The sequence below is a fragment of the Rhodococcus sp. NPDC127593 genome, from assembly GCF_042671975.1.
GTDB lineage: Bacteria > Actinomycetota > Actinomycetes > Mycobacteriales > Mycobacteriaceae > Rhodococcus_F.
This window is the reverse complement of sequence record NZ_JBHXWI010000009.1, coordinates 115,344-171,813: the sequence shown is the minus strand read 5'-3', so window position 1 is coordinate 171,813 and position 56,470 is coordinate 115,344. Positions and strand designations below refer to the sequence as shown.

The 56,470-nt window shown below is 68.6% G+C and carries 54 protein-coding genes, 2 pseudogenes and 1 riboswitch (2 of these 57 only partly in view); of the genes and pseudogenes, 15 read left to right on the top strand and 41 right to left on the bottom strand.

Annotated features, from left to right (window positions below; all coding sequences use genetic code 11):
• The 4 genes from trpS to ACFVJ3_RS10765 all read right to left on the bottom strand — a co-directional run.
• Positions 1-449, bottom strand: partial view of a tryptophan--tRNA ligase gene (gene trpS / locus ACFVJ3_RS10780; RefSeq protein ID WP_378452032.1) — the 5' portion only. 586 nt of this gene lie to the left of the window's left edge; only the first 449 of its 1,035 coding nucleotides appear in the window; its start codon is at positions 447-449; its stop codon lies beyond the left edge, outside the window.
• 52 nt (positions 450-501) lie between these two features.
• Positions 502-1,308, bottom strand: coding sequence for an exodeoxyribonuclease III (locus ACFVJ3_RS10775; protein WP_378452031.1), 807 nt, complete (start codon positions 1,306-1,308; stop codon positions 502-504).
• Positions 1,309-1,343: 35 nt separating this feature from the next.
• Positions 1,344-2,567 carry an MFS transporter gene (locus tag ACFVJ3_RS10770; RefSeq protein ID WP_378452030.1) on the bottom strand — a complete coding sequence of 408 codons (1,224 nt, stop codon included), beginning with the start codon at positions 2,565-2,567 and terminating at the stop codon, positions 1,344-1,346.
• Between the two features lie 200 nt (positions 2,568-2,767).
• The gene (locus ACFVJ3_RS10765; RefSeq protein WP_378452029.1) at positions 2,768-3,991 is read right to left on the bottom strand and encodes an NADP-dependent isocitrate dehydrogenase; all 1,224 of its coding nucleotides are present in this window, start codon (positions 3,989-3,991) and stop codon (positions 2,768-2,770) included.
• A 274-nt stretch (positions 3,992-4,265) separates the two neighbouring features.
• Positions 4,266-4,386, top strand: a riboswitch (SAM riboswitch).
• 117 nt (positions 4,387-4,503) lie between these two features.
• Here ACFVJ3_RS10765 and ACFVJ3_RS10760 point away from each other — a divergent pair.
• Together ACFVJ3_RS10760 and ACFVJ3_RS10755 are read left to right on the top strand one after the other, a co-directional pair.
• Positions 4,504-5,787 (top strand): bifunctional o-acetylhomoserine/o-acetylserine sulfhydrylase, encoded by a 1,284-nt coding sequence (locus ACFVJ3_RS10760; RefSeq protein WP_378452028.1) that lies wholly within the window; start codon positions 4,504-4,506, stop codon positions 5,785-5,787.
• Positions 5,784-6,908 (top strand): homoserine O-acetyltransferase, encoded by a 1,125-nt coding sequence (locus tag ACFVJ3_RS10755; RefSeq protein ID WP_378452027.1) that lies wholly within the window; start codon positions 5,784-5,786, stop codon positions 6,906-6,908. Before ACFVJ3_RS10760 ends, ACFVJ3_RS10755 begins: the two co-directional genes overlap by 4 nt.
• 31 nt (positions 6,909-6,939) lie before the next feature.
• On the opposite strand, the gene ACFVJ3_RS10750 is transcribed toward ACFVJ3_RS10755, so the two are convergent.
• From ACFVJ3_RS10750 to ACFVJ3_RS10740, 3 genes are read right to left on the bottom strand one after another with little or no spacing between them, the layout of a single operon-like run.
• Positions 6,940-7,224 carry a DUF3017 domain-containing protein gene (locus tag ACFVJ3_RS10750; RefSeq protein WP_378452080.1) on the bottom strand — a complete coding sequence of 95 codons (285 nt, stop codon included), beginning with the start codon at positions 7,222-7,224 and terminating at the stop codon, positions 6,940-6,942.
• Position 7,225: 1 nt separating this feature from the next.
• Complete coding sequence (locus ACFVJ3_RS10745) at positions 7,226-8,086, bottom strand: bifunctional methylenetetrahydrofolate dehydrogenase/methenyltetrahydrofolate cyclohydrolase (protein ID WP_378452026.1); 861 nt, start codon at positions 8,084-8,086, stop codon at positions 7,226-7,228.
• Between the two features lie 33 nt (positions 8,087-8,119).
• Complete coding sequence (locus ACFVJ3_RS10740; protein WP_378452025.1) at positions 8,120-8,725, bottom strand: pentapeptide repeat-containing protein; 606 nt, start codon at positions 8,723-8,725, stop codon at positions 8,120-8,122.
• Between the two features lie 43 nt (positions 8,726-8,768).
• Between ACFVJ3_RS10740 and ACFVJ3_RS10735 the strand changes: the two genes are divergently transcribed.
• Positions 8,769-9,236 carry a tRNA (cytidine(34)-2'-O)-methyltransferase gene (locus ACFVJ3_RS10735; protein WP_378452024.1) on the top strand — a complete coding sequence of 156 codons (468 nt, stop codon included), beginning with the start codon at positions 8,769-8,771 and terminating at the stop codon, positions 9,234-9,236.
• Here ACFVJ3_RS10735 and ACFVJ3_RS10730 read toward each other — a convergent pair.
• A complete protein-coding gene (locus ACFVJ3_RS10730; RefSeq protein WP_378452023.1) occupies positions 9,217-10,161 on the bottom strand; it encodes a LysR family transcriptional regulator in 945 nt (314 codons plus the stop codon). The two genes, ACFVJ3_RS10735 and ACFVJ3_RS10730, sit on opposite strands and share 20 nt — an antisense overlap.
• Positions 10,162-10,250: 89 nt before the next feature.
• Here ACFVJ3_RS10730 and ACFVJ3_RS10725 point away from each other — a divergent pair, with 89 nt between their 5' ends.
• A complete protein-coding gene (locus ACFVJ3_RS10725; RefSeq protein WP_378452022.1) occupies positions 10,251-11,300 on the top strand; it encodes a TDT family transporter in 1,050 nt (349 codons plus the stop codon).
• 21 nt (positions 11,301-11,321) lie between these two features.
• On the opposite strand, the gene ACFVJ3_RS10720 is transcribed toward ACFVJ3_RS10725, so the two are convergent.
• The 5 genes from ACFVJ3_RS10720 to ACFVJ3_RS10700 all read right to left on the bottom strand — a co-directional run bounded on the left by ACFVJ3_RS10720 (position 11,322) and on the right by ACFVJ3_RS10700 (position 16,869).
• The gene (locus tag ACFVJ3_RS10720; protein WP_378452021.1) at positions 11,322-11,630 is read right to left on the bottom strand and encodes a rhodanese-like domain-containing protein; all 309 of its coding nucleotides are present in this window, start codon (positions 11,628-11,630) and stop codon (positions 11,322-11,324) included.
• Positions 11,627-12,520, bottom strand: a complete 894-nt coding sequence (locus ACFVJ3_RS10715) for a DUF4349 domain-containing protein (RefSeq protein WP_378452020.1) — start codon at positions 12,518-12,520, stop codon at positions 11,627-11,629. Before ACFVJ3_RS10715 ends, ACFVJ3_RS10720 begins: the two co-directional genes overlap by 4 nt.
• Before the next feature lie 23 nt (positions 12,521-12,543).
• Positions 12,544-15,798 carry an error-prone DNA polymerase gene (locus tag ACFVJ3_RS10710; protein ID WP_378452019.1) on the bottom strand — a complete coding sequence of 1,085 codons (3,255 nt, stop codon included), beginning with the start codon at positions 15,796-15,798 and terminating at the stop codon, positions 12,544-12,546.
• Positions 15,799-15,941: 143 nt separating this feature from the next.
• On the bottom strand, positions 15,942-16,685 hold the full coding sequence (locus ACFVJ3_RS10705) for a (2Fe-2S)-binding protein (protein ID WP_378452018.1): 744 nt from the start codon (positions 16,683-16,685) through the stop codon (positions 15,942-15,944).
• On the bottom strand, positions 16,678-16,869 hold the full coding sequence (locus ACFVJ3_RS10700; protein WP_378452017.1) for a hypothetical protein: 192 nt from the start codon (positions 16,867-16,869) through the stop codon (positions 16,678-16,680). The genes ACFVJ3_RS10705 and ACFVJ3_RS10700 overlap by 8 nt, the downstream gene beginning before the upstream one ends.
• Before the next feature lie 265 nt (positions 16,870-17,134).
• Here ACFVJ3_RS10700 and ACFVJ3_RS10695 point away from each other — a divergent pair, with 265 nt between their 5' ends.
• Both ACFVJ3_RS10695 and ACFVJ3_RS10690 read left to right on the top strand, forming a co-directional pair.
• Positions 17,135-19,255: an MMPL family transporter gene (locus ACFVJ3_RS10695; protein WP_378452016.1), complete on the top strand. Its 2,121-nt coding sequence runs from the start codon at positions 17,135-17,137 to the stop codon at positions 19,253-19,255.
• A 32-nt stretch (positions 19,256-19,287) separates the two neighbouring features.
• Positions 19,288-21,282: an SDR family oxidoreductase gene (locus tag ACFVJ3_RS10690; protein ID WP_378452015.1), complete on the top strand. Its 1,995-nt coding sequence runs from the start codon at positions 19,288-19,290 to the stop codon at positions 21,280-21,282.
• A 5-nt stretch (positions 21,283-21,287) separates the two neighbouring features.
• On the opposite strand, the gene ACFVJ3_RS10685 is transcribed toward ACFVJ3_RS10690, so the two are convergent.
• From ACFVJ3_RS10685 to ACFVJ3_RS10645, 9 genes and pseudogenes are all read right to left on the bottom strand, one after another.
• Complete coding sequence (locus ACFVJ3_RS10685; RefSeq protein WP_378452014.1) at positions 21,288-22,166, bottom strand: sucrase ferredoxin; 879 nt, start codon at positions 22,164-22,166, stop codon at positions 21,288-21,290.
• Between the two features lie 29 nt (positions 22,167-22,195).
• A complete protein-coding gene (locus ACFVJ3_RS10680; protein WP_378452013.1) occupies positions 22,196-22,774 on the bottom strand; it encodes a YdeI family protein in 579 nt (192 codons plus the stop codon).
• A 10-nt stretch (positions 22,775-22,784) separates the two neighbouring features.
• Entirely contained in the window at positions 22,785-23,297 is a 513-nt protein-coding gene (locus ACFVJ3_RS10675) for a hypothetical protein (protein WP_378452012.1), read from the bottom strand.
• 36 nt (positions 23,298-23,333) lie between these two features.
• The gene (locus ACFVJ3_RS10670; protein WP_378452011.1) at positions 23,334-24,308 is read right to left on the bottom strand and encodes a R2-like ligand-binding oxidase; all 975 of its coding nucleotides are present in this window, start codon (positions 24,306-24,308) and stop codon (positions 23,334-23,336) included.
• A gap of 151 nt (positions 24,309-24,459) precedes the next feature.
• The gene (locus ACFVJ3_RS10665) at positions 24,460-25,245 is read right to left on the bottom strand and encodes an alpha/beta fold hydrolase (protein WP_378452010.1); all 786 of its coding nucleotides are present in this window, start codon (positions 25,243-25,245) and stop codon (positions 24,460-24,462) included.
• Between the two features lie 28 nt (positions 25,246-25,273).
• Positions 25,274-25,656, bottom strand: a pseudogene (locus ACFVJ3_RS10660) (VOC family protein).
• A 215-nt stretch (positions 25,657-25,871) separates the two neighbouring features.
• Positions 25,872-26,402, bottom strand: a complete 531-nt coding sequence (locus tag ACFVJ3_RS10655) for a dihydrofolate reductase family protein (protein ID WP_378452009.1) — start codon at positions 26,400-26,402, stop codon at positions 25,872-25,874.
• Complete coding sequence (locus ACFVJ3_RS10650; protein WP_378452008.1) at positions 26,395-27,948, bottom strand: DNA polymerase Y family protein; 1,554 nt, start codon at positions 27,946-27,948, stop codon at positions 26,395-26,397. Before ACFVJ3_RS10650 ends, ACFVJ3_RS10655 begins: the two co-directional genes overlap by 8 nt.
• The gene (locus ACFVJ3_RS10645; RefSeq protein ID WP_378452079.1) at positions 27,945-28,784 is read right to left on the bottom strand and encodes a hypothetical protein; all 840 of its coding nucleotides are present in this window, start codon (positions 28,782-28,784) and stop codon (positions 27,945-27,947) included. The genes ACFVJ3_RS10650 and ACFVJ3_RS10645 overlap by 4 nt, the downstream gene beginning before the upstream one ends.
• Positions 28,785-28,995: 211 nt before the next feature.
• On the opposite strand from ACFVJ3_RS10645, the gene ACFVJ3_RS10640 reads away from it, so the two are divergent.
• Complete coding sequence (locus tag ACFVJ3_RS10640; protein ID WP_037244821.1) at positions 28,996-30,207, top strand: serine/threonine-protein kinase; 1,212 nt, start codon at positions 28,996-28,998, stop codon at positions 30,205-30,207.
• A 12-nt stretch (positions 30,208-30,219) separates the two neighbouring features.
• On the opposite strand, the gene ACFVJ3_RS10635 is transcribed toward ACFVJ3_RS10640, so the two are convergent.
• The 6 genes from ACFVJ3_RS10635 to ACFVJ3_RS10610 form a co-directional block, all read right to left on the bottom strand.
• Positions 30,220-30,879, bottom strand: a complete 660-nt coding sequence (locus ACFVJ3_RS10635) for a response regulator transcription factor (protein ID WP_015889975.1) — start codon at positions 30,877-30,879, stop codon at positions 30,220-30,222.
• A 39-nt stretch (positions 30,880-30,918) separates the two neighbouring features.
• Positions 30,919-31,362, bottom strand: a complete 444-nt coding sequence (locus ACFVJ3_RS10630) for an RDD family protein (RefSeq protein WP_378452007.1) — start codon at positions 31,360-31,362, stop codon at positions 30,919-30,921.
• Positions 31,359-32,204 (bottom strand): hypothetical protein, encoded by an 846-nt coding sequence (locus ACFVJ3_RS10625; RefSeq protein WP_378452006.1) that lies wholly within the window; start codon positions 32,202-32,204, stop codon positions 31,359-31,361. The genes ACFVJ3_RS10630 and ACFVJ3_RS10625 overlap by 4 nt, the downstream gene beginning before the upstream one ends.
• Positions 32,204-32,518 carry a WXG100 family type VII secretion target gene (locus ACFVJ3_RS10620; RefSeq protein WP_378452005.1) on the bottom strand — a complete coding sequence of 105 codons (315 nt, stop codon included), beginning with the start codon at positions 32,516-32,518 and terminating at the stop codon, positions 32,204-32,206. Before ACFVJ3_RS10620 ends, ACFVJ3_RS10625 begins: the two co-directional genes overlap by 1 nt.
• A complete protein-coding gene (locus tag ACFVJ3_RS10615) occupies positions 32,515-33,012 on the bottom strand; it encodes a YbaB/EbfC family nucleoid-associated protein (protein ID WP_378452004.1) in 498 nt (165 codons plus the stop codon). The genes ACFVJ3_RS10620 and ACFVJ3_RS10615 overlap by 4 nt, the downstream gene beginning before the upstream one ends.
• A 155-nt stretch (positions 33,013-33,167) precedes the next feature.
• Positions 33,168-34,550 carry a PspC domain-containing protein gene (locus tag ACFVJ3_RS10610; protein ID WP_378452003.1) on the bottom strand — a complete coding sequence of 461 codons (1,383 nt, stop codon included), beginning with the start codon at positions 34,548-34,550 and terminating at the stop codon, positions 33,168-33,170.
• Positions 34,551-34,618: 68 nt separating this feature from the next.
• Between ACFVJ3_RS10610 and ACFVJ3_RS10605 the strand changes: the two genes are divergently transcribed.
• Positions 34,619-36,076 (top strand): PspC domain-containing protein, encoded by a 1,458-nt coding sequence (locus ACFVJ3_RS10605; RefSeq protein ID WP_378452002.1) that lies wholly within the window; start codon positions 34,619-34,621, stop codon positions 36,074-36,076.
• Entirely contained in the window at positions 36,069-36,296 is a 228-nt protein-coding gene (locus ACFVJ3_RS10600; RefSeq protein ID WP_378452001.1) for a hypothetical protein, read from the top strand. The genes ACFVJ3_RS10605 and ACFVJ3_RS10600 overlap by 8 nt, the downstream gene beginning before the upstream one ends.
• A 60-nt stretch (positions 36,297-36,356) precedes the next feature.
• Here ACFVJ3_RS10600 and guaA read toward each other — a convergent pair whose 3' ends face one another.
• The 4 genes from guaA to guaB form a co-directional block, all read right to left on the bottom strand.
• On the bottom strand, positions 36,357-37,928 hold the full coding sequence (guaA, locus tag ACFVJ3_RS10595; protein WP_378452000.1) for a glutamine-hydrolyzing GMP synthase: 1,572 nt from the start codon (positions 37,926-37,928) through the stop codon (positions 36,357-36,359).
• 64 nt (positions 37,929-37,992) lie between these two features.
• Positions 37,993-39,735, bottom strand: a complete 1,743-nt coding sequence (locus ACFVJ3_RS10590) for a GMC family oxidoreductase N-terminal domain-containing protein (protein WP_378451999.1) — start codon at positions 39,733-39,735, stop codon at positions 37,993-37,995.
• 209 nt (positions 39,736-39,944) lie between these two features.
• Entirely contained in the window at positions 39,945-41,084 is a 1,140-nt protein-coding gene (locus tag ACFVJ3_RS10585; RefSeq protein ID WP_378451998.1) for a GuaB3 family IMP dehydrogenase-related protein, read from the bottom strand.
• A 33-nt stretch (positions 41,085-41,117) separates the two neighbouring features.
• On the bottom strand, positions 41,118-42,641 hold the full coding sequence (gene guaB, locus ACFVJ3_RS10580) for an IMP dehydrogenase (protein WP_005570999.1): 1,524 nt from the start codon (positions 42,639-42,641) through the stop codon (positions 41,118-41,120).
• Between the two features lie 243 nt (positions 42,642-42,884).
• On the opposite strand from guaB, the gene ACFVJ3_RS10575 reads away from it, so the two are divergent.
• Positions 42,885-43,289, top strand: coding sequence for a DUF5319 domain-containing protein (locus ACFVJ3_RS10575; RefSeq protein ID WP_005239778.1), 405 nt, complete (start codon positions 42,885-42,887; stop codon positions 43,287-43,289).
• 85 nt (positions 43,290-43,374) lie between these two features.
• On the opposite strand, the gene ACFVJ3_RS10570 is transcribed toward ACFVJ3_RS10575, so the two are convergent.
• From ACFVJ3_RS10570 to ACFVJ3_RS10550, 5 genes and pseudogenes are all read right to left on the bottom strand, one after another.
• Positions 43,375-44,418, bottom strand: a complete 1,044-nt coding sequence (locus tag ACFVJ3_RS10570; protein ID WP_378451997.1) for an anti-sigma-D factor RsdA — start codon at positions 44,416-44,418, stop codon at positions 43,375-43,377.
• Positions 44,402-44,980: a sigma-70 family RNA polymerase sigma factor gene (locus ACFVJ3_RS10565; protein ID WP_072945778.1), complete on the bottom strand. Its 579-nt coding sequence runs from the start codon at positions 44,978-44,980 to the stop codon at positions 44,402-44,404. Before ACFVJ3_RS10565 ends, ACFVJ3_RS10570 begins: the two co-directional genes overlap by 17 nt.
• Positions 44,981-45,140: 160 nt before the next feature.
• Positions 45,141-45,974 (bottom strand): hypothetical protein, encoded by an 834-nt coding sequence (locus tag ACFVJ3_RS10560; protein ID WP_378451996.1) that lies wholly within the window; start codon positions 45,972-45,974, stop codon positions 45,141-45,143.
• A 34-nt stretch (positions 45,975-46,008) separates the two neighbouring features.
• Entirely contained in the window at positions 46,009-46,578 is a 570-nt protein-coding gene (locus ACFVJ3_RS10555; RefSeq protein WP_378452078.1) for a transcriptional regulator, read from the bottom strand.
• Positions 46,579-46,776: 198 nt separating this feature from the next.
• A pseudogene (locus ACFVJ3_RS10550) lies at positions 46,777-47,025 on the bottom strand (MerR family transcriptional regulator); the annotation flags it as partial.
• Positions 47,026-47,272: 247 nt separating this feature from the next.
• On the opposite strand from ACFVJ3_RS10550, the gene ACFVJ3_RS10545 reads away from it, so the two are divergent.
• The 3 genes from ACFVJ3_RS10545 to ACFVJ3_RS10535 all read left to right on the top strand — a co-directional run bounded on the left by ACFVJ3_RS10545 (position 47,273) and on the right by ACFVJ3_RS10535 (position 49,085).
• Entirely contained in the window at positions 47,273-47,566 is a 294-nt protein-coding gene (locus ACFVJ3_RS10545; RefSeq protein WP_005239766.1) for a WhiB family transcriptional regulator, read from the top strand.
• Positions 47,567-47,731: 165 nt separating this feature from the next.
• Complete coding sequence (locus tag ACFVJ3_RS10540) at positions 47,732-48,364, top strand: sigma-70 family RNA polymerase sigma factor (protein WP_378452077.1); 633 nt, start codon at positions 47,732-47,734, stop codon at positions 48,362-48,364.
• Between the two features lies 1 nt (position 48,365).
• A complete protein-coding gene (locus tag ACFVJ3_RS10535; RefSeq protein WP_378451995.1) occupies positions 48,366-49,085 on the top strand; it encodes an anti-sigma factor domain-containing protein in 720 nt (239 codons plus the stop codon).
• Positions 49,086-49,179: 94 nt separating this feature from the next.
• Here the strand turns inward: ACFVJ3_RS10535 and groL are convergent, their stop codons facing one another.
• The gene (groL, locus tag ACFVJ3_RS10530) at positions 49,180-50,793 is read right to left on the bottom strand and encodes a chaperonin GroEL (RefSeq protein WP_378451994.1); all 1,614 of its coding nucleotides are present in this window, start codon (positions 50,791-50,793) and stop codon (positions 49,180-49,182) included.
• 92 nt (positions 50,794-50,885) lie between these two features.
• Positions 50,886-51,185, bottom strand: a complete 300-nt coding sequence (gene groES, locus ACFVJ3_RS10525) for a co-chaperone GroES (protein ID WP_003940763.1) — start codon at positions 51,183-51,185, stop codon at positions 50,886-50,888.
• A 230-nt stretch (positions 51,186-51,415) separates the two neighbouring features.
• On the opposite strand from groES, the gene ACFVJ3_RS10520 reads away from it, so the two are divergent.
• Positions 51,416-53,134 (top strand): TIGR03767 family metallophosphoesterase, encoded by a 1,719-nt coding sequence (locus ACFVJ3_RS10520; protein WP_378451993.1) that lies wholly within the window; start codon positions 51,416-51,418, stop codon positions 53,132-53,134.
• On the opposite strand, the gene ACFVJ3_RS10515 is transcribed toward ACFVJ3_RS10520, so the two are convergent.
• Positions 53,131-53,667 (bottom strand): potassium channel family protein, encoded by a 537-nt coding sequence (locus ACFVJ3_RS10515; RefSeq protein WP_378451992.1) that lies wholly within the window; start codon positions 53,665-53,667, stop codon positions 53,131-53,133. The two genes, ACFVJ3_RS10520 and ACFVJ3_RS10515, sit on opposite strands and share 4 nt — an antisense overlap.
• A 205-nt stretch (positions 53,668-53,872) precedes the next feature.
• On the opposite strand from ACFVJ3_RS10515, the gene ACFVJ3_RS10510 reads away from it, so the two are divergent.
• Positions 53,873-55,504, top strand: coding sequence for an Hsp70 family protein (locus ACFVJ3_RS10510; RefSeq protein ID WP_378451991.1), 1,632 nt, complete (start codon positions 53,873-53,875; stop codon positions 55,502-55,504).
• Here ACFVJ3_RS10510 and tsaD read toward each other — a convergent pair.
• Positions 55,497-56,470, bottom strand: the 3' portion of a protein-coding gene (tsaD, locus tag ACFVJ3_RS10505) for a tRNA (adenosine(37)-N6)-threonylcarbamoyltransferase complex transferase subunit TsaD (protein WP_378451990.1). It continues 64 nt past the right edge of the window; the window shows 974 of its 1,038 coding nt (coding positions 65-1,038); its start codon lies beyond the right edge, outside the window; it ends in the stop codon at positions 55,497-55,499. The genes ACFVJ3_RS10510 and tsaD overlap by 8 nt on opposite strands.

Sequence of the window (56,470 nt, the reverse complement as noted above, 5' to 3'; positions counted from 1 at the left end):
TAGAGCAGGATGTCGGCAGCCATCAGCACCGGATACGTGAACAGGCCGACGCTCGCGTTCTCACTGCCCTGTTTGGCCGACTTGTCCTTGAATTGCGTCATCCGGCTGGCTTCACCGAAACCGGTGATGCAGTTGAGGACCCACGCCAGCTGCGCGTGCTCGGGCACCTGGCTCTGCACGAACAGCGTGGCGCGGTCGGGGTCGATTCCGAGCGCCAGCAGCTGCGCCGCCGCGATCTTCGTGCGACGGCGCAGCTCCTTCGGGTCCTGCGCCACCGTGATCGCGTGGAGGTCGGGGATGAAGTAGAACGCGTCGAAGTCGTCCTGCAGCGCCACCCATTGCTGTAGAGCACCCAGGAAGTTGCCGAGGTGGAACGAGTCGGCGGTGGGCTGGATGCCGGAGAGCACCCGCGGTTTCGCGGTGGGTTTCTGAGCTGCAGGGGTCGACATGAGTACTGATCTTTTCACGTGCGCCGTGCCGACACGAATCAGATACCGACCGTCACCGGTACTGGACGGTGACCGGCGCGTGATCGGACCACCGCTGGTCGTAGGTTTCGGCGCGCTCGACGACGGCCTGCTTGGCCCGCTCCGCCAGTTCCCGGGTGGCGATCTGGTAGTCGATGCGCCAGCCGGAGTCGTTGTCGAACGCCTTCCCACGGTACGACCACCACGAGTACGGTCCGGCGACGTCGGGATTGAGCTGACGGACCACGTCGGTCCAGTGCGCGTCCTCGGCGAACAGGGCTCCGAGCCACTCCCGCTCGTTCGGGAGAAAACCGGAGTTCTTCTTGTTGGTCTTCCAGTTCTTCAGGTCGTGCTCGGTGTGAGCGATGTTCCAGTCGCCGCAGACCACGACGTGCCGGCCCGCAGTGACGGCAGCCGCTGCGGTGTCGGTGAGGTACCGGGCGAAAGAGTCCATGAACCGCTCCTTCTCCTCCTGCCGGGGTGTCTGGGCCTCCCCGGACGGCAGGTACAGGCTCGCCACGGTCAGGTCGTCGAAGTCGGCCTCGAGGTAGCGGCCCGCGGTCGCGAACTCGTCGTCACCGTGGCCGACACGGAAGGCGTCGGCCGGCTTCCGGGACACGATCGCGACGCCGTTGCGCCCCTTCGACGACGGCTCCGCGGACACCAGGTTCCATCCGCCCTCCAGGGCGGGCGCGAGGGTCTCCGCCAACTGCTCGTCGGACGCCCGCGTCTCCTGCAGACACACGACGTCGGCCTCCGTGCGCTCGATCCACTCGGTGAGCCCCTTGCGGGCGGCGGCGCGAACGCCGTTGACATTGACGGTGGTGATGATGTGTGGCACGGCAAGCACCGTAGCGGACGCCTACGACAGCGCGGCTACCGAGACGAACGGGCGCTGCGGCGTTCCATCGCGACGGCCACGGTGAGGACCACGAGACCCGCCACCGCGAGCAGCGCACCGACCGCGGCGGGCGCCGTGTAGCCGTAGCCGGCCGCGATCACGACACCACCGATCCACGCCCCGAACGCGTTCGCGATGTTGAGGGCCGCATGGTTGAGCGAGGCGGCGAGGGTCTGGGCGTCGGCGGCGACGTCCATCAGCCGGGTCTGCAGTCCGGGAACCATCGACGCACCCGCCGCACCGACGAAGAACACCAGCAGCAGCGCCGTGTACGGGTTGTGGGAGGCGATCACGAAGATGCCGAGCAACACCCCGAGCGCCGTCATCGATACGAACAGACCGGGAATCAGCGCCCGGTCGGCGAGGCGGCCGCCGATCAGATTGCCCGCGACCATGCCCAGCCCGTAGATCATCAGGGCGAGCGGCACCAGCGACCGCGACAGCCCGGCGACATCGGTGAGTGTGGTGCTGATGTAGGTGTAGACGGCGAACATGCCACCGAACCCGACCATGCCGATGATCAGCGTCATCCACACCTGTGCTCGGCGCAGGGCACCGAGTTCGGTGAGGGGATTCGACATCCGCATGGCGGCGAGCGTGGGCACCCACGACCAGATCGCGCCCAGTGTCACCACACCGATCACGGCCACGAGCGCGAAGGCGCTGCGCCAGCCGAGCGTCTGGCCCAGCCACGAGGCGACGGGCACGCCGACGACGTTGGCCACCGACAGTCCCATCATGACGAGAGCGACCGCCCTGGCCCGCTGGCCGCGGTCCGCGAGGTGCGCCGCCACGAGGGCCGCGACACCGAAGTAGGCGCCGTGCGGGAGGCCCGCGACGAACCGCGCGGCCATCAGCACGCCGTAGTTCGGTGCGAACACGGTGGCGGCGTTGCCGATCGTGAACGCCGCCATCAACGCGATCAGCAGCGTCTTACGGGGCACCCGCGCGGTCAGCGCGGCGATGAGTGGCGCGCCCACGACCACACCCAGCGCGTACGCCGAGATGACGTGCCCGGCCGTCGGCTCGGTGATCCCGAGGCTCGACGCCATCTCGGGCAGCAGCCCCATCGCCACGAACTCGGTGGTCCCGATCCCGAAGCCACCGAGCGCGAGCGCGATCATGGCGAGCTTGCGGACGGACGGATGTTGCGCGATGACACCGAGGTGCTCGGGGTGGACGGGGGTGGAGGTGCTCACAGCAGAACTTTCGACTAGGCAGAGAAACGGCTACGCGGCGCACGGCGCCTCGTTGCGCAACGACCCACATCGAAATTCTCTTCCCCGGGTTCCACTTTTCGCGCATCGAGCGTCCGTGAGATGACTCACCGGGCCCCGGAGACGCCGAACGGGACGCCCCCATCAGGGGACGTCCCGTTCGTATCGCTGTGGCTCGGTGCCTACTGCTCGGCGATCGCCTTCTGGAGGTTGATGTCCAGCGCACCGAGGAACTCCTCGGTGGTCAGGTAGCCCTGGTCGCCACCGACCAGCATCGCGAGATCCTTGGTCATCTGGCCACCCTCGACGGTCTTGATGACCACGTCTTCGAGCTTCTGGGCGAAGCCGATGACGTCGGGGGTGTTGTCCAGCTTGCCGCGGTGCTCGAGTCCACGGGTCCACGCGAAGATCGACGCGATGGGGTTGGTGGACGTCGGCTTGCCCTGCTGGTGCTGACGGAAGTGACGCGTCACGGTGCCGTGTGCGGCCTCGGCCTCACACGTCCTTCCGTCCGGGGTCAGCAGCACGGAGGTCATGAGACCGAGCGATCCGAAGCCCTGCGCGACGGTGTCGGACTGGACATCGCCGTCGTAGTTCTTGCAGGCCCAGACGTAGCCGCCCTCCCACTTGAGCGCCGACGCGACCATGTCGTCGATGAGGCGGTGCTCGTAGGTGAGACCTGCCGCGTCGAACTCCGACTTGAACTCGGTCTCGTAGACGTGCTGGAAGATGTCCTTGAACGCGCCGTCGTACGCCTTGAGGATGGTGTTCTTGGTCGACAGGTACACCGGGTAGTTCTGCTGCAGGCCGTAGTTGAGCGAGGCGCGCGCGAAGTCCTCGATGGACTTGGTGAAGTTGTACTGACCCTGGACGACGCCGCCGCCCTCGGGGAAGTTCACCAGCTCGTGCTCGATCGGCTCGCTGCCGTCCTCGGGCGTGTAGGTGATCATCACCTTGCCGGGGCCGGGGACCTTGAAGTCGGTGGCGCGGTACTGGTCACCGAAGGCGTGACGGCCGATGATGATCGGCTTGGTCCAGCCCGGAACCAGTCGCGGAACGTTGGAGATGATGATCGGCGCGCGGAAGATCGTCCCACCGAGGATGTTGCGGATGGTGCCGTTGGGCGACCGCCACATCTTCTTGAGGCCGAACTCCTCGACGCGTGCCTCGTCCGGGGTGATGGTCGCGCACTTGACGCCGACGCCGTGCTTCTTGATGGCGTTGGCCGCGTCGATGGTCACCTGGTCGTCGGTCTCGTCCCGGTACTCGATGCCGAGGTCGTAGTACTCGAGATTCACATCCAGGTAAGGATGGATCAGTTTGTCTTTGATGAACTGCCAGATGATGCGTGTCATCTCGTCGCCGTCGAGTTCGACGACGGTGCCCTCAACCTTGATTTTGGACATGGGTGCTTCGCGTCCTCCTAGGAAGTTTCCCTGGTTACACGGTTGCGGGCGCACTTTGTGAGTGGGTCCGCGAACGGTTCGCTTATCAAACGTAGACGGTCAAGGCGGCCGCTGGGAGACCGCACCTAAACAAGACAAGCGTACTGCTATGCGCCACGCTCGCAACACGTGGGGCACGCACCCCCACCCCTACCCGCGGGTAACTTTTCCCTGCTAGTGGCCCTGATCGGTGCCGTTTCCGGTCGTTCCACCCCAGCCGCTAAGATTCACTGCAGGTCATGAGTGCCAGCAACGAGCCCCGGCTAGCTGGCCGGCAACCCTCCACCGCGGTGGGGTGCCCCGGGTGATGACCTGGTTCCCTGATTCATACAACAGTCGGGTGACAAGCGCGGGTCCGACATCGGAGGTTCATGATGTGTTGTTGTTGTCGTAGATAGACCCCAGACAAGCCCTGCGCGCGAACGCACCAGCACTCCGTCCGCGCCTCGTCAGACCACTGGAGTAGACAGCACATGACCGAGAACTGGTCGTTCGAGACCAAGCAGATCCACGCCGGGCAGACGTCCGACGCGACCACCAAGGCGCGGGCGCTGCCGATCTACCAGACCACCTCGTACACGTTCGACAGCACCGATCACGCTGCCGCGCTGTTCGGTCTGGCCGAGCCGGGCAACATTTACACCCGCATCATGAACCCCACACAGGACGCGGTCGAGCAGCGCATCGCCGCCCTCGAAGGCGGTGTCGCCGCCCTGCTGCTGTCCTCCGGACAGGCCGCCGAGACGATCGCGATCCTGAACCTCGCCCAGGCAGGCGACCACATCGTCTCCAGCCCGCGGCTGTACGGCGGCACCTACAACCTCTTCCACTACACGCTGCCCAAGCTCGGCATCGAGGTCTCGTTCGTCGAAGACCCCGACGACCTCGAGCAGTGGAAGGACGCGGTCCGGGACAACACGAAGGCGTTCTACGGCGAGACCATCTCCAATCCCCGCAACGACGTCCTCGACCTGCCCGGCATCTCCGGGATCGCGCATCAGCACGGACTCCCGCTGATCGTCGACAACACGGTGGCCACCCCCTACCTGATCCGCCCCCTCGAGCACGGCGCGGACATCGTGGTGCACTCGGCCACCAAGTACCTCGGCGGCCACGGCACGGCGATCGCCGGTGTCATCGTCGACGGCGGCACATTCGACTGGACCCAGGGCCGCCACCCGGGCTTCACCACCCCCGACCCGAGCTACCACGGCGTCGTCTTCTCCGAACTCGGACCGCCCGCGTTCGCCCTCAAGGCGCGCGTACAGCTGCTGCGCGACCTCGGGTCGGCGATCTCCCCGTTCAACGCGTTCCTCATCTCGCAGGGCATCGAGACCCTCAGCCTGCGGATGGAACGCCACGTGTCGAACGCGACCGCCGTCGCCGAGTACCTCGAGGCGCGGCCGGAGATCGTGTCCGTCGGATACGCCGGGCTCGCGTCCTCGCCCTGGCACGACCGTGCGAAGCAGATCGCACCGAGGGGGGCGGGCGCCATCGTGACGTTCGAACTCGCCGGCGGCATCGAAGCGGGCAAGAAGTTCGTCAACGCGCTCACCCTGCACAGTCACGTCGCGAACATCGGCGACGTCCGCTCGCTGGTGATCCACCCCGCATCCACCACACACGCCCAGCTGACCCCCGAGGAGCAGGCCGCCAGCGGCGTCACCCCCGGACTGGTCCGCCTGGCTGTCGGCATCGAAGGGATCGACGACATCATCGCCGATATCGAGACCGGACTTACGGCGGCGGCATCTTGACCGTGAGCGCTGTACAGAACCTGCCCGTGGCGGACGGACGTCTCGGCACCATCGACATCGGATCACTCGAGCTCGAGAGCGGAGAAGTGATCCCGTCGGTGTCCCTTGCCGTGCAGCGATGGGGAGAGCTGTCCCCGAACCGGGACAACGTGGTGCTCGTCGAGCACGCCCTCACCGGCGACTCCCACGTCACCGGACCGGTCTCCGACGAACATCCCTCCCCCGGCTGGTGGACGGGAATGGTCGGTCCAGGTGCGCCGATCGACACCGACGAGTGGTGCGTCGTCGCGACCAACGTCCTCGGTGGCTGCCGCGGCACCACCGGTCCCGGTTCGATCGCCGAGGACGGGCGCCCGTGGGGCAGCCGTTTCCCGGAGATCTCCATCCGCGACCAGATCGCGGCCGAGAAGAAGTTCACCGACCTGCTGGGCATCGACAAGCTGGCGTCCGTCGTCGGCGGTTCGATGGGCGGAATGCGCGCGCTCGAGTGGGCGGTCACCTACCCGGACCAGGTGGCGTCGGCGCTCGTTCTCGCGGTCGGCGCCCGCGCGACCGCCGACCAGATCGGCACGCAGACCACCCAGATCGCGGCCATCACCAGCGACCCCGACTGGCAGGGCGGCGACTATCACGGCACCGGCCGGATTCCCCGGGCCGGACTGCGCATCGCCCGCCGGATCGCGCACCTGACATACCGCAGCGAGAGTGAACTCGACTCCCGGTTCGCGAACTCGCCGCAGGACGGCGAGGACCCGTCGCGCGGAGGCCGGTACTCCGTCGAGAGCTACCTCCAGCACCAGGCCGACAAGCTGGTCGGCAGATTCGACCCGAGCACGTACGTGCTGCTGTCCGAGGCCATGAATCGGCACGACGTGGGCCGCGGTCGCGGTGACATCGCCGCGGCGCTGGGGGCGATCACCGCACCCGTCATCGTGGGCGGCGTCGACTCCGACCGTCTGTACCCGATCCGCCTGCAGGAGGATCTGGCCGACGACATCCCCACCTGCGACGGTCTGCGGGTGCTCAACTCACGGGACGGCCACGACGGGTTCCTCACCGAGGCCGCCGCCGTCGCGAAACTGCTCTCCGAGACGATGCAGTTGGCACGCGCCGGGCGCTGACACCGGCGACGGACGACGCCCGCTCGGACCGCTAGTCGGTTCCGAGCGGGTCGATCGACACGGCCAGCCACACGATCGCGCCCCCGACGGCCACGAGCGCGCCCACGTCGAAAGGCTTGCTGCGCACCGCGAGCAGTCCGACGCGCTCCGACGGCATCATCAACCGGAAGACCGCCGCCAGCAGCGTGGCGACGCCGAACACGAACGCCCCTCGTCGCCACCGATCCGCGAGCACGAACACGACGGCCACCATGATGACGACGAGGACTGCGAGCATCGGCAGGTTCTTCTTCGCGAACTGCCCCCAGTCGGCCATCTCAGCCGAGAGACGCTGCGACACGCTCGGCCCGCTCCACGACGTTGGTCAGCAGGAAGGCACGGGTGAGCGGCCCGACGCCACCGGGGTTCGGGGACAGGAAGCCGGCGACATCGGCGACGTCCGCCGCCACGTCTCCGCGCAGTCCGTCCGCGGTGCGGCTCACGCCCACGTCGAGCACCGCGGCGCCGGGCTTGACCATGTCGGCCGTGACCAGCCCGGGAACACCCGCCGCGGCGATGACGATGTCGGCGCGCCGGACCTCCGCTCCGAGGTCCCGTGTACGAGTGTGGCAGAGGGTGACGGTGGCGTTCTCGCTTCGCCGGGTGAACAGCAGACCGATCGGGCGGCCCACGGTGACACCGCGACCGATGACGACGACGTGCGCCCCCTCGATCGGGACCTCGTACCGGCGCAGCAGGTGCAGGATTCCGCGCGGCGTGCACGGCAGCGGCGCTTCCTTGCCCAGCACCAACCGGCCCAGGTTGACGGGGTGCAGGCCGTCGGCGTCCTTGTCGGGGTCGATGCGCTCGAGGGCGGCGTTCTCGTCGAGCTGCTTCGGCAGCGGAAGCTGCACGATGTAGCCGGTGCACTCAGGGTTGGCGTTGAGCTCGTCGATGGTGGCGTCGAGCTTCTCCTGCGTGATGTCGCCGGGCAGGTCGCGGCGGATCGAGGTGATCCCGACCTTCGCGCAGTCGTTGTGCTTCCCGCGCACGTAGGCGGCCGACCCCGGGTCGTCCCCCACCAGAACGGTGCCGAGACCGGGCGTGATGCCCTTGTCCTTCAGGGCGCTCACCCGCACCTTCAGGTCTTCGAAAATCTCGTCGCGGGTCGCCTTGCCATCGAGGATCGTTGCAGTCACGTGCCCCATTCTCTCAGGTTCGCCATACACGCGTCAGGTCGGTTCCACCACGAGCCCGTTGGCCGTCGCGTACGCGATGGCCTGGGTGAGTTCGATCTGTGTCTTGTCCAGCGAGACCGCGGTCCACAGGTTCGCGTCGACGTGGGCCCCGCGCAGGTCCGCGCCGTCGAATTTCGCGCCGCCGGTGCGGGCGCCGAACAGGTCCGCCGAGCGGAGCACAGCCCGGCGGAGGTCCGTGCGGACGAGGTTGGCTTCGCGGAACCGGCAGTCGGTGAAATCGAGTCCGCGCAGGTCCGCGCCGCCGAGCGACGCGAGCGTGAAATCACATTCCTCGAAGACCATCGGGCGCAGCCGGCAGTTGTCGAACTCCGACCCGAGGAAGCTGCAGTTACGGAACTCGCTGTGCCACAGCGTCGTTCTGGTGAACGAGCACGAGCGGAACGCCGTCCCCACGTGATGCGACTCGGCGAGGTCGGCGCCCGTGAAATCGCATTCGGTGAAGATCACCGACTCGGTGCGGAGCTCACTCAGATCGGCGTCGCGGAAGTTGCATTTCGTGTAGTGCCGCCGCTGCCAGTTCTGCGCGGGGAGTCGTGCGTCACCGTAGTCCTCACCCACCACCTCTTCTACCGGATCCATGCGTCCATCATGCCGCCTCGCGGTGTGCCCCTAAGCTGTGCGGGTGTTCCGAGTGATGTTCCACGAACCCCGAATCCCACCCAACACCGGCAACGCCATCCGCATGGTGGCAGGCACCGGGTGCGAACTGCACCTCGTGGGTCCACTCGGATTCGACCTGTCCGAGCCGAAACTCAAACGGGCCGGGCTCGACTACCACGACCTGGCGTCGGTGACCGTGCACGAGAACCTGGAGGCGGCCTGGGCGGCGGTGGAGCCTGCACGGGTGTATGCCTTCACCGCGCATGCCACCGTGTCGTACGCCGACATCTCCTACCAGCCCGGCGACGTTCTGCTGTTCGGTCCCGAACCCACCGGACTGTCGGAGGAGGTGCTGGCCGATCCCCACGTGACCGAGCGGCTCCGCATCCCCATGCTGCCCGGCCGGCGGTCGCTGAACCTGTCGAACGCCGCCGCCCTCGTCACCTACGAGGCGTGGCGGCAGCACGGATTCAGCGGGGCTGCGCTGTAGCTGCGACGGCTGCGGCCCCGACACCCGCAGCCGCACCGGCACCGAGGGCGATGTCGAGGAAGTCGCGCGCGGCACCCTGAACGCCGCGCACCGGGTCCCAGACGGCGGAGAGCCGCCGCGGAAGCGTCAACCCCTCCACCTGGACGGAGGCGAGCCGGCCGTCCGTCAGGTCGGCGGCCACCGCCAGCGAGGACAGCACCGCCGGAGCGTTACCCGCCACGACGGCCGCTTTCACCGCCGTGCACGACGTCAGCTCCAGCAACGGCGGGACGCATTGCGGCACCGCGTTCTCCAAGGTGGTGCGTGTTCCGGAACCGGACTCGCGCTGGATCATCGGCGTCGCGGCGAGTTCGGACACGGGAATCGGTGACCGTCGGACCCATTCGTGTTCCGGCGGCACCACGACCACCAGGTGGTCGCGGCCGATCTCCCGCACCTGCAGTCCCGCCGGAATGTCCGGACCCTCGACGAACCCGAGATCCGCCTCACCGGACAGCACCCGGGCGGTCACCTCGGACGAGTTGAGGAGCCGCACGTTGGTGACCACGTTCGGGTACTTGCGCCGCATCGCGACGGTCCACCCGGGAACCAGGTACTCGGCGATCGTCATGCTGGCCGCCACCGTCAGCCCGGCCTGCCGTTCGCCGCGCAGCGCCGCGACTCCCGACGCCAGTTCCTCGGCCGTGGCGAGGATGTGGCTCGCCCATTCGAGGATGAGCGCGCCCTCCGACGTGGGCCGCACCCCGCTGGCACCACGGCTGAACACCTTGATGCCGAACTGGCGCTCGGCCGAACGCACCCGGGCGCTGACGGCCTGCTGGCTGAGCCCGTGTTCGCGCCCCGCCGCCCCCATGCTTCCGAGCCGCTCGACGGACAGCAGGACGTCGAGGGCACTGAGTTCGGGTACTCGGGGAGACAGCGGCACAACCCAAGGCTAGTCCCACAAACGCGATTTGTGGGTATTCAAAGACAAGCCTTCTACCGGCCACGACGATGCGTCGGCAAGCTCTAGGTATGACCCCGAATTGGTTCGCAGCAGTGATGGGCACCGGCATCGTCGCAGTCGTCGCCGCGGCATTTCCGGCCGGCGGTCCGGTGGCCCGGACCGCCGCCGAGATCTTCTGGCTGATCGCCGCGACGCTGCTCGTGGTGCTGACGACCGCACTGGTGCGTCACTGGATCCGTCGCCGCGACGACGCACTCGCGGACGCGCGCAGCCACACGATGTTCCCGTTCTACGGCGCCGTGTCGATGGCGGTGCTGACGGTCGGCGCCGGCACCGGATCCGCGGGTCGCGAACTTCTCGGCGGTGTCGCCGTCGCCGCGTCGGCCACCCTGTGGACGATCGGGACCGTCTTCGGGCTCGCCACCTACGTGGTGATGGCGCGCCGGCTGACCCGGCCCCACCAGGTGACCCCGGTGCCGTCCTGGCTCATGCCCGTCGTGCCGCCCATGGTGTCGGCCGCCACCGGTGCCGCACTGGTCAAGCACCTCCCGGAAGGCGCGCCGCAAATCGCGATGCTGGCGGTCTGCTACACACTGTTCGCGCTGGCGCTGAGCGCCGCGCTGACCGTCGCCGTCGTCGTCGGACGCCACCTGCTGAGCAACGGGCTGCCCCACACCCCGCTCGTGCCCACGCTCTGGATTCCGCTCGGCGTGATCGGACAGTCGGTGGCGGCGATCAATCTGCTCGGCGGGGCATCCGGCCACACCTGGCTCCACGCGGTGGGCGTGGTCTACGGGACCACTGTCGGCGCACTCGGCGTCCTCACCCTCGTGACGCTGGTCACGGTGACCGCCAGGGCCTTTCGCCGCGGGTTGACGTTCACCCCCAGCTGGTGGAGTTTCACGTTCCCCGTCGGCACCTGCGCGCTCGGCGCGAACTCGCTTGGCGTCGCGCTGGACTCGGTCGTGATCGTCGGCGCAGGCCTGACGCTGTGGTGCGCGCTGGTCCTGATCTGGGGCACCGTTGCGGTCCGCACACTGCGGCACGCCGCCGGGCAACTGGGTCGGCGCGTGGTCCGGGACGATCCCGCGGCCCACGCCCTCAGCGCGGCGCGCTGACCGCGAACCGTGATTCGGGTGTCAGGCGCCCGACTCGACGGGGCGTCCAGACTGCATCCACGCGGACGTCCCGCCCGCGACCGACACGGCGTTGATCCCCCGCGCGTTCAGGTACTCCGCCGCCTGCAGGCTCCGGCCGCCCACCCCGCAGATCACGTAGACGACCTCCGCCTCCGGGATCTCGTCCACGCGCGCGACGAACTCACTGAGCGGAATCAGCGTCACACCCGGCACCCGCGCCTGGGCGTACTCGTCGGCCTCGCGCACGTCGATGACGGGGGCACCCGACGCCAATGCACTGTCCAGGGCATTCAGGTCGACTTCGATCATTGCGTCTTCGCCTCTTCTCGTTCCGGCGCCGGGCCCGACGGTGGGCCGGGCGGCCTGTTGTACGTCCGGCGCAGACGGTACGCGCCGTACACGACCAGTGCGATGACGGCCACGAAACCGAACCACGGAATCAGCGCGCCCACGACCACGGCGCCGCCCTTGATCGCGGACAGCAGGGCGTTCCAGCCCGCGACGACGCCTTCCCAGAAGTTGTCCGGACCGGGACTGGGCTGCTCGGCATCCGTGGAGGTGACGTCGATCATGAGTGTGGCCAGTGCCACCTGGTCGCTCAGCGTCCGCTTCTGGGCGGTGAGGCTGTCCAGTTCGCCCTGACGCTCCGACAACGCCCTCTCGGCCTCGATCAGGTCCGCGGTGTTCGCTGCCGACGTGATGAGCCCCTGTAGCCGGGTGACGGACGCCGTCAATGCGCCGATCCGGGCGTCGAGATCCTGCGACTGCATCGTCACGTCGCTCTTCGTGACGCTGACGCTGGTGACCTTGCCCAGTTCCCGCAGATCGTCCAACGTCCGGGTGAGCGAGTCGGCGGGTACCCGGATGGTCAGGGAACTGCTCGCGTCCTGGTCGTCGGAGCCCGGCTGTTCGGTGAGCTGGTCGACGCGTCCGCCCAGATCGTCGACCCTGTCCACGATCTGCCTGCCGACGGCCACCGGGTCGTCCGCGGTGAGCGCGACCTGACCGGTCACGATCTCCTGGCGGTCGGTGGGGGCCTGGTCTTTCGCGGGCGCCTGCACTGCCCCACCGATTTCCATCTGGCTCGAGTTCCCGGGCGACGGGGCGGGAGTCTGCTGGGAGGAGTCGCTGCCGGTCCCACCACACCCCGCGAGCGCCAGCGAAGCCACGACGATCGCCGACAAGACGTATCTCCTCATGTCCGAATGCTAGCGGTGCGGGCTCATCTGAAGTCCCTGGATTTGGCGGACACCCGCAAATCCATCAGCTGCAGCCGATCCGCCACCACCGTCACCGCCCCCTCCGCGTTCTGCACCTTGCCGCGGACCAGCAGTGCGGGCGCCGTGTTGGCGAGCTTGCGGTATTTCACCCACAACCCCACCGAACACACCACGTTGACCATCCCGGTCTCGTCCTCCAGGTTGATGAACGTGACCCCCGCGGCCGTCGCCGGGCGCTGCCGGTGGGTCACCGCCCCACCCACCAGAACCCGATCGCCGTCGGGGACATCGAGCAGGTGCGCCGCCGGGATCACCCCGAGCGCGTCGAGTTGCGGGCGCAGGAACTGGGTGGGGTACGTGTCCGGTGACACCCCGGTGGCCCACACGTCGGCCGCGGCCAGTTCCAGATCGCTCATTCCCGGCAGGGTCGGCGCGCGGGTGGACGCCCCGATCCCCGGCAGCCGGTCGCGGCGCTCCCCCGCCGCGGCGCCTGCCGCCCACAACGCCTCCCGGCGGGACAACCCGAAACTGTCGAGAGCACCTGCGGTAGCCAGTGATTCGGCTTGCGCCGTGCTCAGTTCCACCCGGCCGGTGAGGTCGAGGAACGACGTGTACGGCCCTCCGTCGCCGCGCGATTCGACGATTCGCTCGGCCAGCGAGGTGCCGATGTGCCGCACCTCCCCGAGCCCGAGACGTACCTCCGTCCCGCCTGCCTCGACGGTGGCGTGCGCAAGACTTGCATTGATGTCCGCGCCGTGCACCTGCACCCCGTGCCTGCGGGCGTCGGCCACCAGCGACTGCGGCGAGTAGAACCCCATCGGCTGCGCCCGCAGCAGACCGGCGCAGAACGCCGCCGGGTGATGCAGCTTGAACCACGACGAATAGAACACCAGGGCGGCGAAGCTCTGCGAATGACTTTCGGGGAAACCGAAATTCGCGAACGCGTACAGCTTCTCGTAGATCCGGTCGGCCACGTCGTCCCCGATCCCGTGCATCTCCCGCATGCCCTGGTAGAGCCGCCCCCTCAGCCGTTCCATCTTCTCGGGCGACCGCTTGGACCCCATAGCCCGGCGGAGCTGGTCGGCCTCGGCCGGACTGAAACCCGCCACGTCAACCGCCATCTGCATCAACTGCTCCTGGAACAGCGGCACACCCAGCGTCCGCTTCAGCGCCTTCTCCAGGGACGGGTGGTCGTAGGTCACCGGTTCGAGCTTGTTGCGGCGGCGGATGTACGGGTGCACCGATCCGCCCTGGATCGGACCGGGGCGGATGAGCGCCACCTCCACCACCAGGTCGTAGAAGTTCCGTGGTTTCAGCCTCGGCAGGGTGGCCATCTGGGCCCGTGACTCCACCTGGAACACCCCCACCGAGTCCGCCCGCTGCAACATCTCGTAGACGGCCTCCTCGGAGAGGTCCAGCTGCGCCAGATCCACCTCGATCCCCTTGTGCTCGGCCACGAGGTCCATCATGTAGTGCAGCGCGGAGAGCATGCCGAGGCCCAGCATGTCGAACTTCACCAGACCCACCGCCGCGCAATCGTCCTTGTCCCACTGCAGAACACTGCGGTTCTCCATGCGCGCCCACTCCACCGGGCACACGTCGGCGATCGGCCGGTCGCAGATCACCATGCCGCCCGAGTGGATGCCGAGGTGCCGCGGAAACCCCTCGATCTGAGCGGCCAGTTCGAGGACGGCCGGCGGAATGTCGGTGCCGACCTCCTTCCCGATGCCACCCCAGCGGCTGACCTGTTTGCTCCACGCGTCCTGCTGCCCCTGCGAGAAACCCAGCGCCCGGGCCATGTCCCGCACCGAGGACTTTCCGCGGTACGTGATGACATTCGCCACCTGCGCCGCGTACTGGCGTCCGTACTTGGCGTACACGTGCTGGATGGCCTCCTCCCGCCGATCGGATTCGATGTCGACGTCGATGTCCGGGGGGCCGTCGCGTTCGGGCGAGAGGAAACGTTCGAACAACAGCTTGTTGCGGACGGGATCCACGTTGGTGATGCCGATGGCGTAGCAGACGGCGGAGTTGGCCGCCGAACCCCTTCCCTGGCAGAGGATGTCGTTGTTCTTGCAGAACGACACGATGTCGTGGACCACCAGGAAGTAGCCCGGGAAGTTCAGCCCGGTGATGATGTCCAGTTCGTGCTCGATCTGCCGGTAGGCCTCCGGGCGGTCCGCCGGCGCACCGTAGCGGCGGCGGGCCCCGTCCATCGTGAGCTGACGCAGCCAGCTCGCCTCGGTGTGCCCACCCGGAACGTCGAACGGTGGCAGTTGCGGCGCGATGAGCCGCAGGTCGAACGCACACTCCAGCCCGAGGTCCGCGGCACCGCGGACGGCTTCCGGGTACGCGGCGAAGAGGTGCGCCATCTCCTCACCGGACCGCAGGTGCGCTCCCCCGGCAGGCGCCAGGTGCCCGGCCGCGTCGTCGAGGCTCTGCCGGGCCCGGACGGCGGCCATCGCCATGGCCAGTCTCCGGCGCGGCGGTCCCGCGAAGTGCGCCGCCGTGGACGCGATCACCCGAAGTCCGTGCTGCTGTGCGAGTTCGGCGAGGTCGGCGTTGCGCTCACCGTCCTCCGCGATGCCGTGATGGGTGAGTTCCACCGTGACCCGGTCGGCGCCGAACCGGTCGATCAGCTCCCGCAGCCGGGCGGCCGCAGCATCCGGGCCACCGTCGGCCAGCGCCTGCCGCACATGCCCTTTCCGGCACCCGGTCAGGATCTGCCAGTGCCCCCCGGCCGCGTCGGTGAGACGGTCGAGGTCGTAGCGCAGTGTGCCCTTCTCCCCGCCCGCGAGATGCGCCGCCGCGATCTCCCGGGAGAGCCGCCGGTACCCCTCCTGACCTCGCGCCAGCACCAGCAGGTGCGCGTCGTCCAACGTCAGTTCGGACCCGAACACGGTGCGCATGTTCAGTTCCTTCGCCGCCTCCGCGAACCGGACCACACCGTAGAACCCGTCGTGGTCGGTCAGTGCGATGGCCTCGAGACCGAGCCGGACGGCCTCCTCCACCAACTCTTCCGGTGGGGAGGCGCCGTCGAGGAAACTGAACGCCGAGTGCGCGTGGAGTTCGGCGTACGGAACGGTGGAGCCGGTGCGCTCCTGCGGGCCCGCGCGGTACTCCCCCCGTTTGCGCGACCACGCGGGGCTGTCGCCGCCGTCGCCCGGATACAGCGACTCCGGGCTGACCCGCCCCGGCCTGCCCGACAGGACGCGCTCCATCTCGGACCACGTCGGCGGACCGTTTCCCCAACCCATCTGGCACACCTCTTCATGTCGCGCACGTGCCGTGCCGAAACCATGGAAGATGCCGCCGGGGAAGATGCATCATTCGAACGGGAGTTCGAACGCTTTCAGTCTGCCATCACACGCGCGGACCGGTCAACGCGGGTCACCCGGACTTACGTCACGAGCGCGGCCAGACCTCTCAAACGGTCCTCGGCCGGCCTCCTCGGGCAGCTCACACACTTGCCCGACCCCGGGGTCTCGTAGATCAGGCAGCACGACGCCCGCTGCGTGAACCGGCGCGACAGTGTCCCGGCCCGGACGTCGACGAACCGCGGGTCCGGCATCACCACACCGACGCGGCGGAGTGCGTCCACCAGCCCCCGGGCGAAGATGCTGCCGCGTGCGCGATCACCGCACGCCGTTCCCGCGTCGAGCGCCCGGTTGGCGATCGAATCCGTCGTGATCGCCCACATCGCGGCCTGCCGCACCCCGGACGCCGCGGCGAGAGCGTCGATGATCGGCGTCAGCGCCGCGGCCATCTCGGACGCCAACTCGGACAGCCCCTCGGTGACCGGCAGCGCCGACGACGCGGTCAGGCCGCCGAGATACCCGTCGTCCCGCAGGAATGCCACGGCGTCGCCGAGCCTCGGCCGGGCGGCGGCACCCGTGACGAGCGCGGTCGCGATCGGAATCCCGGTCAGTGTCGAGCTGGCCGAGTACCACCACAGGGTGCCGTTGACCCGGGGGTCGTCGCTGCCCCACCGCCTCGCCGTGTCCGCGACCCGGTCCGCGAGCCAGCCGGGATCGGTCAGGCGCACGGCCGGGAACGCGGCGACGCCGCGGTGCCCGATCTGGTCGGCGATCATCGGGACGCGGCGGGCGGTCAGTTCGTACGCACGCCGCAGTTGCTCATCCATCGGCCAACCCCAGGATCTCCATCGACAGCCGCGGCGTCGACCGCACGGCGGCGCGGATGCCGAACACCCCGCCGAGCACGGCGTCGTCGAGCACGTCGGCAGGCGGACCGATGCTGATCATCCGTCCATCGTGCATCACGGCCAGCGTGTCGCAGTACTCGACGGCCAGCCGGAGGTCGTGCATGGTCACGACGATCGCCAGACCGTCGCGCCCGAGGAAACGAATTCGCGCACAGTCAGTCCCGCGGACAGCCGTGGTTCCTGGGTGCTCGCCCCGTTGCGGGTCAGCGCCGGATTCGGCCCGGCTTCCCCCGTGTGTGTGGCTGCAAGTGCGATGCCGAGTATGCACGATTTGCCGGGAGCCGCGTCACACCCCCGCCGGTGTCACCCCGATCCGCACTACAGTCGGCAGTCGCAGTTGCCCGCCCCAGACAAGCCGGAGATGACGCATGACTCGTTGGGCCTCTACCGTTGTTTCACGCAAATGGTGGGTCCTGAGCCTCGCCGTCGTCGCCGTTCTGGTGAGCGGCGTGTGGGGCACCGGTGTCTTCGCGAAACTCAGCTCGGGCGGGTTCACCGATCCCGGTAGCGAATCCGCCGAGGTGGCCCGGATCGTCCAGGACAACCTGGGTCCGCAGACGCCGGACATCATCGCCATCTACACCGCACCCGACGGGAAGACCCTGGACGACATCGGCCCCGAGGTCACCGCGAGTCTCGACCGGTTCGCCGCCGAGGTGCCGACGTATTCGGTGACGTCGTACTGGACCGCGGACGCGACGAGGAAGCAGCTGATGGTGTCGCAGGACGGCACCAAGGCGTCGGCCGCGATCACCGTCGACCCCGACGCCGGGATCACGGCCGCCACGTTCAACGACCTGCTACCCAAGCTCGAGGTGGAGGGCATCGACACCGAGTTCGCGGGCAATTCGGTGGTGGGTGTCGCGTTCAACAACCGGCTGCAACAGGACCTGGTGCTGGCCGAGGCGATCGCGCTTCCGATCACGCTCGTGTTGCTGGTCTTCATCTTCGGCGGACTGGTGGCCGCGGCCGTTCCGGTGTTCGTCGGGCTGCTCTCGATCTTCAGCGCCCTGGCCACTCTGCGCCTGCTGACCCTGTTCACCGATGTCAGTTCGTTCGCGATCAACGTGGCGTCCCTACTCGGCCTGGGGCTCGCGATCGACTACGGCCTGTTCATCGTCGGACGTTTCCGCGAGGAACTCGAGTCCGGCGCCGACGTCGCCGAGGCGACCCGGCGCACTGTGCTGACCGCGGGCCGCACCGTGTTGTTCTCCGGTCTGCTTCTCGTGTGCGCGTTCTCGGGCATGCTCGTGTTTCCGCAGGACGTGATCAAGTCGCTCGGGTTCGGCGCGATGGCCGCGGTCGCGAGCGCGGCGCTGCTGTCGCTCACCGCGGTCCCGGCGCTGCTCGCGATCCTGGGACACCGCATCAATGCACTGACGTGGCGCAAGGATGCGGCGCAGCGTGGTGAGGTTCGCGCCCGTAAGTTCTGGGGCTCCGTCGTCACGTGGGTGATGCGGCGGCCGGTCGCCATCGCGGTCGGCATCGTCGCGGGGTTGATGGTCCTCGCCTCGCCCCTGCTCAGCGCGTCCCTCGGCGAGGTCACGTACACGGCGCTGCCGGAGAACGACCCCGCCCGCATCGCCACCGACACTCTCACCACCGAATTTCCCACCACCGGAAACGGCGCAACCCTCATCGTCAGGGGCACCGACGGCGCGGCCCCGACGGCCGCCGACGGCGTCGCGGTCGCCCAGGCCGCCGGCCAGGTGGAGGGCATCGGGGCGGCCACCGTCGTGGCGTCCGGCAACGGACTGGTTGCGGTCCAGGCCGTCTACTCCGAGGGTGTCACCACCGACGACCAGAGCGCCGCGGTGGACGGTCTCCGTGCCATCGCGCCGCCCGAGGGAACCGAACTCCTCGTCGGCGGCGGTCAGGCGACCGTCGACGACGGGAACGCGGCGATCGTGCACTGGATGCCGGTCATGATCGCGATCATGGTGGGCTCGACGCTCGTGTTGCTGTTCCTGGCGTTCGGCTCGGTGGTGCTGCCGATCAAGGCGGTCGCGATGGCGGGCCTGAGCCTCGCCGCCACGTTCGGTGTGCTCACGTGGATCTTCGAGCTGGGCAACGGCGCGAGTCTGCTCGGGGTCAGTCCGGCACCGCTCGAGGCGACGTTCGTGGTCCTCATCCTCGCCGTGGTCTTCGGCCTGTCGACCGACTACGAGGTGTTCCTGATGTCACGCATGGTCGAGGCGCACGCGGCGGGCGCGACCACGGAGGAGGCGGTGCGCTTCGGCACCGAGCGCACCGGCCGCATCGTGACGGCCGCGGCGCTGCTGCTCGTGGTGGTGACCGGAGCGTTCACCATCTCCGGTCTGTCGATCATGAGGTTCCTCGGTGTGGGCATGATCGTCGCGCTCCTCGTCGACGCGACGGTGGTCCGCATGCTCCTCGTTCCGTCCCTCGTGAAGCTGATGGGCGAGGCCAACTGGTGGGCCCCGGCCTGGATGAAGAAGGTGCACGCCAAGGTGGGTCTGGGCCACTAGTGCATTATCTTACTTTGGAGTAAGTTCGGGTCATGGCCACCTACCTCGTCACCGGCGGAACCGGATTCCTGGGCCGGCACGTGCTGCCCCTGATCCTCGACCGCGACGAATCAGCCGAGATCCACGTCCTCGTCCGGCGCGCGTCCGTCGCACGATGGGAGGCGCTCGTCGACGGCATGCCGGGCGGCGAACGGGTGCATCCACTGATCGGCGACCTGACCGAGCCCGGCCTCGGACTCACCTCGGCGCAGGTGGCCGACCACGTCCTGCACCTCGGCGCGATCTACGACCTCACGGCGGGCGACGAACAGGCCACCACGAACGTCGACGGCACCCGCTCGGTGATCGCGCTGGCCCGGGAACTGGATGCGACTCTGCACCACGTCTCGTCCATCGCCGTCGCGGGGGATCACGAGGGTCCGTTCAGGGAAACCGATTTCGATCTCGGTCAGGGATTCCCCACCCCGTACCACCGCACCAAGTTCGAGGCGGAGAAGCTGGTCCGGGAAGCCGAGGGCCTGCGGTGGCGCATCTACCGCCCCTCAGCGGTGGTCGGCAGTTCGGTCACCGGCGAGATGGACAAGATCGACGGCCCGTACTACCTCTTCCCCGCGATCGCGGGGCTCGCGAAACTCCCCGCGGCCCTGCCCGTGGCCGTCCCCCGGATCGGATCGACCAACGTCGTACCCGTCGACTACGTGGCCGCGGCCATCGTGGAGCTGATGTCGGCGCCGGGAAGGGACGGCCAGACGTTCCATCTCGTCAATCCGCGTCCACAGCCGGTCCGCGAGATCTATGCCGCGCTCGCCAAGGCCGCCGGCGCACCGCATCCCGCGGCCGGACTACCCGGCGGACTCGTCCGCCCCTTCCTCACTCCCACCCCCGACTCGGCCCTCGGCACGGGCCGCAAGGTGGTGCTCGGCGCCCTCGGCATCCCGCCGGTGCTCGTCGAGAACATGACCCTGCCCACGGTGTTCGTGAACGACGACACCCGGGAGGCGCTGCGCGGCACAGGCATCGACGTCCCGCGGTTCGCGTCGTACGCCGACCGGCTGTGGTCGTATTGGCGCGAGAACCTCGACCCGGATCGGGCGCGCCGGCCCCATCCCGCCGGACCGCTCGTGGGCAGGCATGTGGTGATCACCGGGGCGTCGTCCGGGATCGGCCGGAGTTCCGCGATCGCGACGGCCCGCAAGGGCGCAAAGGTCATCCTCCTCGCCCGGCGCACCGAGGAACTCGACGCCGTGGTGGCCGAGATCCGCGCGACGGGTGGCGACGCCTACGGCTACCCCTGCGACATCACCGACGACGAGTCGGTCGAGCACACCGTCAAAGCTGTTCTCGCCGAACACCATCACGTCGACATGCTCGTCAACAACGCCGGCCGGTCGATCCGGCGAGGCCTCTACCACTCCACGGACCGGCTCCACGATTTCGAGCGGACCATGGCCGTCAACTACTTCGGCGCGGTCCGGCTCGTCCTCGCCTTCCTCCCGCAGATGCGTGAGCGGCGGTTCGGGCACATCGTCAACATCAGCAGCGCCGGGGTCCAGGGCGCGACGCCGCGGTTCGCCGCCTACATTGCCAGCAAGTCGGCCCTCGACGGCTTCACCGACGTCGCGGCGTCCGAAACCCTCTCGGACGGAATCACGTTCACCACCATCCACATGCCGCTGGTCGAGACGCCGATGATCGCGCCCACCGGCCGGTACAACGTCGGACCGATCACCTCCCCGGAGAAGGCGGCCGCGATGGTCGTCCGGGCGCTCATCGAACGTCCCAAACGCATCGACGTCCCGACCGGCACACTCGGGGAACTCGGCCACCTCTTCGCACCCGCCGTCAAGGATCGCGTGATGCACCAGATGTATCGCATGTTCCCCGATTCCCCGGCGGCGAAGGGGCAGAGCACGGACGACGCAGCACCGGCGAATCAGCACACGCCGGAACCCCGGCACCACACGTCGTCGGTGCTCGGCCGCGCCGCCCGGAAGGTCGGAAGGCTGGTGCCCGGCACCCATTGGTGACCGCCTCAGGGGGCGAGGGCGCGGACTCCGGTGGCGACGACGGGTCGCACCGGCTTCGGTGCCGCCCCGCAACTCGCCGGCCGGGGCGGCAGTTCCCGCTCCTCCAGCTCGACGACCCAGCGGCGCCCGTCGCGATGCGCGACAACCGAGTTCGCGTCCACCGCGAGCTCGTCCGCGGTCGCGTCCACGAGATCGCGGACGGCGAGTTCCGCCACCTGCCCCGGCGCGTCCCAGCAACTGCGGCCGCGCAGCCCGGTCGGGTATACCTCGCCCCGGGCGGCGGCGCGGACCGCGTCGACACTCTCCTGCGTCGACAGCCGGCCATAGGTGTAGCCCGTCGGCAGCAGGATCAGCGACGGCGCGAAACGATGCCCACCCGTGTGCGAGCACTCCCACACCGCGTCGCCGAACTCCGCGGCAAGGCCGGCCGCGACCGGCCGTCCGAGGACGGCGCAGCACTGGTCCCGCTTCCCGTGCGCGCACACCAGGACGACCGGGTCCGTCACCGGTGTGCCCAGACCGGGCGCGGTTCCCGCGATCAGCCCGAGGTCCAGGTCGAGCAGGTCTTCCGGGAAGGCGATCTCGAGCCGCTCGCACCACGACCGCGCGGGATGCGACTGCGCCAGCAGCACCGTTCGCCGATCCGGATCCGCGGTGCTGCGGCCCGGTCGGCGGATGAACATGACCCGTACGCCTGCGGCGTCGGCGCGGGCGTCGAGCTCACGGGCCAGGTCCGGTCCGAGCGCGGTGCCGTCGAGTACGTCCCGGCCCCACGCACCGGGGAACTCCAGGCACACCCAGCCCGTGACGTGCGCAGCGGTGCCCGCGAGGGGTTCGTCGGTCGCGGACAGCGCGGAGCAGGTGGCGGTGATCGTGTCAGGCACGGTGCCATTGTGTCAGTCGCGAAAATCGGTCAGTCATGGAACTTCCTGCGCTCCGACAACTGCTGGACGAACTTCTCGATGCGGCGGGCACGCGTCTCCGGGCGGGTGGCGTCCTGCAGGCGGTAGTAGACGGCGTACCGGTTGTGGCTGTCGAGTGTCGCGTAGAAGGCCTCGGCCTCGGGGTCCTGCGCGAGGGCGTCCAGGAAGTCCTGCGGTATCTCCGCCGCCTTCTGTCCCGCGTACGCGCGGTCCCAGCGGCCGTCTGCCCTGGCCCGCTCCACCTCCGCCGCGCCCGCCGTCTCGAGGAGACCGGCCTCGGCGAGTTTCTCCGCGAACTCCCGGTTCCGCTTCGACCACGGACTTCGCGACGAGCGCGGGGTGAACCGCTGCACGAAGAAGTCGTCGTCGACGCGACGGACCTGGCTGTCGATCCAGCCGTAGCACAGCGCGACCTCGAGGGCCTGGTCGTATTTGATCGACGAATGCGCCGACCCCTTCTTGGCCATCTTCAGCCAGATGCCAGGTGAGGAGTCGTGATGAGCGCCGAGCCATTCCCGGAACTCGGCCTGACCGGGGAAGTACTCGACGCTGAGCTCGGCAGCACACATGTGCCCGAATCTAGCGGGAGAACAGCTTTCCCGCCCAGACCCGGACGAATCCCTGGGAGAGATATCCGAGCGCCCCGAGCGCCAGCACCCATTTGGTGACGCTGACCGCACTGGTGGTCCGCACGGTCACGTCGGTGATGTGCTCGCGATGAGACAGCAGATACAGCCCGACGACGTTCTCGGCGTAATCGCCTGCCGCGGAGATCACCGGGGCCGCCGCCAGCACCCTCTGCGTTCTGGTCGAGAGTGGTGTCAGCTCCGCCAGTCGTCGCGCGCCCGTGCGCAACGCGACCGCGTAGATCACGGGATGGACGAAGTCCGGGTAGTAGTGGCTGCGGTAGCGCGCCGTGTCGGCGGCCGTCATACCGTCGAGGATCGCCGTGTAGGACCGGGCGGAGCGGGCCGTCTGGATGTCGGCGAGCCGGGGTGCCACCGGGCCGAGCAGCCGGACGATGTTCGCCTGCGAGATCACGAATGCTGCAGACCAGCCGATGAGTCTGCGGTCGAGTGCGGTGAGCGCCATGAGCCGATCCTGCCATCTGCCACCGCGACGCGTGCCTCAGCCCGCAGCCTCGGACATCGCCTTGGCATCCTCCTCGCCGAACTTCTCCTCGAGGGCCTCGGGTGAGTAATCCAGATCGATCTCCTCGACCGGGCGTCCCCGCGCAGACTCGATCGCACCCAGGCGGCGCTGCGCCCGGTCTGCGGCGTACGCGATGAACTCCTGGTCGTCGAGCCCGTACGGCTGGACCTCGAATTGCTTGTTGACCCAGTCGATCATGCCCAGTGCCATCGGCATCAGCTCCGCCATCCGCTCCTGGACGACGCCCCAGTTGCCGTCGTCGGCGGCGACGTGCCGGCGACAGGTGAACGTTCCCCACGCCATGTGGCGTCGTTCGTCGTCGCCGATCCTGCGGACGAGTTCCTGCATGCCCGGCAGGATCCCGCGCGTCGTGCACACCTTCTGCCAGGCGTAGTACCCGGTGAGCGCGAGACTGCCCTCGATAACGTGGTTGTAGGTGACGCTCGCCCGCACCTGATTGGCCGGGCTGGGATCGGTCTCGAGCACTTTCAACGATCCCGGCAACTCCTCGTAGAACAACTGCCGGTAGTACGGGTTCTCGGCGACGAAGGGGTGCAGGTCGCGTGTCAGGCCCACCGCGTCCATCCACAACCGGAACACCTGGGTGTGCTTGGCCTCCTCGAAACAGAACTGCGTCAGGTACATCTCGTCCCCGAAGCGCCCCTCGGCGGCCATCGCCTTCATGAACGGCTGGATGTCCTCGGTGACCGCTTCCTCACCGGCGATGAACTGTGCGACCAGATACGTGGAGTTGCGCTGCTGCTCCGAGTTCAGCCCCTCCCAGTCCTCCGCGTCCCGGCCGAAGTCGAGGTCCGTGGGGTTCCAGAACTTGGCGTTGCCCTTCGTGAACAGCCGCAACGGGAACGCATCCCAGTTGAGGCCCCCGGCGCGGAGCGAGCTGAACCCTTGCCTGCCGGGCGCGTAGGGGCGTCCGGGCGTGAGTGTCGACATCGTTGGCCTTCTTCCGGACGTGCGGACGACGTCGTCGGACGCCCCGCAGCTTCGGGGCGCTCGTCTGACAACCGGCTCGTTCCGAGCCCCCGCTTCGGTTCCCACGCTAGTCCTGTCGCAACCGTCGCGGTTTACATTTTCGGACTTTTTGTCAGCTCGCCTCGGGCTTCATCAGGAACGGCAGGACCGCCGCCGCGAAGTCGTCGTAACGATCGCGGTGAATGCTGTGCCCGCTGCGGAACACCACCACCCGGCAGTTCGGTATCCCCGCCACGGCGGACTCGAGTCTGCGCGGATCCACCATTCCACCCGGACCGCCCCGCAGGATCAGCGTGTCGGCCTCGATATCCGGCAATCTGTCCCACCACAACGGATCCGGGCGGCGGAACTGCTCGAGCGCCGAGCCCGTCATCGACCGATCGAAGGCGAACGCGGCCCGCGGATGCCGGATCAGGCTCGTCGTCGCGTGCCACAGTTCCGGCAGCGACGGCAGCCGATTCGCGAAGACCTGTTCCGGATCACCGGGACGCAACGGGACCGGGGCCTCCTCGATCACCAGGCGGCGAACCAGCCCGGGCCGGGCCTGGGCCGCGAGCGACGCGGCATGACCACCGAGCGAATGCCCGACGAGATCCACCCGCGTCAGCCCGAGGTTGTCGCACACCTCCACCACGTCGGCGCCGAACTCCTCGAACAGATACGACGCGGCGCGGGCACTGCGACCGTGTCCCCGCAGATCCAGGACGAGGACGCGTCGCCCGCGGGCGGCGAGTGCGCGGGCGAATCGGTCCCAGGTGCCGCCGTCACCGCCCATCCCGTGCACCAGAACCACCGGCACGGGATGGACGTCCGACGGCCCCGGCACCGAGGACTCGTCACTGTCTCGGTAGGCGATCTCGATACCGGCGCGCGTCGGGGTAGTCCTGCTCGTCTCCACGAGAATCCAGACTAGCGACGGCCGCGGACTACCCGCCCGACCCGTACGGGCGGGTGATGATCTCCAGATAGTGACCCGACGGGTCGAGGAAGTAGACGCCCCGCCCGCCGTCGTTGGTGTTGATGGTGCCCGGCAACGTCTGCCGCGGATCCGCCCAGTGATCGAGACCCCACTCGACGATCAGACCGTAGATCCGGTCGAAGTCGTCCTCTCCGACGAGGAACGCATAGTGCTGCGGCTGGAATTCGATCGGCGGTTCCGCGAAGTCGAGAGACACCCCGTTGTCGAGGGCGACCGCCAGGAAATGGCCGGCAGGCACGGCGTCCGGCAGTCCGACAATGCGGTGAAGAACGTCGCCGACTCCTGCTTGTTCTTGGCAGCGACGATGGTGTGGTTGAAAGAAATGGTCACAGTCGACCCTTTCGGGGTATGCCACGAGCCGACGTGCGACTGTGGCCGGCCTCCATGCCTGACGCTGTCCGCCACCGGCACGCGACCCTCTGCACAGCAAAGCATTTCGAACGGTCGGTTCGCAAGGGAGGCCGGCTGGGCGGGTTACGCCGCCCGCCCCACCCGATAACGCAACGTGACGACCCCGGAGTCGTACCCCTTCGACTCCAGCAACGTCAGCGCATGCATCCCGGTGTCCTCGTCGAGGAGCCTGCGCCCGTGCCCCAGAAGGATCGGCACCACGTGCAACTGGATTCGTCGACCCGTTCGGCGGCGAGCAGCGCCCGCGCCAGGGTGATGCTCCCCCAGACGATCATGTCGCCACCGGGCTCCTGCCGGAGTTGCTGCACCCGCTCGACGGCGTCGCCCGGCCACAGCCGCGCCGGCTCCCTATCGCCCCACGGCGCACTGTCCAGCGTCGAGGAGAACACGAGTTTCGGGATCGAGTTGACGGTCTCGGCCACGACCTCACCCTGCGCCTGTTCGGTGGGCCAGTAGTCCGAGAACATCTGATACGTCTTCCGCCCCAGCAGGGCGAGGTCCGTGTCGGCGAGCAGATGCAGGTTGTACCGGTCCACCTCACCGTAATCCGGCACCGCATCGAAGAAGTCCAGCTCGCCGGACCGCCCGGCGACGAACCCGTCGAGGCTCGTCAATTCCTGGACGACGACCCTGCGGTGCGGCGCGTCCCGCTCTGTGTCACTCATAGATTCCCTCCACCGACCAGCGGCCTGCCGTGCAGATCACCAGCAGCGCCCGCGACTCTTCCAGCAGCACCTGGGCCCGGGCCGCCGTCCGGGCGGCCGGAGGGTCCCACCACCGCTCGTCCACCGGCCACGGTCCGGCCCATCCGCACACCGCCCACTCTCGGCTCCCCCACCGCAACCGCGCGGGAGGCGCGCTGAACACACCACGTTCCGTGACCGTCACAGCCATACCCCGCTCGTCCGACATCCACACCTCCGGATATGCGGTCAGCACCGCGGCAGGCGCCGGTTCCGGCAACGTGCCCGGCCACGGCTCCGACGGATCGTTGCGCGGAATCAACTCGTCGCCCAACGGCAGCAACGTGATGCGCTCCGCCGGGCCCCGCCCACCGCTGAGGACCCCCACCTGCACGGCTTCCCCGCCGAGCAGGCCCTGCACCCGCACCAGAGCCCGCCGGGCCCGCTCATCCTGGTCACCGACCCCACCCCACAGCCCCAGCTGCAGGGCGCCGGCCGCCACCACTTCCACCGGTTCGAGCCGCAGGACGGCGATACCGGCGGTGGGCCGCTTCTCGCTGCGCCCGGTCAGCCACCCGTCCAGCTGCCACCGCACCCGGTCCGCCGTCGCCTCCGGGGTCAACGGTTCCGCACACCTCCAGATCCGGGACAGTTGCTCACCGTTGCCGGTGCTCGCCGAGATCGACAGCCGGGTGCAGGCCACCGCGGCGTCCGACAGTGTGCGATGAAGTTTCTCCGCCAGCGCACGACCCGCGAAGGCGGCGGCGTCGACACGTTCGATGACGGGATCGCAGCGTTCCTCGACCTCCAGGTCGGGAGGTAGCGACCGCCCCGACGGGGGACGCTCCGGCTCACTCCGCGCGGCCCGATGCGCCAGCACCGCATCGGTTCCGAACCGCGAGGCCACATCGCCCGCCGACAGCGCGGCGAAACTGCCGATCGTGCGCAACCCGAGCCGGTGCAGCAGATCGACCAGCTCACCGCGGTGAGGTGCCGCGAGGCTCGGCTCGGCGGCCAGTTCTCGCATCGGGAGCGGTTCCAGGAAGGCGGCCCCCTCGCCGGGTGGCACGAGAGTTGCTCTGCGCGCGGCGATCACAGCCGTGGACAGCTGATCGGCGATACCGACCTGACACTCCACCCCCACCGCCGACACCTGGTCCACCAACCGCTCCGCGGCGGCTTCCTCCGAACCGAAGTACCGGGCGACGCCGCGAGCGGACAGCACCACCAGACCGGGCCGCAGCACCTCGACACCGGGCGCCACCGCGTCGACGGCCGAGGCGACCGGCTCGAACAGCCGCGCGTCGCGGTCGGGATCGGCTGTCACCACGTGCAACCGGGGGCACCGGGCCTGGGACTCGCGGCGGCGCAGGCCTCTGCGCACCCCGTCCGCGCGGGCCGGCGCCGAGCAGGCGATCACCCGATTGCCCGACGTCACCGCCACCGGATGAGTCGGCGGGAGGTCCGCGGCGGCTGCCGCCGCGACCGCAGGCCAGTCGGGGCACCACAACGCCAGCACCCGGCTCACAGACCCACCACCTCCACCGGCGCCGGGAAGGGGGCTGCCTCGAGGGACACCACCGGTTCCGGAGTACTCACCCATTCCACCCGGCCCTGCGCCGACCGCACGTCCAACCGGGTGGTGCGCGGCTGGAACGACCGCCCCCGGGCGCACACCGCCAGGCTGAGGGAACGCAACCGCCCGCATCCCCGGTCCTGAGATCCGTTGCCCAGTCCGGCGTAACCGCGCACCCGGGCTTCCAGCCGCATCTCCGCGCCGTCCCAGTGCCCGTCCGTGACGACCAGGGTCGACCCCTTGCTCCGGGCCCGGGCCACCACCGCACGCGCCCGGGACGGCGCCACCGACGCCCCTCCCAGTCCGAGCACCACCAGATCCATTCCGTCCAGCAGCACCGCCGCGATCTCCACCGGATCGGCACCCGGGTCGGGGATCAGGGCCAGCCGTTCCAGCTGCGCCCCCATCTCGACCGCTGCCAGCACCCCGAGCCGGGGATGCCCGATCACCGCGACGTGTCCGCCGCCCGCGGTCACGGACGCGACCAACCCCAGCAGGAGCGAGGTGGCACCCGACACCGACACCACCGAACCGCGCACCAGCCCACCCCGGGGAAGGAGTTCGGCCAGCGCAGCCGGAACCGGGAGTACCCCGGCGGCGTGGGAATCGGGTGCTGCGGAAGTGCCCGCCGCGGGGAACGCACTCTCCACCGGGGCGCGGCTCGCCACCGATTCACCGCGCGCGGGGACAGCGGCCATCCGTCGTCGGAGGTAGTCCAGACGCTCCTGCCGGGACAGCCCGGACAACTCGGGAGACCCCGGCACCGGAAACCCCGGCTCGCCGGCCACTTCAGCCAACTCGACACCCCTGACACTCGGCACCAACAGCGGTCGGCAACCACGGGGAAGACGCGGCTCGAACAGACGCTTTGTTCGAACGTATTTTCGAACTCATTTCAAGTAAAGCCGGTCGGTGGAGGCCCGTCAAGTGGACCCCGAATGGCCAGGTCAGGACCGTCGCGCATCCCGTGTCCGCGCAATCCTCTAACCTGAACGCGTGATGGAGCAGGAGCAGAGCGAAAGGGGCATCGGACCCGAATACCTGGTGGCCGGAAGATACCGCCTGCGATCCAAACTGGGCGGCGGTGGAATGGGCGCGGTCTGGCTCGCACGGGACACCCTGCTGCACCGCGACGTCGCCATCAAACAGGTCACCACGACGGCCGGACTCGACCCCGACGAGGCTCGCCGTGTCCGCGAACGCACAATGCGGGAAGGTCGCAACGCCGCCAAACTCGCCCACAGCCATTCCATCGCGATGTACGACGTCGCACTCGAGGCGGGCGAGCCGTGGCTGGTCATGGAGTACCTGCCGTCCCGCAGCCTCGCCCAGGCGATGAACATCGCCGACACCCTGCCCCCGCTCGAGGTCGCCCAGATCGGCGCGCAGGTGGCCGACGCACTCACCGCCGCGCACGCCGCCGGGATCGTGCACCGGGACATCAAGCCGGGCAACATCCTCGTCGCCGACCGCGGCCGGGAACTCGGCACCGTCAAGATCAGCGACTTCGGTATCGCCCGCGCCAAGGGCGACTCCGCCGACACCACGAACGGAGTCATCACCGGCACCCCCGCGTACTTCTCCCCCGAGGTCGCCCGCGGTCAGGACCCCACCGAGGCAAGCGACGTCTTCTCCCTCGGTTCCACGCTGTACACCGTCGTCGAGGGCCAGCCGCCGTTCGGGATCGACTCCGATTCCATCGCACTCCTGCACCGGGTCGCGAAGGCCGAGATCTACCGTCCCAGTAAGGCCGGACCGCTCACCGACACGCTGCTGCACCTGCTCGAACCCGACCCGGCACGTCGTCCGACGATGGCCGAGGCTCGTGACGCCCTGGCCCGGGTGGCCATGGCCGGGGACGGGAACGTCGCGCACCTCGTCGGCTCGCCCGTCTATTCCGCAGACGGCACCATCCCGGCGTGGGCACAACGCTCGACGCCGTTGCCCGACTCACGCCGGCGCAGCAAGCTGGTGAGTTCCACCCAGGCCGGTCTGCCCGCGGTGCATCAGAGCACCCCGTTGAAGAACGTGCCGCGTCCGCTCGGCCGGTTGCAGTGGCCGCCGCGCCCGACGAAACCCGCTCCCGGTTCGCCGGCGCCCACCGTCCGCGACCAGGTGGTGGCGTGGGCGCCGATCGCCATGGGTGTCATGGTCGCGATCCTGATCCTGGCCGTGCTCGTGGCCGTGATCGTCCTCCTCGCGCAGCCCTGACACCCCGGGAGGTCAGTCGATCCGCCGGCGGTGCGCCCACCTCGTGAGCGCATTCCGGTTGGACTGCTGCGTCTTCCGCAGCACGTTCGACGCATGCGTTTCGACCGTCTTCACCGAGATCACCAGTTCCTCGGCGATCTCCCGGTACGTGTAACCCCGCGCGAGCAGCCGCAGCACTTCCAGCTCCCGCGGCGTCAGCGAATCCAGCTCCGGATCCAGCTGCGGCTCAGGAGCATTGGACCGTCCGGTGAAGGAGTCCAGCACGAAACCCGCGAGCCTCGGGCTGAAGACGGCGTCACCGCCGGCGACCCGGCGCACACCGTCGGCCAGTTCCGCACCCGAGATCGTCTTGGTGACGTAGCCGCGTGCCCCCGCGCGGATCACGGCGATCACATCCTCGGCAGCGTCGGACACACTCAGCGCCAGGCACACCGGACCCGACTCGATGCCCCGCAACACGGCGACACCGCCGCCATCGGGCATGTGGACGTCGAGCAGCACGACGTGCGGTGAGGTGGCGTTGATCCCGGACACCGCCTCCGCGACACCGCCCGCCTCGCCCACCACCTCCATGTCCGCTTCCCTGCCGAGCTCGGCGCGGACACCGGAACGGAACACGGCATGATCATCGACGAGAAAGACACGGTACGGGGGTGTTTCAGGCAAAGTCACTGCAGCTGTTCCTCGCGTGGGCGGTAGTGTCACCCCACTCTAGAGCGTGTCGGATGATTCACTCTGTCGCCGCACCACCGCCGGCATCCCGTCTTCCCCGTCGGTTGCGGTATCCGATTGGAGGGCCGCACCGGCACTTCGGAACCAGGCCTTCACCAGATATCCGAAGCTCGGCCACGTTCCGTCCTCCGGCCGCACGACGCAGAGCCCTGTCATCCACTTGCCGAACGTCGCATGGAATCGCGCCTGAATCGCGGTCCTGTGGATGAACGAGAACACGAGCCACGCCGGTATCACGGCGAACCCCGCCGTCCCCTCCGCCGCAGTCGGCGCCACCGACTGTCCGGCCGTCTGTACGACGTAGACGATGACTCCGATCACGCCCCCGACGAGCGCGTGCAACGCGAGGTCCAGCGCCAGGGCGACACCGCGCCGTAGGTGACCGGCGGGCCGGACTCGCTGCAGGCTGTCGACCCCGTTCACGGCAGACGCCCGTCGATCTCGTCGCGGGCCCGCCGGATGTCGTCATCGAGTCCGGTCCGGTCGAGCATCTCGTCGACGACGGCGTCGCTGAACCTCGGTTTGCCGACCGTCTCCTCCTGCACATAGGAGCCGAGCATGCCCCCGAACTGAGAACGAGGGTCGGTGAACTTCAGCCCGAACGCTCCGTTGACCGCCCCCTTCACACCCCCCTGGACCGCACCCTTGCCGCCCGCCTCGGCAACGTTGCCCCAGTCCATGCTGTCGCGCCGACCCACGTGTATCTCGTACTTCTGAAACGCAGCCTCGAGGACTGCCTGGGTCCCGGCACCGGCCGCTGCACCCGCCGCGGCGCGGGTGAGGATCGAGGTGATCAGCTGCCGGATGATCATCCGGACGGTGACCTGCGTGGCCGCTTCCGCCGCGAAGGCGGCCGGGCTCGCCGCACCGAACGTCATCGCGCTGGCCGCGGCTACCGCGACGAGTTCGGCTGCGAGCGCCACCAGGGCCGCGATGATCGACAGTTTCGCGACCCGGATGTCGTCGGCTGACCAGTCGAGGGTTTCGCCGAGTTCGTGGAGCAATCCCGACAACTCGCGTAGCGCCCCGTCCGCGCCGATCCGCGCCCAGTGCTGCGCGATCGCGGTGTCGACGTCACCACTGACCCCGGACATCGCCGACCGCATCGCGGCGTCGGCCTCCTCGATGATGTCGTCGAGCGAGGCACCGGCATCCTTCCACGCCTGCCCGAGCCGCTCCATCGCCGTTTCGTCCGCGTCGGGCCAGTCCGCCCCGACCACCTTCTCCGCCAGCCACCGGACACTGCCCGGAACCTCGATGCCCATCAGAACAGCCCGGCGAGGCTGGATGCGGTGCCGCGGTCGGTGTCGTCGAACGAGTCGGCGGTGCTCCTGAGCCTGGAACCGAGCGCGGCCAGCGCCCCGACCGCGAACCCCAGCGACCGCTCGGCCACGTCCGTGGACGGCTGATACCCGCTCGCGAACGTCGTCCCGGTCTCGTCGCCGCCCCAGCACTCCCCCTCCGCCTCGAGGGTCGAGTGCAGTGCGGCGGCGACCTCCGCCATCCGCTGCGACAGCGCATCGAATCGGGGCGCGACGCTGCGCAGATGCGCCGGGTCCACCCACAGGTGCGCGCTCACTGCCACCCGTCCCGCAGGACCGGCCGATTCCACCGCGGGTTGTCGGGATCGTCCGGGTCCGGTTCCCGATCGGCCGGGACGCCACCGACGTCGGGTTCGAGGCGCGGGAGGAAGTTCCGCACGCTCGGAGCACCGGGAACGAGGTCCGGCAGATCCGGCAGTGTCTCGGTCGCGGACACGATCGATCCCATGATGCGCATCGACTCCGCGTGCGCGGTCTCGCCCGCGCGCCGGGCGGCGTCCGTCATCGCACGTCCCAGAGACTCGGGGGTGGACCGCCGGAACGCGTCCGGCGCGACGTGCACGTCCACCACACCGCCCACCGAGTTCACCACCACCTGCACCAGTCCGTCGGCCGACGCCCCACTCACCCGCAGCTGCGCCACCTGCTGCTGAGCGGCGTGCAGATCCTGCGTCTGCCGGTCGAGCGTGGCCAGCATCGAATCGATCTGATTCTGCAACTCGTGCTCGCGCAGACCCTCACGGTCGAACATGAAATCCCCCCTTGACATCTCGCGTCCCACCCCGCCGCAGCACGGTGCGACCACACGACCCCCACAGTCGTGTCGCCGGCGAACATTACCCCTTCATTGGGACTGCATGCGAGCAGGCACCGCGCACCAGTGCTCCGACGCGGCGAAAGTGGTGCTCACGCACCCCGACTGAACGGCACGTCCTCGACGCCGGCACCGTCCGAGTCCTCGGCAGCGCCCGCTGCCGCCCACGTCCGGCCGTTCCGCGGCATGTGGATTCGCACCTCGGTGCCTTTGCCGGGTGCGGACCGCACGTCGACGTGCCCGCCTCGCCGCTCGATCCGTCCACGGATCGACTTCGCCAGGCCCTGACGGTCCGGGGACACCTCGTCGACGTCGAATCCGACGCCGCGGTCCCGGACGAACACGCTGACCTGTTCGCGCTCGGCTTCGGCGAACAGATTGATGTCCGTCTCACCGGAGTGTTTGGCCGCGTTGACCAGTGCCTCACGGGTCGCGCCGAGTACCGCCGTGAAACTCTCCTTCGACAGTCCCTCGCCCGTGCCCTCGACATCGAGTGCCACGTCGCCCACCGTCACCGGCCGCACCGTGACGCCGTGGTGGTCCTCCACCTCGCCGGCGATGATGCGCAACGCCTCCGCGAGACTCGAATGGTCGGTGTCTCCCCCACCGAACAACCACTTCCGCAGTTCCCGTTCCTGTCCCCGGGCCAGCCGCGCGACCTCCTGCGGATGATCGGCCTGCTTCTGGATCAGCGCCAAGGTCTGCAGGACGGAGTCGTGCAGGTGCGACGCGATCTCCTCGCGCTCGTCGTTGCGGATCCTGGCGGCACGCTCCGCGCCCAGCGCGCGCCACAGCCGTAACCACAGGGGAACGGTCAACAGCCCGGCGCCGACCAGAGTGACCACCACGGCCAGCAGCGACGAGCGCAGCGCAGCGAAGTCGACCTGCGCGAGGATCACCACGCCGAGACCCGACACGATCAACGTCACGCCGCCGAGGACCCGCGCCCAGGTGAGGACTGTGGGACGCTGTGGCAGCCCGATGACTGTGCGCGGCCCCTCCGAATCGAATTCACGCCACACCAGGGCCGCGCCGACCGCCACCACGATGATCGGTGCGATCACCGAACCGACCCGCCCACTGAACAACCACGACAACGCGGACGCGCCGGCCAGGCCGATCGCGATCAGTCCGTACGCTCTCCGCCGCTCGGAGGCACTGGGCTTCTCGGTGTCGGAACCTGCGGCCGTGAAGATCCACAACAGTCCGTACCCGACGATGCCCGCGCCGGCGAGCGCGGCGAGACAGGCGAACGCGACCCGCACCTTCATCACGTCGACGCCCAGCTGATCGGCGATACCACCCGCGACGCCGCCGACGATGCGCCCACCGGTCCGGCGTTCGAGCCGCGGCATGGGGATGCCGCCGGGCGGGGCCGGTGCGGTCACGGCGCCCGCATACTGGGCACCGCCCGCGGACGTGTTCGACACAGGTTGCACATCTTCGATACTGGCACGATCCCCGGGCCGCGGCATCAGGGTCCAACCCTGACTTCGGCACGCGTTCCGGCCCACCCCGACCGGAAAGATCAGGGTAGTTCCCGATGTACGCGCGCCGCGCCGACCGGAACGATGGTCGTATGAGCAATGGGAGCTTCCAAGAGCAGATACAGGATCTGTGGCGGACCCGGCCGGTGCGGTTGCCGGGCCGCGGTCACGTCGCCGGTGTCTGTGCGGGAATCGGCTACCGCTACGGCGTCGATCCCGTACTGATACGAGTCGCCTTCGTCGTGTCCACCATTTTCGGTGGCGCCGGTGTGCTGCTCTACCTGGCGTGCTGGCTCGCCCTCACGAAGTCGGGTGACCCGGCCTCCCCCGCGGAGTCGCTGGTAGGACGCGGTCACAGCTCCGACTCGGGCACCAAGACCATCGTCCTTCTCGTCGCACTGGCCATCGCGCTGAGCACCGTCGGCCCCTTCGGCGTCGGCCTCGGCGGCTCCGGGCTGATCAGCATGGCGCTGATGCTCGGCGGGCTGTGGCTGCTGTACCAGCGGCAGCCGATACCTCCGCCGTTGCCCGCCGGGGCCGTTGCCCCGGGTGTGGGGACCGGCTATCCCGGGACGAGTTTCTCGCCAGGTCAGTTCGGCGCCAACCCGTTCGGCCCGGGCACGTACGGTCCGGGTGCGTACGGTCCGTACACGAAGCTTCCCGACTCCTACACGCCGAGCACGCCTCCCACCTCGGACGAGCAGCAGACCGACGCGCCGACCGAGGCGCTGAAGCCCGAAAGTGCTGCCGCCCAGACCGATCCGGTGTCGTTCGAGAAGTCCCCGGCCTCCGGACCGCAGGTCGACGCACCCTCGGCCCCGTTCGCGCCGCTCGAACCGCGACCGCCGGCGTGGGACCCGCTCGGGGTCGCCCCGTTCGCGTGGGACCTGCCCGAACCGGCCAGGACCACCACTCCCGCAGTACAACCGGAGCGCACCCACTCCCGCCTGACCACCATGGTGATCGGGTTGGCCATCCTCGCGGCCGCGGCGGCGACGGCGTTGTCGGTCGCCACCGGATCCGACTGGTTGAACCCCGGTCGCATCGGCGCCGTCGCGCTCGCCGTCATCGGAGTGGGGCTGCTGATCGGCGGATTCCTGCGCAAGGGCTACGGACTTCTCGTTGTCGCCGGCCCGCTGATCGGTTTCGTGATCCTCGCCTCGATCATCGGGTCCCTCGACTTGAACAGCGAGAACATGGGCGATCGGACCTGGAACCCGGCGACAGCGGCCGCCATCGAGCCCGCCTACTCCGGCGGATTCGGCAGCTTCACGCTCGACCTCCGGAACGTCACTCTCACCGAGGACAAGACGGTCGACGTCAGCGGGCAGTTCGGTGAGGTCGTGGTGCTCCTGCCGCCAGGCATGAACGTCGAGAACCACTGCACCGCCCAGTTCGGCGACGCGCAGTGCCTCCGGGACGGTCTCGACGGCGGCGTCGACGGTACGGACGGTCCCGTCCTGACCCTCAATGCCGATGTTCGATTCGGAAGTATGGAGGTGCGCCGTGGATGACATCGACGACACTCAGGACAGCGAGCAGACCCGGACGCGGAAACGCCCGTCGCCGCTACTGCTCCTCGCAGGATTGGCAGCACTCCTGGTGAGCGGCTGGGCGCTCGCGGGGCCATTCTCGCTGGAACCGCTCGCGAACGTCGAGTTCCGCTGGCTGTTCGTGCTGGTCGCGGTGCTGGTCGGCGTCGTGCTCGTGTTCGCACCGAACCGGCGTAAATAGGGGCTCGAGCGCAAGTGCGCGGTGAGCGAGTCCGAGGACTCGCTCACCGCGCACAGTGCGTCACTCCCACTCGATGGTGCCCGGCGGCTTGCTCGTGATGTCCAGCACGACACGGTTGACGTCGTGCACCTCGTTGGTGATCCGGGTGGAGATCCGCTCGAGAACGTCGTAGGGCAGTCGCGTCCAGTCCGCGGTCATCGCGTCCTCGCTGGACACCGGGCGGAGCACGATCGGGTGACCGTAGGTGCGTCCGTCCCCCTGCACGCCGACGCTGCGGACGTCGGCGAGCAGCACCACCGGGCACTGCCAGATCTGACCGTCGAGCCCGGCGGCCGTCAGCTCTTCGCGCGCAATGGAATCCGCGTGACGCAGGATCTCGAGCCGGTCCTGGGTGACCTCGCCGATGATGCGGATGCCGAGCCCGGGCCCGGGGAACGGCTGGCGTCCCACGATTTCCTCGGGCAGACCCAGCTCGCGTCCCACCGCCCGGACCTCGTCCTTGAACAGCAGGCGGAGCGGTTCCACGAGCGTGAACTGCAGGTCTTCCGGCAGTCCGCCGACGTTGTGGTGGCTCTTGATGTTGGCCGTGCCGGTACCGCCGCCGGATTCCACCACGTCCGGGTACAGCGTGCCCTGCACGAGGAACTCGACCGTGTCGCCGTGCGCGGCGTTCTCGCCCAGCACGTCACTGACCGCGCCCTCGAAGCTGCGGATGAACTCGCGGCCGATGATCTTGCGCTTGGTCTCCGGGTCGGACACCCCGGCCAGCTCACCGATGAACGTGTCGGCGGCGTCGACCGTGATCAGCTTGGCGCCGGTGGCGGCAACGAAATCCTGTTCGACCTGGGCACGTTCGCCCGCACGCATCAGACCGTGGTCGACGAACACACACGTCAGGTTGTCGCCGATGGCGCGCTGCACGAGCGCCGCCGCGACAGCGGAGTCGACACCGCCCGAGAGTCCGCAGATCGCCTTGCCGTCGCCGACCTGCTCGCGGACCTGCTCGATGAGGGCGTCGGCGATGTTCGCGGCCGTCCACGCGGGAGGAATGCCGGCGATCTCGTGGAGGAACCGGCTGAGCACCTGCTGGCCGTGCGGCGAGTGCAGCACCTCCGGGTGATACTGCACACCGGCCAGCTTGCGGGCCCGGTCCTCGAACGCGGCGACGGGTGCGCCCTCGCTCGTGGCCGTCACCTCGAAGCCCGCCGGGGCCTCGGTGACCGCGTCGCCGTGACTCATCCACACGGGCTGGCTGGACGGCAGCCCCTCGTGCAGCAGACCGCCCTGCACTTTCAGGTCGGTGCGGCCGTACTCACGGGTGCCGGTGTGTGCCACCGTCCCGCCGAGTGCGCCGGCCATTGCCTGGAATCCGTAGCAGATGCCGAACACCGGAATGTCCAGATCGAACAGTGCCGGATCGAGCTGGGGCGCCCCGTCGGCGTAGACGCTCGACGGCCCGCCCGACAGCACCACGGCGAGGGGATTCTTGGCCGCGATCTCCTGGACGGTCGCGGTGTGCGGAACCACCTCGGAATAGACCTTGGCCTCACGCACCCGCCGGGCGATCAGCTGCGCGTACTGCGCGCCGAAGTCGACGACGAGGACCGGTCTCTGTTGCTCGATATCTGCCACCGGGTCAGTCTAATCGCCGCAGCTCTGTGGTCTGCGCGACCCCATGACCCGGCCATCTCCGGCCCTATGCAACGCCGTGCTTCTGCGGGTCGGGCACCACGGAGCTGTTACGGATCTCGACGATCGGCAGCACCAGCGCGGCTGGCGCTCCTTCCGGGACGACCGGTGCGATCGGCGCGACCGGGTTCAGGCGCCGGTATCCCTCACCTTGCGCCGGACGCAAGTCCTTCTCGCCCTTGTTCGGCCACAGCGAGGCCGCACGCTCGGCCTGCGCCGAGATCGTCAGCGACGGGTTGACGCCCAGGTTCGCGGAGACGGCCGAACCGTCGACCACGCTCAGCGTCGGGTAACCCCACACGCGGTGGTACGGGTCGATGACGCCCTGCGACGGTTCCGACGCGATCGTGCAGCCGCCGAGGAAGTGCGCGGTGAGCGGGATGTTGAACACGTCTCCCCAGGTGCCGCCGGCGCGACCGTCGATCTTCTCCGCGATCCGGCGGGTCGCCTCGTTGCCTGCCGGGATCCAGCTCGGGTTCGGCTGGCCGTGGCCCTGCTTGCTGGTGACCTTGCGCCGACCGAACAGGCCCTTCTTCGTATATGTGGTGATGGAGTTGTCGAGGTTCTGCATCACCAGCGCGATGATGGTGCGCTCGCTCCACTTGTACGGGGTGAGGACCTTCAGAGCCGTCGGATCCTTCGCCAGTTCCTTCAGGAACGTCATCCACCGCCGGCCGCCGCCGTCGGTCAGCAGCGTCTGTAGCAGCGCCATCGAGTTCGATCCCTTGCCGTACCGCACCGGCTCGACGTGGGTGTCTGACGTCGGGTGGAACGACGACGTGATGGCGACGCCTTTCGTGAGCTCGAGAGCGGGGTCCACCTTGTTCTTGGCGGCGCCGAGGATCGACTCCGAATTGGTGCGGGTGAGTACACCCAGGCGGTCGGAGATCTTGGGCAGCGCGCCCGTCTCCTTCTGGTCGAACAGCAGATGCTGGGTGCCCCACGTTCCCGCGGCCAGGACAACGTTCGCGGCCGTGTACGTCTTGCGATTCCGGTTCTTCCGCGGCCCGCTGCGCCGGGTGAAGACGTCCCAGGTGCCGTCGGATGCCTCGCGCAGACCGGTGACCGTCGTCATCGGGATGATCTCGGCGCCGGCCTTCTCCGCGAGACCCAGGTAATTCTTGAGCAGGGTGTTCTTGGCGCCGTGCCGGCACCCGGTCATGCATTCGCCGCATTCGATGCATCCGGTGCGGTCGGGGCCGACGCCGCCGAAGTACGGGTCGGGCACCGTCTTGCCCGCTTCACCGAAGAAGACACCGACCGGGGTCTGGATGAACGTGTCGCCCACGCCCATGTCCTCCGCGACCGACTTGATGATCTCGTCGGCGGGCGTCATGTGCGGGTTCTGGACGACGCCCAGCATCTTGCGGGCCTGCTCGTAGTACGGCGTGAGCTCGTCGTGCCAGTCGGTGATGTCCGACCACTGCTTGTCCTGGAAGAAGGACGCGGGCGGCTTGTAGAGCGTGTTCGCGTAGTTGAGCGAACCGCCACCGACGCCGGCGCCGGCGAGGATGAGGCAGTCGCGCAGCAGGTGGACGCGCTGGATGCCGAAGAAACCGAGCGCGGGCGCCCACAGGAACTTCTTGAGATCCCAGCTGGTCTTCGCGAAGTCCGCGTCGGCGTAGCGACGGCCGGCCTCGAGGATGCCGACCTTGTAGCCCTTCTCGACCAATCGGAGTGCGGTGACACTGCCACCGAATCCGGAACCGACGATGAGGACGTCGTACTCCGTTGCGCGCTGCTTGCTCATCACTCGACCTCCAACGAAACCTGAGTTATTACTCGCCAGTATGCACCCCTCAGCTGTGACAGCTGCCACAAGGGTCACCTAACTGTAACGATAGGTATCAGGAACGGTCGAGATACCCGCAAACGCACGTCGCCCAATGCCTCACCAGTGCAGTTGAACTGCACCGATGTGACATTGGGCGACGAGAGAAGCGGTGGCGAACAGACGCCTCAGGCGCGGACCGTCAGGCCCACCTTCTGGAATTCCTTCAGATCCGAGTACCCCGACTTCGCCATAGAACGGCGCAGCCCGCCGACGAAGTTCAGCGAACCGAACGGGTCGTCGGACGGACCCGTGAGGACCCGGTCGAGTGACGGCCGGTCACCGAACGAGACCGGCAGCATCGTGCCGCGCGGGACCGAGGGGTGCGCCGCGGCCGACGGCCAGTACCAGCCGCCGCCGGGAGCCTCCGCGGCAACGGCCAGCGGTGCGCCCAGGACTGCGGCGTCCGCGCCGCAGGCGATCGCCTTGGCGAGGTCGCCCGAAGACGTGATGTTGCCGTCCGCGATGACGTGGACGTAGCGTCCGCCCGTCTCGTCGAGGTAGTCGCGGCGGGCAGCAGCGGCGTCGGCGATGGCCGTGGCCATCGGAAGACCGATGCCCAGCACCTCACCGGTAGTCGTGGCACCCTCGGTGGAGCCGTATCCGACGATCACACCGGCCGCGCCGGTCCGCATCAGGTGCAGTGCGGTGCGGTGATCGCTCACCCCACCGGCCACGACGGGGACGTCGAGCTCGGAGATGAACGTCTTGAGGTTCAGCGGCTCGCTGTCGCCGTGGGCGACGTGCTCGGCGGAGATGATCGTGCCGTGCACGACCAGTAGGTCGATGCCGGCCTCGAGCAACTGCGGGGTGAGCGCCCGGGCGTTCTGCGGGCTGACCCGCACGGCGGTCGTGACCCCTGCATCGCGGACCTGGGCCACGGCAGCGGCCAGAAGTCCCGGCTGCAACGGCGCCGCGTGCAGTTCCTGCAGCTTCTTGATCGGCGCCTCGACGTCGACGTCCGACTCGGCCAGTGCGACGAGTTCGGCGAGCTTCGCCTCGACGTCCGCGTGCCGGCCCCACAGACCCTCACCGTTGATGACCCCGAGGCCACCACGCTTGCCGAGTTCGATCGCGAACGACGGCGACACCAGCGCGTCGGTCGGATGCGCCAGCACAGGAATGTCGAACCGGTATGCGTCGAGCTGCCAGGACGTCGACACCTCCTTGGAGGAGCGGGTCCGGCGGGAGGGGACGATGTCGATGTCGTCCAGCTCATAGGTTCGTCGGGCTGTTCGGCCCATGCCGATCTCAACGAGGTCGCGCACGCGCGCCCCTTTCTCGTGAATCGTGACTGGTTGCTAGCGAGCGGTGTAGTTGGGAGCTTCGACCGTCATCGTGATGTCGTGCGGGTGGCTCTCCTTCAGACCCGCAGCGGTGATCTGCACGAACTGCGCGTTCTGCAGCTCCTCGATCGACGACGCTCCCGTGTAGCCCATGGCGGCCCGCAGACCGCCCGTGAGCTGATGCGTGACCTGGGACAGCGGACCGCGGAACGCGACCCGGCCCTCGATGCCCTCCGGAACCAGCTTGTCCTCGGACAGCACGTCGTCCTGGAAGTAGCGGTCCTTGGAATACGACTTCGCGGCGCCACGGCTCTGCATCGCGCCGAGGGAACCCATGCCGCGATAGCTCTTGTACTGCTTGCCGTTCACGAGGATCAGCTCACCCGGCGACTCCGCAGTGCCTGCGAGCAGCGAGCCGAGCATGGCCGTCGACGCGCCTGCCGCCAGGGCCTTCGCGATGTCGCCGGAGAACTGCAGTCCACCGTCGGCGATCACCGGCACACCGTGCGGCTTGGCCGCGGCGACCGCTTCGAGGATCGCGGTGATCTGCGGGGCGCCGACACCGGCGATGACGCGGGTGGTGCAGATGGAGCCGGGACCGACACCGACCTTGACCGCGTCCACTCCGGCCTCGATGAGAGCGGCCGCACCGCTTCGGGTCGCGACGTTGCCGCCGATGATCTGCACGCGCTCGTCGACCTCGGCCTTGAGCTTCGAGATCATGTCCAGCACGCCTGCCGAATGACCGTGGGCGCTGTCGACGACGAGCACGTCCACTCCGGCGTCGGTGAGAGCCATTGCGCGGCTCCACGCCTCGTCGCCCACACCCACGGCGGCACCGACGAGAAGCCGGCCGTCGCGGTCCTTGGTGGCGTCCGGGTGCTGCTCGGTCTTCACGAAGTCCTTGACCGTGATGAGGCCGGTGAGCTTGCCCTGACCGTCCACGATCGGCAGCTTCTCGATCTTGTGGCGGCGGAGCAGGCCCAGCGCCACCTCCGCGGTGACACCCTCCTGCGCCGTGATCAGCGGGGCCTTCGTCATGACCTCGGACACGGCGCGGTTCTGATCGACCTCGAAGCGCATGTCGCGGTTGGTGATGATGCCGACGAGCTGCCCGGCCTCGTCGGTGACCGGAAGTCCGGAGATCCGGAAGCGGGCGCACTTGGCGTCGACCTCGGCGAGAGTGTCCGACGGCTTGCAGGTGACCGGGTCGGTGACCATTCCCGCCTCGGACCGCTTGACCGTCTCCACCTGCCCGGCCTGAGCCTCGACCGACAGGTTGCGGTGCAGGACGCCCATCCCACCGGCACGGGCCATCGCAATGGCCATCCGCGCCTCGGTGACGGTGTCCATCGCGGAGCTGACGAGCGGCACTCGCAGCCGGATGTCCCTGGTCAGCTGGCTGGACGTGTCGACCTGGCCGGGGATGACATTCGACGCCGCCGGCAAGAGCAGGACGTCGTCGTACGTGAGACCCAGCATCGCGACCTTGTTGGGGTCGTCACCGCCGGTGTGTACATGCCCTGCTGAACTTGTCATGCGGTTCGGGCCCTCCATGGAACATAGGTGCGGCGCCGGTGGCGCCGTCTGCGGACATTCAGATCTTCGATCCGATGGAAACATTCGGGAACACGGATACAAGAAAAAGGCCGGAGCGACGATCGATATTCCCAGCTCCACAAACCATGATATCGGCTCGACGCGATCACCACGGAGCCCACCCACGCTGGGCCTACGCCGAACGGCTGGCGCAGACCGGGCTGACCTGCGTACCGTGGTGCTGTGCGCGATCAACTGCCTCCAGGTCTGCCCCCGGACCCCTTCGCCGGCGACCCCGCCGACCCGTCCGCAGCTCTCGATGCGATCGAACCGGGCCAACCACTCGACCCCCACGAGCGTCTCGCCGTGGAGGAAGATCTGGCCGACCTCGCCGTGTACGAGGCGCTGCTGGCACATCGCGGGATCCGCGGTCTCGTCGTCTGCTGCGAAGACTGCCAGCAAGATCACTACCACGATTGGGACATGCTCCGTGCCAACCTCCTCCAGCTCCTGGTCGACGGCACCGTGCGCCCGCACGAGCCCGCCTACGACCCGACACCCGAGGCGTACGTCACATGGGACTACTGCCGCGGCTACGCGGACGCCTCGATGAACGACGCTCTGCACGGCGACGGTTTCGACGCCTGATCCGGCACAACCCGATACAGACCACTGTGGCCCGACACGCGAAGTGTCGGGCCACAGTGGTCTGTGCGGGAGGGCCGCCGAACCGCTAGCTGGTGGGCGGCAGCACCGGGACCGGGGTCGTGGTGGTGGGTAGCGGCACCGTCGAAGGCACCTGCGGCGGCTGCTGCTGGGTCGACGGTTGAGTGGCCGGAGTGTCCGACGGCAGCGTCGGAACCATCATGATCGTGGGATCCGGGCTCGTGGACGGCAACGTCTCCGGCGGAAGCGGAAGCGCCGGCGGCGGCAGCGTAGGCAGCTGCGGCAGCGGAATGGGCGGCAGTCCCGGAATCTGCAGATCGGTGGGCGGCAGGGTGCCCAGGCCCGGCAGCGGTCCGACTCCCGGCAGCGTCGTGGAACCGGGTGTCCCCGGCACGGTGGCCGGCAACTCGGTGGCCTGTGTCGGCGCGCCGGTGGTGGTGGTTCCCGGCGTCGTCGTCGCCGGCGGCGTGGTGGGAGCGATCTTCTCGACCTCCGCGGCGAGCTTCGCACGCCACACGTCGAGTTCGTTGCGCATGTCGGAGTCGCGTACCCCGTCGGCACGACCGGCGGCGCCGGCGAGCATGTTCTTCGCCGCCTCCGCGTCGCCCGCTGCGATCAGCCGCTCGGCCTCCTGCAGCTGTGAGGTGGTGTCGATCTGCGCAACGGTCGAATCGGCCTGCTGGCTGAACACGACCGACTTGACACTCCACAGCGGATCGCCGGGTGCGGCGTTGTACGAGAAGATGGTGGCACCACCCATGACGACCGCGATCGCGGCGGCAGCGCCGGCGATGGGTCGCAACAAGCGGAGCTTGCCGCGGGCAGCGCTGCGTGCGGAACGGGTGTCCGAGGCGTCGATGGCCGCGATCACGTCGTCGAGCAGCGGCCCGGTCGGCATCGGCGTCGCGACGATGTCGGCGCGCCAATTGGTCAGCAGAAGCGCGAGCTCGTATTGCTCCGGCGAATCCGTCGCGACGGGACCGCCACCGGCGATCGCGTCGATCAGCGCGTCGTCGCGGCGCACTGCCGCGACGTCCACCGGTGCGTCGTCTCCTGGGAGATCGGCATCGGGATTGCCGTTGCGCTTAATGCCCCTAGCCAAACCTCTCACCTGCCTTTGTCACTTCTTTTTTCAGTTTCGCGATGGCTCGGTGTTGAGCCACGCGGACAGCTCCCGCGGTACTACCCACGGCCGCAGCCGTCTCCTCTGCTGACATACCGACCACGAGGCGGAGGATCAAGATCTCCCGGTGCTTCTCCGGCAGCGTGCTCAGCAGTTCGTTCATCTGCCTGCTCGCTTCCGAGTCCAGCGCCCTCTGTTCGGGTCCGTCATCGTTGGCTACGACATCCGGTACTTCGGCGACGGGCTCCGACTTGTTACGTGCGGAGTTCCGATGCGCGTCGGCGACCTTGTGCGCGGCGATCCCGTAGACGAATGCCATGAACGGCCGGCCTTGATCCTCGTAACGAGGCAAGGCCGTCATCACGGCGAGGCACACTTCTTGTGCCACGTCGTCTGCGGAGAGTTGTCCTCTCTCCGCAGCACCGACCCTGGCTCTGCAGTAACGCACAACCAGGGGCCGAATGTTTTCCAGGACCAGAGCTAAAGCGGCCCGGTCACCCTGCGTTGCAGCGGCGACGGCGGAGTCCAACTCCTCGCTCGTATTAGTCATCGTTGCTGAATATCCTGGCGTTACAGTGGCACCTCCCCCGATGGGTGTGCTCCCGCTCTCAGCGGAACACTCCAAGAGTAACGGTGCGGACCGAACGGTATTCGCCCGGATTCGCGCCGATTCGCGTGCAACCCGACCGTATGGCGCCCGACCAGCGGGGTCAGATTCGGAAGCGCCCACCTCGCGCCCTGATGACGGCTTCGCACTCCTCACGCACCGCTTCCGCATGTGAGTCACATGTCACACCACCCAGCAACATCGCAGCCGCCCACTTCAGAGGTATCAGGCCGTACCGATCGCACCGGTCGAGCACGTCCGCGGCAAGCCGTGCCGCCGGACCGGAATCGGGCTCCCCCGTCATCGACGCACTCCGCAGTAGATCCGATTTGACGTGGTGCCGCGCAGACCCGGCGGCCTCCGAAATTTCCGCCGCGGTCTCGGCGTGGCGGCGCGCCGAAGCGAAGTCTCCGCACGCGAGAAACAATTCCGCGCTGACCCAGTGCCTGCGGACGCGCTGTCGCCACAGTTCGTCGGGAGCACGCTCGCCCAGGTACTCGGAGCACCTGCCGAGCAGCCGCCGGCTCAGTGCCAGCCGACCGCACCCCAGCGCGTCGGCGGCGAGCCCCGTCAGCGCGTCGCACCGCGCTTCGTGAACCAGGACGCCGTCTTCGTCGTCGGGACGCGTCCCGACGACGGCGAGAGCCCGGCCGTCGAACCCGGACGCCACGGCGTGCCGGCCGAGCTGCCTCAGCAACGACGCCTGCGTGCTCCAGGCGAGCGAGACGACCGCGGGTTCGGCCGCCCCTCCGCGCGTCAGTGCATCCAGTTCTGTGCGGGATCGGGCGTAGTGCCCCTGGGCGCCCCACGCCACCGCTCGCATCCAGCGGTCGACGGGAACGTCGGACGCCGGCAGCGGGGACGCGCCCGGGTCGGCGCCGAAAGCCGCGCGGATCAACGAATTCGTGGCGTCGGAACGGAGACTGGAGTCGGGCACGCCGAGATCATCGCATCGTCCGGCCGCTCTGCGGTCAGGTGACCGCGGTGACGGCGTCCACTGCCTCGTCCAGCGCGCCCAGCACCGCTATCGACCGGGGCAGTGACTGTGTCCGGCATCCGGGGCCGCCCGCGAGCATCGTCAGCCCCGTGCGCCGGCGGCGGATCGCCCGCAGGAGAGACGGAAGGTCGCATCCGGCGGCGGGCAACCACAGGACGATCACGTCCGGCTCGGCGTTGGTCACGGCGGCGAGGAGCGCCGACCGGCACAGTGGCAGCGCCATCCGCGTGTCCACCGAGGCCGTGGCCAGGGCGGCACCCAGGGCCCGGAATTCGAGGCCGTACGGGTCGGCGGGAACCGCCTCGTGCGGGTCCGCCGGCACGTGCACGAGCAGGACACGGCCACCGCCGCCGATCGGCGCATCCAGCGTCATCGTGGACAGAATCCCTGCGACGCATTCGGCGAAGACCCGGACACTCGCAGCGGCGGCGTCCGAATTCCTCCCCTCGTCCGCCCACTCGAGCACCGGAACGACCAGAGTCGACCACATGGCGCTGAATCCCCGCTCTGCGACGGCCCGCACGACGATCCGCCGGATTGTCACGACGTCTCGCGCCAGCAACGCACCCGACAAATTCCGGACGGAAGCCTCGGCGCCGCCGAGGCCGGAAAAGGATGACAAAAGGTTCGACGGGTCTGTTTTCGACCCGTTCACCGAGTTGTCACCCAGATTTTTCACATCCGGTCGGCGGCCGCTTTCTGACGAATATGTAGCCATTGCGTTAATCGCATATCTCGCGGCCTCCGCGGAGTTTGCACCCCCGTCCAGAGCGTGTTGCATGCATTCGAGCCGGGCGACGTCGCGCGGCGTGTACCGCCGGTGACTTCCCTGCGCGTGAACGGAGGGTCCGATACCGTATCTGCGGTCCCAGGTGCGGAGGGTCGACGGAGCTACCCCGAGCTTCCTGGCCAGGGAAGATACCGAGATCGTGGGTCCCTCGTCCGGGGATCCGGAAGGGGGCTGCGTTTCAGGCTCCGCGGGCTGGGGCACCCGGACATCGTTACCCGTGACCGGGGGTCTTTCAACCCGAAACGGAATCACGGAACCGCGGGAAAGTAAATATTTTCCAGGTTAACTTTCAGTTCGTGGGATATGTAAATCGCCACTGTGAACAACTATTGACGCGATTTCACAACCGACTCTACGGTTAGCGACGTGAATGATTAGTGGCTTGAACGTACCTACGAGCCCACGGTCCGCTCGTCGCCCGAGGCGAGCTTGCAGCTAAGGAGTCCACATGCCTGCACCCAACCACCTGCCCGGCCCGAACGCCGATATCTGGGATTGGCAGATGCACGGACTGTGCCGCGGGGTCGACTCCTCGATGTTCTTCCATCCCGACGGAGAGCGCGGCCGGGCGCGCGCACAGCGGGAGACCCGAGCCAAGGAAATGTGCAGACGCTGCCCGGTCCTCGCCCAGTGCCGCAACCACGCCCTGAGCGTGTCCGAGCCATACGGAATCTGGGGCGGAATGTCCGAGACCGAACGCGAGATGCACGCCCGGCACAGACGCGGCCGGATAGCCGTCTGACCACTCGACCACACTCACCGGGGAACCCTCGTCGCCGTACGGGGGTTCCTCGCGTCACATCGATCCCTCGACACCCATCCACCGCGACGCGGTCTCCGAATGCCTACCGGCTGGAGGAGATGAGTGGATGTGCACGCTACCGTGGTTCTCGATGAAGCGAGACGAGTGCCGGTGACGACCCCCGAGGGCAACACTCCAGCAGAAGACGTGTGCTCGGCGGACGCCGTCGGGGCACACAGGGCCCGGACCACCGAATCCGCGGAACTCTACGACACCATGGCCCGCGTCGCGAACGGGGATGCCGACGCGTTCGCGGAACTCTACGACCGGACGAGCGCCCGCGTCCACGGCATGGTCCTGCGGGTCCTGCGCGACCCCGGGTACGCGGAGGAGACGACGCAGGAAGTCTTCCTCCAGGCGTGGCGCACCGCGTCGAATTTCGATCCGGCCCGCGGCTCCGTCCTGTCCTGGCTGATGACGCTCGCGCACCGCCGCGCGGTCGACCGCGTGCGGTCGGAGCAGGCAGGCACCGACCGCGAGGCGCTCTACGAGACCACCAACATCGCAGGGCCGTTCGACCACGTCACCGAGGAGGTGACCCGCCGGCTCGAGCATCAATCGGTGCTCGCCTGCCTCGACTCGCTCACGGACACGCAACGTGAGTCCGTCGCGATGGCGTACTACGACGGCCGCACCTACCGAGAGGTCGCCTCCCAGCTGGGGGTCGCCCTGTCCACGGTGAAGACGCGCATCCGCGACGGACTGACGCGTCTTCGCGGGTGCCTGGGAGGTCTGTGACATGAACGACGAGCTTGTGGGCATGGCCTACCCGTACGCACTCGACGCGCTCGACGACGGCGAGCGCCGCGAACTCGACACCGATCTCGCCACCACCGACGAAGACACCCGTTCCACGTTCACCGGCGAGGTCCGGCGGATCCGCGAAGCGTTCGCGGTGGTGAGCGCGGTGGGAGCCGTCGAACCCCCGCCTCGGGTGCGGACGCGAGTCCTCGACGAGGTCAGTCGATCCGCGTCCGGGCCGTCGTCGCTCAACGAACGCCGCTCCCGCCGGCGCCGCTGGCAGGTCGCCGCCGCCGCCGCCGCAGCCGTAGGGGTGCTCGCCGGCGGAACGGTGATCGTCCGGCAGCTCACGGAAGGTCCGTCGCCGACGGTGGCGGAGCAGGTTCTCGACGCCTCCGACGTGCACTCGTCGACGAGTGCGATCGCCGCCGGCGGGTCCGCGACCGCCACCTACTCGAAGTCGCAGGACGCCGTGGTGTTCGTGCTGGACGGTGTCGCCCCGCCCAGCGCCGACACCGTGTACCAGCTGTGGCTGATGCCGGCATCCGGGGACGCGCCCGTGCCCGCCGGGACCATCTCTTCCGGAGAGGTGCAGCCGACCACGACGATCGTCCTCGACGACGTGGGGTCGATGTCGAAGCTGGCCGTCACCGTCGAACCGCCCGGCGGATCACCCCAGCCGACGTCGGAACCGTTCGCGGTGCTGCAACTGAGCTGATCCGGCGCTGCCGACAGAAGAAACCCCCGCGCGGTGATCCGCACGGGGGTTTCTTCGCTCGAACGATCGAGCCCGATCGGTCGCGACGCAGAGCCTAGTGGCTGTGCCCGTGACCGGTCTGCTGCTCGTCCTGTTCCACAGGCTTCTCGACCACGGCGCTCTCCGTGGTGAGGATCATCCGCGCGACCGAGGCCGCGTTGACGACTGCGGAGCGGGTGACCTTCACGGGGTCGACGACACCGTCGGCGAGCAGGTCGCCGTAGGTCAGGGTCGCGGCGTTGAAACCGTGGCCCTTGGGCTGCTCGGCAACCTTGCTGGTGACGACGGCACCGTCGAGACCGGCATTGCTGGCGATCCAGAACAGCGGCGCCTGCAGTGCTTCGCGCACAACCTTGACGCCCGTGGCCTCGTCACCGGTCAGACCGAGGTTGTCGGCCAGCTCGGTGCTCGCCTGGACGAGGGCGGAACCGCCACCGGGGACGATGCCCTCGGCCACGGCAGCCTTCGCGGCATTGACGGCGTCCTCGACGCGGAACTTGCGCTCCTTGAGGTCCGTCTCCGTGGCTGCGCCGACCTTGATGACGGCGACGCCACCGGCCAGCTTCGCCAGACGCTCTTCGAGCTTCTCGCGATCCCAGTCGGAGTCGGTGTTCTCGATTTCGCGGCGCAGCTGCGCGACGCGGCCCTTGATGTCGTCGTCGGTTCCGCCGCCGTCGACGATCGTGGTCTCGTCCTTGCTGACCACGACGCGGCGTGCGCTGCCGAGCAGGTCCAGCCCGGCGTCCTTCAGCGTGAGGCCGACGTCGGAGTTGATGACCGTGCCACCGGTGACGACGGCGAGGTCGTCGAGGAACGCCTTCCGGCGGTCACCGAAGAACGGCGCCTTGACGGCGACGGCCTTGATGGTCTTCCGGATGGAGTTGACCACGAGCGTCGAGAGAACCTCGCCCTCGACGTCCTCCGCGATGATGAGGAGGGGCTTGCCGCTCTCGGCAACCTTCTCCAGCAGCGGCAGGAAGTCGGGCAGGGACGTGATCTTCTCGCGGAACAGCAGCACGAGCGCGTCCTCGTACACAGCCTTCTGTGCATCGAGGTCCGTGACGAAGTACGGCGACAGGTAGCCCTTGTCGAACTGGACACCCTCGGTGATCACGAGCTCGGTCGCCAGGGTCGAGGATTCCTCGACCGTCACGACGCCGTCGGTGCCGACGCGGGTGAGCGCCTCGCCGACCATTTCGCCGATCTCCTCGTCACGCGAGGACACGGTCGCGACCTGGGCGATGGACGTCTTGCCCTCGACCGGCTTGGCGGCCGCGAGCAGTGCCTCGACGACCTTGTCGGCCGCGGCGTTGATGCCGATGCCGAGCGCCATCGGGTTCGCACCCGCGGCGATGTTCTTCAGACCGCCCCGCACGATGGCCTGAGCCAGCACGGTAGCGGTGGTGGTGCCGTCGCCTGCGACGTCGTTGGTCTTGGTGGCGACGCTCTTGACGAGCTGCGCGCCGAGGTTCTCGAACGGGTCCTCGAGCTCGATTTCCCGGGCGATGCTGACGCCGTCGTTGGTAACGGTCGGGCCGCCGAAGGCCTTCGCCAGCACTACGTGGCGGCCACGCGGACCCAAGGTCACTTTGACCGCGTCGGCAAGCTTGTCGACGCCGCGCTCGAGAGACCGGCGTGCGGTCTCGTTGAACTCAATCTGCTTGGACATGTGTTCTGTCTTCTCCTGGATCTCAGGGTTACGCGCGTGAACGCACTCCGCCCCGGGATCCTGTGGGGACTCCGGGGCGGATCACGTATGGCTTACTTGGAGACGACAGCCAGCACGTCGCGTGCCGACAGGATCAGGTACTCCTGGCCGGCGTACTTGATCTCGGTTCCGCCGTACTTGGAGTAGATGACCGTGTCACCCTCCTTGACGTCGACCGGGATGCGGTTGCCCTGCTCGTTGACGCGGCCTTCGCCGACTGCGACGACAGTGCCCTCCTGGGGCTTCTCCTTGGCCGTGTCGGGAATGACCAGGCCGGAGGCAGTCGTCGTCTCAGCCTCGTTGGCCTGGACGAGGATCTTGTCCTCGAGCGGCTTGATGTTGACGCTCGCCACGATGAGCCCTCCACTTTGGGGTATGCGGATCCGGAGACTTCTCCGGACTCCTGTTTGAGTGTTCCGTTTACGGCACTTCACACAGCCCCGTCGTCGCGGGTGCCGGAGCTCGATCGGCGCCACTTGGCACTCTATACGTGAGAGTGCCAACGCTCAAGGAGAAGGGGGTGGTTGACCACGCCGAGCCGAATATCGGCCTGTCTCACGGGTCGTCACCTAAGGTTCCTCTGGTGTCTGACATCAATCGGCGTAAATTCCTGACATTTGCCGGACTCGGGGCGATCGGGGCAGTGGGGTTCGGGGCCCGACCGTGGGGGATGCAGTACGCGGGCGCGGCCCCTCTTCCCACGTCCGGGGCAGGCACAACCCTCGAAGCGGTGGCCGTCCCCCTCGGCAGCTCCGGCTACCGCAGGCTGGGTGCGGGACCGGGGTGGCCGACGATCGTCCGCACCGAACTCGCCGAGGCCCGCAGCGGGCGCGAGGACCGGCGCACCGCCCTCGCGTCCCTCGTCCAGCTCACGGACGTCCACCTGGTCGACGCCCAGTCCCCGATGCGTTTCGAATACGTGCACCCCTTCACCGGTTCCGCGTTCCGCCCGCACGAAACACTCACCGCACAGGGTCTCGTCGCCCTCGTCGCACGCGTCAACGCGCTCGCGTCCGGCCCGCACACCCAGCGCCCGTTCGACGCGGTCGTGAGCACCGGCGACAACACCGACAACAAGGAATTCGCCGAACTCGGCTGGTTCCTCACCGCACTCAACGGCGGCACCATCGTCCCCAACACAGGCGCACCCGAGCGCTACGAAGGAGTGCAGAACTCGGGTGCGGATCTGTACTGGAACCCGGAGTCCTCCATCCAGGACATGTACAAGAAGGCCGGGTTCCCCGAGATACCCGGTCTGCTCGGCGCGGCGATCGCGCCCGTCACGAGCCCCGGCCTGCGCACCCCCTGGTACTGCGTCTTCGGCAATCACGACGACTCGGTGGAAGGCACCGTCCCGAGCGGCATCCCCCCACTCGAAGCCATGTACACCGGTTCGCTGAAGTTCGAGGTCCCCGGGTCGCCGGAGCAGGCGAAGGCGGTCGACATCGCCACCAAGTTCGACCCCGGCGCCATCCCCGCTGCCCTGTCCGCATTCACGACACCGCCGCGGGTCGTCACACCCGACCCTGCACGGGCGCCGTTCACGCCCCGCCAGTTCATCGCCGCCCACCTGGACCCGGCCAACACCGGGCCCGGACCGGTCGGTCACGGCTTCACACCGGACGCCGGTGAGACCGGGATCGGCTACTACTCCTTCGAGATCGCACCCGGCGTGGTCGGGATCAGCATGGATTCCACCAACCGGGCGGGGTTCGTCGACGGCTCGCTCGGCGCGGCGCAGTTCCGGTGGATCGAAAACACCCTGGCGGCGGGCAGCAGCCGGTACTTCGACACAGCGGGCAACCCGGTGACGCAGGCACGCAGCGACACCTGGTTCGTCCTGTTCAGTCACCACACCAGCGGCAGCATGGACAACGTCCTCCCCGACCCCTCCGCCCCGGCGGAACCCCGGATCCGGGGCGCGCGACTGGTGGATCTGCTGCACCGATTCCCGAACGTCCTCGCCTGGGTCAACGGACACACCCACGAGAACCGGATCACCCCGTGGCCCGGATCGACTCCGGAGCAGTCGTTCTGGGAGATCAACACGGCCTCGCACATCGACTTCCCCCAGCACGGGCGGATCATCGAGGTGGTCGACAACGTCGACGGAACCGTGTCGCTGCTCACGACGCTGTTCGAGGCCGACAGTCCCTACGCCGTCGAGCACACCGATCTCTCACCGCTCGGGTTGGCGTCGCTGTACCGGGAGTTGTCGTTCAACGACATTCACGCCGACCCCGACCTGCTCGGCGGCACACCCGACCGGAACGTCGAACTGGTGCTGGCGTCGGGTCGTTAGACCCGGCGCCTACGGGCCCAGCCGACGGCCGCGACAATCACCCGGATGCCGAGGCCGAGAAGGATCAGATTTCCGATGATCTGGACACTCACGACGGCTCGCGACGGATCGGTCGTCGCGGCGATGTCGCCGAACCCGACGGTCGAGAAGACGGTGAGCGAGAAGTACAGCGCACCCATCCGTGTGAGGGGTTCGGTGAAGTAACTCGGATCACTTTCGGACATCAGGCAATAGCCCGCCGCGAACCCGAGCAGGTAGAGCGGCAGAATCAGGGCCAGCGCCTCGATCGCCTGGAGCGCCGGTATGTCGGACTGGACGATCCGCCGGATCTGCCAGCCCGCGACCACCGCGACCACGAGCAGGCCGCCCGCCAGGAAGAACACGCCCGACACGTCCCCGAACGAGGTCCACGGCAGGGCGAAGTAGACCACTCCGGACAGGACGACGGTGATCAGCGGGCGCAGAAATGCACGCAGCAGAAGCCGTCGGCGCTCACGTCTCGTGAGGTTGCGGAAATCGCTGGCGCGTCGCATGAGATTCCTTTGGACAACTGGGCAGGTGAGACCGGATATCGAGCGCCATCCTCGTCTCCGAGAGCCGAAAGTCGGGAGCGAAATCCGTTTGTTTTCTGTAACGTTCAGATAACAGTCGCCGATTCAACGGGCAGGGATTCCCCGCTGAACAGGGCGTTCCGACAGAGATGGCAGGTCACGCGTCGAAAACGTGAGGGGGTGTGTGATGGGTATGTCCTTGGGGATGTCCACCGGTGCGTCCGGTGTGGGTTCCGCCCTCGTCACGACGGCCTCCAACGGTTCGCAGAACGTCGAGTTCCGTTACCTGTCGGCCGATCAGGCGCACACCGACCTCGGTGACCTGGTCCGCTCGTCGATATCGCTGATGACCACTCAGGTTCCTGCCGATCCCACCACTCCCGACGCGTTCGCCGTCGCGTACCGCACGGCGGAACAGGCGCATTCGATCCGCAGCGCCGTCAGCAGGCAGCGGCACCGCGTGCATCTCGTGCCCGAGACCGCCGCCACCCTCACCTACCTGCGGCACACCGGCGAGGTCGCCCAGCATGCCACGGTCGCGATCGTCGACTTCGGCGAGTCCGGACTGTCCGTCGCCGTCGTCGATCAGGTGGACGGCACCGTCCTGCACGCCGACCGCACGAGCCACGTGAGCGGCACCGGAATCGACGATCTCGTCTTCCACCACGTCGTCGGCAGCATCTCCACCCCGCATCCCCTGCGGCACCTGGACCGCGACCTGCTCTCGGCGCGGTGCCGCGTCGCCAAGGAGCAGTTGTCCTCGGAGCCGAACGCGCACGTCGACATCGACCTGCAGGGCATCCACCCGATCGAGATCAGCCGCACCAGGTTCGACGAGATCGCCGCACCGACTGTCCGGGTCGCGGTGGAGTTCATCCGTGTCACCGTCGCCGACTCGCCGCGTCAACCGGACGCCCTGGCCCTCGTCGGTGGTGGCGCGAACATTCCCGCGATCACCGCCGCCGTCGCCGACGCGTTCACCGCACGGGTCGTCGTGATGCCCGAACCCGACACGGCGACCGCGAAAGGTGCGGCGTTGCTCGCCGTCTCCTCCGCCATCCGCGACTACCCGGCCACCGAGTCGAACCGCCCCGGTTCGGCCGCCAAGGTGTCGGGGGCACTCGTCGGCGCACTCGTTGTCGGAGGGCTCGTTCTCGGCTACGGCGTAAAGGAACTCGCACCCGCGCCCGATCCCAACGTCTCCCCCGCGGGGACCGACATGTTCCAGACCACCGAGCAGGTCACGACCACGACGACGGACGAACCTCCCGCCACGCGGATCCCGTCCTACGATCCGACGCCGACATCGGAGTACCACCCGAATCAGGTTGCCCCGCCCACGTCCGAACCGCAGACGAACCGGACCCCAGAGCAGGCGCCCAAGTCGACGAACGAGACCACGACGCCGCGCACCACCACCCCGGTGCCGACACCCACGGCTCCCCCGCGTCCGACGCTGCCCGGAGCGAACCCGTCACAGCCTTCGTGGCCGCACATCGAATGGCCCGCGATTCCGCCGCTGTGGCCGCAGGTTCCGGGAGAATCCACGCCGAACGAACCGAGCCCCGGTGCGCCCGCACCCGACGTTCCCGAGGTGGGGCCGCCGCCCACGGAGACGCCCGCCGCGCCCGCGGAACCGACTGCACCCGCGGCACCCGCGGCACCCGCGGCACCCGCGGCACCCGAAGGGATCTTCCCGATGATCCCGGCGCCGGGCACGGTCGCTCCGAGTCCCGATGCGGCGAAACCGAGTGGTGCTCAGCCCGGTGAGGCGCTCACTCCCCCGGCCACGCAGACCGTCACGATTCCGGTCAGCTGAACACCTGACTGGTCGCCACCGACAGTCCGGGGTCGCTGGCCACGGTCAGGAGGGACGGCGCGGCGCCGCCGGCGATCAGATGCGCGCCGAGCGAGGCGATCATCACTCCGTTGTCGGTGCACAAGCGCGGTTTCGGAACCCGCAGGGTCAGTCCGGCGTCAACGCAGCGTTCCTCGGCGAGTGCGCGGATGCGCGAGTTGGCCGTGGCACCGCCACCGAGAACCAGTGTGTCCACGCCGACGTCGCGGGCTGCGCGGACCGCTTTCATCGTCAGCACGTCCGCCACGGCCTCCTGGAAGCTCGCGGCGATATCCGGCACCGAGCACGCCTCCGCTGCCCGCTCCTTCGACTCCACGTACCGTGCGACAGCCGTCTTCAGCCCGGAGAACGAGAAGTCGTGCCGGGCGTCGCGGGGCCCGGTCATCCCGCGCGGGAAGGGAATGGCGTTGCGGTCGCCGTCCTGCGCCGCGGCGTCGAGAGCGGGGCCGCCGGGGAATCCGAGGCCGAGGAGGCGGGCCACCTTGTCGAAGGCTTCGCCGGCCGCGTCGTCCACGGTGGTGCCGAGTTCGACGATGGGTTTCGCAAGGTCCTCGACGTGCAGGAGGTGGGTGTGCCCACCGGACACGAGCAACGCCACGCACGGCGGCATCGGTCCGTGTTCGAGGGTGTCGACCGAGACGTGACCGCCGAGGTGGTTCACCGCGTAGAACGGGACGTCCCACGCCGCCGCATAGGCTTTCGCGGCCGCGACACCGACGAGCAGGGCGCCGGCCAGACCGGGTCCGATGGTGACGGCGAGAGCGTCCGGCTTGGCGATCCCGGCCACGGCGAGGGCCCGCCGCATCGTCGGGACGATCGCCTCGAGGTGCGCGCGGGACGCGACCTCCGGCACCACCCCGCCATAGCGTGCGTGCTCTTCGACGCTGGATGCGACCTCGTCCGCGAGGAGTTCGCACGTTCCGTCAC

What these genes read in the sequence shown, in the direction of transcription:
- ACFVJ3_RS10655 (WP_378452009.1), bottom strand. Translation starts at nt 26,402, where the DNA reads ATGAGTGACACAGAGCGGGACGCGCCGCACCGCAGGGTCGTCGTCCAG.
- ACFVJ3_RS10515 (WP_378451992.1), bottom strand. Translation starts at nt 53,667, where the DNA reads ATGCGACGCGCCAGCGATTTCCGCAACCTCACGAGACGTGAGCGCCGA.
- ACFVJ3_RS10510 (WP_378451991.1), top strand. Translation starts at nt 53,873, where the DNA reads ATGGGTATGTCCTTGGGGATGTCCACCGGTGCGTCCGGTGTGGGTTCC.
- groL (WP_378451994.1), bottom strand. Translation starts at nt 50,793, where the DNA reads ATGTCCAAGCAGATTGAGTTCAACGAGACCGCACGCCGGTCTCTCGAG.
- ACFVJ3_RS10740 (WP_378452025.1), bottom strand. Translation starts at nt 8,725, where the DNA reads ATGGATCCGGTAGAAGAGGTGGTGGGTGAGGACTACGGTGACGCACGA.
- ACFVJ3_RS10695 (WP_378452016.1), top strand. Translation starts at nt 17,135, where the DNA reads ATGACTCGTTGGGCCTCTACCGTTGTTTCACGCAAATGGTGGGTCCTG.
- ACFVJ3_RS10690 (WP_378452015.1), top strand. Translation starts at nt 19,288, where the DNA reads ATGGCCACCTACCTCGTCACCGGCGGAACCGGATTCCTGGGCCGGCAC.
- ACFVJ3_RS10670 (WP_378452011.1), bottom strand. Translation starts at nt 24,308, where the DNA reads ATGTCGACACTCACGCCCGGACGCCCCTACGCGCCCGGCAGGCAAGGG.
- ACFVJ3_RS10750 (WP_378452080.1), bottom strand. Translation starts at nt 7,224, where the DNA reads ATGGCCGACTGGGGGCAGTTCGCGAAGAAGAACCTGCCGATGCTCGCA.
- ACFVJ3_RS10720 (WP_378452021.1), bottom strand. Translation starts at nt 11,630, where the DNA reads ATGATCGAAGTCGACCTGAATGCCCTGGACAGTGCATTGGCGTCGGGT.
- ACFVJ3_RS10675 (WP_378452012.1), bottom strand. Translation starts at nt 23,297, where the DNA reads ATGGCGCTCACCGCACTCGACCGCAGACTCATCGGCTGGTCTGCAGCA.
- ACFVJ3_RS10545 (WP_005239766.1), top strand. Translation starts at nt 47,273, where the DNA reads ATGCCTGCACCCAACCACCTGCCCGGCCCGAACGCCGATATCTGGGAT.
- ACFVJ3_RS10610 (WP_378452003.1), bottom strand. Translation starts at nt 34,550, where the DNA reads ATGCCGCGGCCCGGGGATCGTGCCAGTATCGAAGATGTGCAACCTGTG.
- ACFVJ3_RS10710 (WP_378452019.1), bottom strand. Translation starts at nt 15,798, where the DNA reads ATGGGTTGGGGAAACGGTCCGCCGACGTGGTCCGAGATGGAGCGCGTC.
- ACFVJ3_RS10615 (WP_378452004.1), bottom strand. Translation starts at nt 33,012, where the DNA reads ATGTTCGACCGTGAGGGTCTGCGCGAGCACGAGTTGCAGAATCAGATC.
- ACFVJ3_RS10765 (WP_378452029.1), bottom strand. Translation starts at nt 3,991, where the DNA reads ATGTCCAAAATCAAGGTTGAGGGCACCGTCGTCGAACTCGACGGCGAC.
- ACFVJ3_RS10715 (WP_378452020.1), bottom strand. Translation starts at nt 12,520, where the DNA reads ATGAGGAGATACGTCTTGTCGGCGATCGTCGTGGCTTCGCTGGCGCTC.
- ACFVJ3_RS10590 (WP_378451999.1), bottom strand. Translation starts at nt 39,735, where the DNA reads ATGAGCAAGCAGCGCGCAACGGAGTACGACGTCCTCATCGTCGGTTCC.
- ACFVJ3_RS10705 (WP_378452018.1), bottom strand. Translation starts at nt 16,685, where the DNA reads ATGGATGAGCAACTGCGGCGTGCGTACGAACTGACCGCCCGCCGCGTC.
- ACFVJ3_RS10625 (WP_378452006.1), bottom strand. Translation starts at nt 32,204, where the DNA reads ATGGGCATCGAGGTTCCGGGCAGTGTCCGGTGGCTGGCGGAGAAGGTG.
- guaB (WP_005570999.1), bottom strand. Translation starts at nt 42,641, where the DNA reads ATGACAAGTTCAGCAGGGCATGTACACACCGGCGGTGACGACCCCAAC.
- ACFVJ3_RS10535 (WP_378451995.1), top strand. Translation starts at nt 48,366, where the DNA reads ATGAACGACGAGCTTGTGGGCATGGCCTACCCGTACGCACTCGACGCG.
- ACFVJ3_RS10700 (WP_378452017.1), bottom strand. Translation starts at nt 16,869, where the DNA reads ATGCACGACCTCCGGCTGGCCGTCGAGTACTGCGACACGCTGGCCGTG.
- ACFVJ3_RS10565 (WP_072945778.1), bottom strand. Translation starts at nt 44,980, where the DNA reads ATGACTAATACGAGCGAGGAGTTGGACTCCGCCGTCGCCGCTGCAACG.
- ACFVJ3_RS10725 (WP_378452022.1), top strand. Translation starts at nt 10,251, where the DNA reads ATGACCCCGAATTGGTTCGCAGCAGTGATGGGCACCGGCATCGTCGCA.
- ACFVJ3_RS10605 (WP_378452002.1), top strand. Translation starts at nt 34,619, where the DNA reads ATGTACGCGCGCCGCGCCGACCGGAACGATGGTCGTATGAGCAATGGG.
- ACFVJ3_RS10640 (WP_037244821.1), top strand. Translation starts at nt 28,996, where the DNA reads ATGGAGCAGGAGCAGAGCGAAAGGGGCATCGGACCCGAATACCTGGTG.
- ACFVJ3_RS10680 (WP_378452013.1), bottom strand. Translation starts at nt 22,774, where the DNA reads ATGTGTGCTGCCGAGCTCAGCGTCGAGTACTTCCCCGGTCAGGCCGAG.
- ACFVJ3_RS10760 (WP_378452028.1), top strand. Translation starts at nt 4,504, where the DNA reads ATGACCGAGAACTGGTCGTTCGAGACCAAGCAGATCCACGCCGGGCAG.